This window comes from Kitasatospora gansuensis, from assembly GCF_014203705.1.
In the GTDB taxonomy this organism is placed as follows: Bacteria; Actinomycetota; Actinomycetes; order Streptomycetales; family Streptomycetaceae; genus Kitasatospora; species Kitasatospora gansuensis.
On the sequence record NZ_JACHJR010000001.1, the window covers coordinates 2,281,468 to 2,339,138 of the forward strand.

Consider the following 57,671-nt stretch of genomic DNA (forward strand, 5'->3'; position numbering starts at 1 on the left):
TTTCCGGAGTTTCATTCAGCCGACTCGCTTTTCTTCGCCCCTCTCGGTGCGACTCCGGAACTGTACGGGCATCGCCGCCCCACAAGCAAATCGCCTCCGTCCGGCGTAACCGGACGGAGGCGATCCGCAGGCGATCAGCGGACTTCGGTGATCTCCGGACCCCGTGCGAACGGGTCCAGCGAGGCCTCCGCGAAGCGGGAGCCGCCGGCGTCGACGACGCTGGCGCCGCCGTCGGCGACCATCTGCGCGTCCTCGGGGAGCTTGAGCACGATCGGGTCGCGCGGGGCCATCGGGGTCTCGCCGCGGACCACGACGGTCTGCTGGAAGACCTGCTCCAGGATTCCGGCCATCTCCGGCTGGACCGCGGCCTGGCCGGAGATCACACCGCGGAGGAACCAGCGCGGTCCGTCGCAACCGACGAAGCGCACCAGCTGCACACCCTGGGTGCCGTCCGGCAGCTGCACAGGGACCTGGGCCCGGAGGTGCCAGCCCAGCGGGCCTTCCTCCTCCTCGACCAGGCCGCCCTGCTGGGTGATGCCCGAGGCGATCTCGTCGCGGACCTCGCCCCAGATGCCCTCGGACTTGGGGGCCGCGAAGGCCTGGAGCTGGATGGCGCTGTTGCCGAGGACCAGGGTGGCGGCCACGATCGCGTCGCCGGCCACCTCGACCCGCAGTTCCATACCCTCGACACCGGGGATCAGGAGACCACCGAGGTCCACCCGGCCCTCCTCGGGGTTCTCCAGCTCGGAGATGTCCCACGGGCCGTCCGGGCGCGGGGCCGGCGGCAGGCCGACCCGGTCCGCCGGATCGGCGTCGGCGGCGTTCTCAATCTCGGAGTCGGCGGAGCCTTCGACGTCATCGGCCGTCTCGTCGGCGCTGATGGCGTCGTCGGCGAGCTGCTCGACAGCGTCCTCGCTCTTCTGGCGGCGACGGAACACGGTCACTGTCCTTCCCGGTCCAAGACCGATGCGAATACCTGCTCGACTACTGCTCGGCTACTGCGCTGGCGCGGGCATGGTAACCCTGTCGTGACCTCCGGTCGACCCGAACCCGCCTTCGGCACGTGCCGAACCGGGAAGTTCGGCCACCTCGTGGAAACTCGCCTTCTCGACCTGCTGGATCACCAGCTGGGCGATTCGGTCCCCACGGCGGAAGCTGACTCCCTCGCGCGGGTCGAGGTTTACCAGAATCACCTTGATCTCACCACGGTACCCGGCATCGACCGTCCCCGGGGCGTTCACCAGTGCAACTCCGCACCGGGCGGCCAGGCCCGATCGCGGGTGAACGAAGGCGGCGTAGCCGTCCGGCAGGGCGATCCCGACGCCGGTCGGCAGCACGGCGCGCTCGCCGGGGGCGAGCTCGGCGTCGACGGTGGTGCGCAGGTCGGCTCCGGCGTCGCCGGGGTGCTCGTACGCCGGCAGCGGCAGGTCCGGATCGAAACGGGTGATCAGGACGTCGACCGGCGGGCGGGCGGTGGTACTCACGGGTTCACCTCGAAGGCTCGGGCACGCTTGAACAGATCCGGGTCGTCCAAGGCTTTCTTGATGTCCTCGGGACGCCCGTGCGTGGTGAAGTGTTCCAGTTTCACCTGGATGAAGAGTGCCTGCGCCCGGATCGCGACCGGCCCGTCGGGTCCGCCGATCCGGCCCTCGGCCGCGCTGTAGATCTTGCGGCCCTTCACGCCGGTGACCCAGGCGTGGATGTGCAGCGTGGAGTCGACCGGGACCGGGCGGACGAAGTCGCACTCCAGCCGGCCGGTCACGGCGGCCATGTGCAGCAGCCAGTTGAGCGTGCCGAGGGTCTCGTCCATGGCCGTCATCAGCACGCCGCCGTGGGCCAGGCCGGGGCCGCCCTGGTGACCGGGGCGGACGGTGAACTCGGAGGTGACGTTCAGGTCCTCGCCCGCCACGGCGGTCAGCTGGAGGCCCTGCGGGTGCTGCGGACCGCACCCGAAGCAGTGGTCGTAGTGCGAACCGAGCAGAGTGCCGGGGGCGGGCGCCTCGGGTGCCCGGGGCGGCAGGGTCGCGTCGGCCGGGGGCGTGGTCGCAGGGAGCTGGGAGGCGGCTGATCCGTTCACAGGCGCGACCTTACCCGCGAGTAGGAAAGTCCGCACCGGTCGACGGCCAGGGAGCCGCGGGCGGGCGGCCCCGTCACGGCACACACAATGGGGGCATGTACGACGAACGCCTCACCGTCCCCCGCAGCTGGTGGCTGCTTCCCGTTGCGCTCGGCTTCTCGCTGGCGCTGATCATGCTGCGGTTCAGCGCGATCGGCGCCCTGGTCGGCCTGGTGGTCGGCATCGTCGCGGGGGCCGCCGCGCTGAGCAACTACGGCTCGGCCCGGATCCGCGTGGTGCAGGGCTCCCTGGTGGCCGGCCAGGCCCGGATCCCGGCCGATGTGCTCGGTACCGCCCACGTGCTGAACCCGGCCGAGACGGTGGCCTGGCGGTCCGTGAAGGCGGACCCGCGCGCCTTCATGCTGCTGCGCAGCTACGTGCCGACCGCGCTCCGGGTCGAGATCACCGACCCGGCCGACCCGACCCCGTACGTCTACCTGTCGACCCGCTCGCCGCAGCGGCTGGCCGACGCGCTGGCCGAGGCCCGCCGAGGCGGCCGGACCAGCTGACCCGGCCCGGGAACGGCCCGGGAACGACGGAGGGACGGCGCCGCGCATGTGCACGCGGGACCGTCCCTGTGTTCCGTACTACGACGCGGCCGGTGGGACCGGTCGCGCGGTCGAGCTGGAGCGGCCGCCGGGGTGACCGCAGTTGCTGCCTCCGGCCTTGCTGCCCAAGGCCGGGCGGGGCGGTGTGCCGGTCCGGCGAGGATCGCCGGCCCGGGCCTTCCCGCCCGGTGCTCAGGCGCCGCAGTCCTGGCAGATGGGCTGCCCGTTCTTCTCGCCGAACAGCTGGCTCCGGTGGTGCACCAGGAAGCAGCTCATGCAGGTGAACTCGTCGGCCTGGCGCGGAAGCACCCGGACCGAGAGTTCCTCGTTGGAGAGGTCAGCGCCGGGAAGTTCCAGGCCTTCGGCGGCGTCGAACTCGTCGACGTCGACGGAGCTGGTGCTCTTCTCGTTCCGACGAGCCTTGAGCTCCTCGATGCTGTCCTCGTTGACATCGTCATCGGTCTTGCGCGGGGTGTCGTAGTCCGTTGCCATTGTTCGCTCTCCCCCTCTGGGTGTGTGCGGTATCTCCAGCGCACGTAACGCATGGGGGGCCGGTCTTGTGCCCGACCCGAGGCGGAGATTTTGCCTTACTTCAAGCCCTGTTACTCAATCGACATCCTCGAACGGCCTCTTCAGGGGCCTCCCGGGCGGTCCGAACGGCCTCACGGAGAGCTCCACCCATGAGGCCGACCGACCGTTCGGACCACTACTCTCGGTACCCGGAAGCGACTCGATCGTCCGCCAACTCACCTGCCCCGGCCGTGAATTGATGACGTGTCGACAAATCTCCCCGGCGAAGGAGCGGTCACCCTCGGCGACCGGGTCACCCGAACCGGTGATCACCCTGAGAGATCATCCGAACGTGTCGGGCGACTTCCTGTGAGCTTCCTCACAGTCTGAACTTTTCGGGCAAATCTCGGAAATCCACCCACCCGAAGGCTACTTCTTGGCGGCGTTCGCGGCCCGCCTGGCGAGCAGTGCGGCCTGCCGCTCGTCGAACTTGGTGGCCTGCGCGTCGAGGGCGCCGAGGAAGACGCCGAGCTCCTGCTGGGCCTGCAGGCCGGCCGCGCCGAGGCCGCCGATCTCCATCACCTTGAGGTGGCGCAGCACGGGCTGCAGCACGTCGTCGTGGTGGATCCGGAGGTTGTAGACGCCGCCGATGGCGAGCTGGGCCGCCGAGCGCTCGAAGCCGGGCATGCCGTGGCCGGGCATCCGGAAGTCGATCACCACGTCGGCGATGGCCCGCATGGCCTGGTCGGGAGCGATCTCCAGCGCGGCCTTGAGCAGGTTCCGGTAGAAGACCATGTGCAGGTTCTCGTCGTTGGCGATCTTCGCGAGCAGCTGGTCGCAGATCGGGTCGCCCGAGAAGTGGCCGGTGTTGCGGTGCGAGATCCGGGTGGCCAGCTCCTGGAAGGCCACGTAGGCCACCGAGTGCAGCATGCTGTGCGAGTTGTCGGACTCGAAGCCCTCGCCCATGTGCGTCATCCGGGCCCGCTCCAGCTCCACCGGGTCGACGGCCCGGGTGGCCAGCAGGTAGTCGCGGATGGCTATCCCGTGCCGGCCCTCCTCCGCCGTCCAGCGGTGCACCCAGGTGCCCCAGGCGCCCTCGCGGCCGAACATGGTGGCGATCTCGTGGTGGTAGCTGGGGAGGTTGTCCTCGGTCAGCAGGTTGACCACCAGCGCGATCCGGCCGAGCGGGGTCACCTTGGACTGGTCCAGCGCCCAGGCCTCGCCACCGAGCACGCCGTCGAAGTCGCGACCCAGGCTCCAGGGCACGTACTCGTGCGGCATCCACTCCTTGGCGACCTTGAGGTGCCGGTTCAGCTCGACCTCCACGACCTCCTCGAGCGCCATGATCAGTCGCGCGTCGGTCCAGCCCGCGGTGCTGAGCGAGGCGGCGGAGGGGGCGGCGGCGGTGCGCTGCTCGGGTGCGATGGTCACGGCGGTGCTCCTGAAAAGGCGGGGCAGGGACGACGGGGGTCGCGTCTGGCCGGGTGGCTACGACCAACCTTACGGCTCCGTAGGTTACGACACCGTAAGTTGTCCCGACCGGAAATGACAAGCCGCCCCCGCCAGGGCATATGTCATGGCGACTGGCCTGGCGGGGGCGGCGTTCGGGGCCGACGGGATGCTCCGCGCACGGAGCGAAATCCGGCCCAAAGGGACACTGGGGTGGCTGCGGTACCCCCTCAGCGGCAGTAGGGGTGGGTCAGGCTCCCGGGATCCGGACCCGGATGGTGAGACCGCCTCCGGTGCGCGGAGTGGCCTCGATGGCCCCACCGTGCGCGCGGACCACCGAGCGGACGATCGAGAGGCCGAGACCGACCCCCTTGTCGCTGCGGGTCCGGTCGGCGCCCTTGACCCGCCGGAACGGCTCGAAGATGTGCTCCAGCTCGTAGCCGGGCACCACCGGGCCGGTGTTGCTCACCACCAGCTCCCCGGCGCCGCCCGGCGCCGGGGAGGTGGTGATCTCCACCCAGCCGCCGGGCATGTTGTACCGGGTCGCGTTCTGCAGCAGGTTGAGCGCGATCCGCTCGAGCAGTACGCCGTTCCCGCTCACCTGGACGGGCTCCAGCACCGACCGCAGCTCGACCTCGCGGCCGGCTGCCTCCGGGCGAATCTGCTCCAGCGCCCGGACCGCCACCTCGGAGAGCTCGACCGGACGGCGGTCGGTGAGTTCGTTGTCGCTGCGGGCCAGCAGCAGCAGGCCCTCCACCAGCTGCTCGCTGCGCTCGTTGGTGGCCAGCAGGGTCTTGCCGAGCTGCTGCAGGTCGGCCGAGGCCTCCGGGTCGGAGAGCTGGACCTCCAGCAGCGTCCGGTTGATCGCCAGCGGGGTGCGCAGCTCGTGCGAGGCGTTGGCGACGAACCGGCGCTGCGAGTCGAAGGCCCGGTCCAGCCGTTCCAGCATCTCGTCGAAGGTGTCGGCCAGTTCCTTGAGCTCGTCGTCCGGTCCGTCCATGTCGATCCGCCGGTGCAGATCGGAACCGGCCACCTCGCGCGCGGTCCTGGTGATCCGGTTGAGCGGGCGCAGCACCCGGCCGGCCAGCGCGTACCCGAGGATGAAGGCGATCACCGCGAGGCAGACCAGCACGGTCAGCGACTTGCGCAGCAGGGTGGTCAGCGCGGCCTCGGCCTGGACGCTCTGGAAGTGCCGCAGCCACTGCTCGAAGTTGGCGGCCGTGATCACGGTGCCGTCCTCGGTCCGGATCTGCACCCCGTCGCCCAGCCGGAGCGGCGGCAGCGAGGCGTCGTAGAAGGCCTGCCGGACGAAGAAGTACATCAGCATCAGCAGCACCACCCCGGCCATCAGGAACATCCCGCCGTACAGCAGGGTGAGCCTGATCCGGATGGTCGGGCGCAGCGGCAGCCAGCTGAACAGGCCCTCGCCGTGCACCACCTGGGGCGTCGGCTGGGCCGCCGCGACGGTCGGGGGCTGGTGCGGGCGCGGCGGCACCGGGGCGCCGGCGGGCGTGCCGGGGGCCCCGCCGGTGGGGGGCGGGGTGGTCATGGCTGTCCTCTCGGTGAGGGGTGAGGGTGCTGGGGCCGGGTCAGATCCGGTAGCCGGAGCCCGGCACGGTGACGATCACGGCGGGGTCGCCGAGCTTGCGGCGCAGGGTCATCACGGTGACCCGGACCACGTTGGTGAACGGGTCGGTGTGCTCGTCCCAGGCCTTCTCGAGCAGCTGCTCGGCCGAGACCACCGCGCCGCCGGCCCGCATCAGGACCTCCAGCACGGCGAACTCCTTGGGCGCCAGCTGGACCGGCTTCTCGTCCCGGAGCACCTCGCGGCGGCCCGGGTCCAGCGAGATCCCGGCCCGCTCCAGCACCGGCGGCAGCGGCACGGTCGCGCGGCGGCCGAGCGCCCGGACCCGGGCGACCAGCTCGCTGAACGCGAAGGGCTTGGGCAGGTAGTCGTCGGCGCCGATCTCCAGGCCCTCGACCCGGTCGCTGATGTCGCCGGAGGCGGTCAGCATGATCACCCGGGTGGCCAGGCTCTGCTCCACGATGCTGCGGCAGACGTCGTCGCCGTGCACCAGCGGGAGGTCGCGGTCCAGCACCACCACGTCGTAGTCGTTGACCGAGATCCGCTGCAGCGCGGCCTCGCCGTCGTAGACCACGTCGACGGCCATCGCCTCGCGGCGCAGGCCGGTGGCAACGGCTTCGGCGAGCAGCTGCTCGTCCTCCACAACGAGAACCCGCACGGTGGTTGTCCCTTCTCCAGCGGTGGCCGAGGTCGGGCACCCCAGTCCTACGGTGGTTACATCCTGCCTGGTGGACCGGTAAAGCACCGGTAAGCGGTGCGTCCGAAGGGGCTCGGTTCCGTGAACGGACTGTGACGCGGGCAACTTTCTCGGTGAGTCAGGTTTCCCGCCGCCGGTGGCGGGGAGGACAGGTTCACACCGGCGATCGGGCCGAAGCGCCGATCGCAGTCACCACCCGCCGTGCGTTCATCCGCACCGGCCCGGGTCTCGGAGTCCATCGGACGGTTCAGGCCGTCACCGCACCAGCCGGGGAGAGCACCACCGGCTGGGGCATTTCCGTTGGCACCGAAGCCCGACCGGGGAACGCCGGACCGTGCCCGTCCGACAAAGCAAGGGGGCCAGAATGGACGCCTTCACCGCCGGCATCATTCAGCGCATAAGGAACGCCGAAGCAGATCTGCACCGCGCTCTCGAGTCCGGTGACGAGTTCCTCGCCGAGGTCGAACAGTCCGAACTGGACGACCTCCGCAGGCTCGCCGCCGAACACGGCATCGACCCCGTGCGCGAGATGCACCGCGCCGCCGCCTGAACCAACTTGCAGTACGCACCACCAAGCCCTGGCACCCCCCGTGTGCCAGGGCTTCTGCGTTTTCGCGCGGCGCTCAGCCGGTTACGGTCCAGGGCTCGGCTGAGCTCTAGGCCCCGAGAGCCGTGAGACGCTCCAAGAGGCGTTCGAAGGTGCCCGGTGGGGCGGTGCAGGTCATGCCGTCGGGGCCGCCGGTGTGGGCGCCGGCTTCGGCGGCGATGAGGGCGCCGGCGGCTCGGTCCCAGGGCTGGAGGCCGCGTTCGTAGAAGGCGTCCAGACGGCCGGCGGCGACGTCGCAGAGGTCGACTGCGGCGGCGCCCGCGCGGCGGATGTCGCGGACCTCGGGCATCAGGGCGAGCAGCACCTCTGCCTGGCGGACCCGCGCGGACTGGACGTAGTTGAAGCCGGTGCCGACCAGCGCCTGGCCCCAGGGCGGGGCCGGGCGGCAGTGGATCGGGGCTCCGTCCAGGTAGGCGCCGCGGCCGAGCACCGCGTGGAACAGTTCGCCGCGGGCGGGGACGGCGACCACCCCGACCACCGCTTGGCCGTCCAGTTCGGCGGCCACGCTGACGCCCCAGGAGGGCAGCCCGTACAGGTAGTTGACGGTGCCGTCGAGCGGGTCGACCACCCAGCGGATGCCGCTGGTGCCGGGGTGGTCGGCGCCCTCCTCGCCGAGGTAGCCGTCCTCGGGGCGGCGGGTGGTGATCAGCTCCAGGATCAGCTTCTCGGAGGCGAGGTCCATCTCGGTGACCACGTCGACCGGGCTGCTCTTGGTGGCGGCCACGCCGAGGTCGGCGGGGCGGCCGTCGCGGAGCAGGGTGCCGGCCCGGCCGGCGGCCTCCAGGGCGACGTCGAGGAGTTCGTCCAGCAGGTCGTCGAGCGGGGCGGGATCGGGCACGGGGCTTCCTTCCGGCGGACGGTGACGGAATGTCAGAGCTGGGCGGCGGCGGGCCGGGGGGCCCGCGGGTTGGGGCAGCAGGCCACCGCGCACACGTCGTGGCTCGGGCCGAGTGCCCCCAGCGCGCAGCGTTCGACGGCCGCCCCCCGCTCGGTCGCCGCCCGCTCCAGCACCAGCTCCCGGACCGCCGCGGTGAACCGGGGGTCCGCGCCGACGGTGGCCGCCCGGCTGACCGGCAGGCCGAGTTCGGCGGCCTTGGCGGTGGCCTCGGTGTCGAGGTCGTACTTGACCTCCATGTGGTCGGAGACGAAGCCGATCGGCACCATCACGGCGGCCGGTGCCCCGGCCGCCTTCAGCGACTCCAGGTGGTCGCAGATGTCCGGTTCCAGCCAGGGGATGTGCGGGGCGCCGCTGCGGCTCTGGAAGACCAGCTCCCAGGGGCGGTCGGCCACCCCGGTGGCCTCGGCCACCGCGGAGGCGACCAGCCGGGCCACCTCCAGGTGCTGGGCGACGTACGCGCCGCCGGGGGTGCCCCGGGCCGGGTCGTCGGGGGCGCCCGAGGTCTCGGCCATCGCGTCCGGGATGGAGTGGGTGGTGAAGGCGAGCTGCGCGCCGTCGCGCACCCCGGCGGGCAGCTCGGCGAGCGCGGCCAGGGTGGCGTCGGTCATCGGGCCGACGAAGCCGGGGTGGTTGTAGAAGTGCCGGAGCTTGGCGACCTCCAGGGCCGGCAGCCCCTCCTCGGCCAGCGTGGCCAGCGCGTCGGCCAGGTTCTCCCGGTACTGGCGGCAGCCGGAGTAACCGGCGTACGCGCTGGTGGCCAGGACCAGCACGCGGCGGTGCCCGTCGGCGGCGATCTCGCGCAGGGTGTCGGTCAGGTACGGCGCCCAGTTCCGGTTGCCCCAGTAGACCGGCAGGTCGAGACCGTGACCGGCGAAGTCCTTGCGCAGTGCGGCGAGCAGTTCGCGGTTCTGCTCGTTGATCGGGCTGACCCCGCCGAACAGGAAGTAGTGCTTGCCGACCTCGGCCAGCCGTTCCTTCGGGATGCCCCGGCCCCGGGTGACGTTCTCCAGGAACGGCACCACGTCCTCGGGGGCCTCAGGACCGCCGAAGGAGAGCAGCAGGAGGGCGTCGAAGGGCGCCGGGTCCGCAGGAGCGGCAGGGTGGATGAGGGTGTGCGAGTCGGACATGGCTCCGATCCTGCCACCAACGGCACCGGACTCCGGGTCAAGTCCGGGGTACGGAAACCCCGTTGCCCGAGTACGTAAGCTGTGTATGCGACCGACGTTCCTTACCTGTACCCCCGCGGAGCCCCCTTGCTGTCCAGCTACCGCCAGATCTTCGCCCCACCCGGCACTCTGGCCTTCTCCCTCTCCGGATTCATAGCCCGGATGCCGATCTCGATGACCGGCATCGGCATCCTGACCATGCTGTCCGAGCTGCGCGGCTCGTACGGTCTGGCCGCCGGGGTGTCCGGCACCATGGCGGGTGCGGCGGCGGTGCTCGGCCCGGTGGTCTCCTGGCTGGTGGACCGGCACGGGCAGCGTCGGGTGACGCTGCCCGCGACCGCGGTCACCGTGCTGGCGGCAATCGGGCTGCTGCTCTGCGCCCGTTCCGGCGCGCCGACCTGGACGCTGTTCGTCTGCGCGTTCGGGATGGGCGTGATGCCGAGCACCGGCTCGATGGTCCGGGCCCGCTGGGCCCATCTGTACAACGGCTCGCCGCCCAAGCTGCACACCGCGTACTCCTTCGAGGCGGTGGTGGACGAGGTCTGCTTCATCATCGGCCCGATCCTCTCCATCACGCTGGCCACCAGCGTCTTCCCCGAGGCCGGGGTGATGATGGCCGGGGTCTTCCTGACCGTGGGCGTGCTGCTGTTCACCTCCCAGCGGCGGACCGAGCCGCCGGTGCACCCGGCCGAGCACCACGCCGGAGGTCCGGCGATCCTTTCGGGCGGACTGCAGGTGCTGGTGGTGACCTTCGTGGCGACCGGCGCGGTGTTCAGCTCGGTCGAGGTGGTCACGCTGGCGTTCGCCAAGGAGCAGGGGCACGAGGGCATCACCGGGCTGATCCTCGCGGTGTACGCGCTGGGCTCCTGCCTGGCCGGGGTGATCTTCGGGACGCTCAAGCTGAAGGGTTCGATGGCCACCCGGTTCCCGGCCGGGGCGGCGGTGATGGCGGTCAGCATGGTGCCGCTGCTGCTGGTGGGCGAGCTGGTGCACGGTGTGGGCGCGCTGTTCGCGATCAGCGGGGCGCTGTTCGTGGCCGGGTTCGCCATCTCGCCGACGCTGATCACCGCGATGGCGCTGGTCGAGCGGCTGATCCCGGCGGCGAAGCTCACCGAGGGGATGACCTGGACCACCACCGGGCTGGCGCTCGGGGTGGCGCTCGGGTCGGCGGTGGCGGGGCTGGTGGTCGACGCGGAGGGGGCTGCGGCCGGGTACTGGGTGCCGCTCGCTGCCGCGACGTTCGGGATGGTGGTGGCGGTTGCCGGGCTGCCGCGGCTGCGGAGTGGTCTGGCGACGGCCGAAGCGTGAGTTGCACTGTCCAGGGGCTCGGGGAACGGCGACGGTATGTGGCGTGCGGGGCAAAAGGCGAAAGTGCCTGACCAGCTACGCACGGATCACCTCTTTTCGAGGTCGGCGCCGCCGTTCCCCGGGCCCCTGTCTTCCGAAGCGTGTGCCTAGTGGCTACGCTCCCCCCTACTCACCGGTACGTACGGGTGCCGTTGGCCCCGGAGGAGGAGGCACCCGCATGCCCCAGGGGACATCGGTCGACTGGCGGAACTGGGCCGGCAACCAGAGCGCCCGGCCCAGCCGGGTGGTTGCGCCGGCTTCGGCCGAGCAGCTCGGCGAGGTGTTCAGGCAGGCGGCTGAGCAGGGGCGGACGGTGAAGGCGGTCGGTTCGGGGCACTCGTTCACCTCGATCGCGTCGGCCGGTGACGGGGTGCTGGTCCGGCCGGACGGGCTGACCGCCGTCCGGGAGCTGGACCGGGCGGGCGGCACGGTGACGGTGGAGTCCGGGCTGCCGCTGTGGAAGCTGAACCGGCTGCTGGAGGCGGCCGGGCTGTCGCTGACCAACATGGGCGACATCGAGGTGCAGACCGTCGCCGGGGCGACCAGCACCGGTACGCACGGCACCGGCCGGGACTCCGGTTCGCTGGCCGCGCAGATCCGGGCGGTGGAGATCGTGCTCGCGGACGGCAGCGTCCGGCAGTGCTCCCCCACCGAGAACGCCGAGCTGTTCCAGGGCGCCCGGCTCGGGCTCGGTGCGCTGGGCGTGGTGACCGCGCTGACCTTCGGGGTGGAGCCCGCCTTCCTGCTGACGGCGCACGAGCGGCCGATGGGCTTCGAGGAGGTGCTGTCCGCGTTCGACGACCTGGCGGCGGTGAACGAGCACTTCGAGTTCTACTGGTTCCCGCACACCGACCGCTGTTCGGTGAAGCGGAACAACCGGAGCCAGGGCCCGGCCGCGCCGCTGCCGAGGTTCAAGTCCTGGCTGGACGACGACTTCCTCTCCAACACGGTCTGGGAGGGTGCCTGCCGGGTCGGCCGCCGGTTCCCGGCCGCCGTTCCGACGATCGCTCAGCTGGCCAGCCGGGCCTGGTCGGAGCGGACGTACACCGACACCGCGTACAAGGTGTTCACCAGCCCGCGCAAGGTGCGGTTCATCGAGATGGAGTACGCCGTGCCGCGCGCGGCGGCCACCACCGTGCTGCGGGAGCTCAAGGCGCTGGTGGAGCGCTCGGACTGGCGGATCAGCTTCCCGGTGGAGGTCCGGGTGGCGCCCGCCGACGACCTGTGGCTCTCCACCGCGAACGGGCGGGACAGCGTCTACATCGCCGTGCACCTCTACCGGGGCACCGCCGAGCAGGGCTACTTCACCGAGGTGGAGAAGCTGATGGCCGCTCACCAGGGGCGCCCGCACTGGGGGAAGCTGCACACCAGGGACGCGGCGTACCTGGCCTCGGTCTACCCGCACTTCGAGGACTTCACCGCGCTGCGCGACAAGGTGGACCCGGACCGGCTGTTCGCCAACGACTACCTGCGCCGGGTGCTGGGCGACTGACCGTCCGTCAGGGCGACGGCGTCCCGCTGGGCGTGGCCGCGTCGCCCGAGGTGCTGCCGGTGGCGTCGCCCGAGGGCGGGGCGGCCGGAGTCGAGCTCGGGGTGCCGGACGGGGTCGGACTCGGTGTCGGGGACGGGCTGCCGCTCGGGGTCGAGGACGGGGTGCCCGAAGGCGTCCCGGACGGGGTCTGGCTCGGCGTGCCGGAGGGGGTCGAACTCGGTATCGAGGACGGGGTTGAGGCCGGCGGGGTCGCGGGGGGCTTCTGCTCGACCGAGCCGCCGAACGAGGTGCCCGAGCCGCTCTCCCCCTTCACCGTGGCGGACACCGGCTGACCGGTCGCCCACTCGAAGGCCAGGATCGGGCCCATCGCGAGCGCGAAGACCAGGCCGGAGACCGCCAGGCAGGTCTTCCAGGTCCAGCGGCGCTTGGCCCGGACGGTCCGCGGTTCGTTCCACTCCGAGGACAGTTCCCCGGACTCGACGGCCGGCAGGGTCGGCTGCTTGCCGGTGCCGGCCCGGTCGACCGCCTGCCGGAGCTGTTCGCCGCCGCGCCGGAACAGGTGCTGGAAGACCGCCCCGCCGGTGGTGGCGCCGATGCTGACCACCGCCGCGCCGATGATCGTGCCGTAGACCCCGAGCTCCGAGGCGAGCAGCGCGCCGACGATCGTCGCGAGAGCGCTCGCCGCGACCTGAGCCACGCTCAGATCGATCCGCTTCGGTGTGCTCGCGGACGGTTCGGACCGTTCGGCGACGTCCTGCGGTGCGCGCTGCTGGGGCATCAACATCCTCGGTGGGTACGGCTCGGATCGGGAAAAGTCTCTCTATCTTGCACAAAGAAGGACACAGCGGGCGAAAATCTGGTTCTCGGCGGTCGATATATGTGAAGATGATCACCGCGCACTGATCGACGGTCGGCCATTGGAGTGCCCACCCTTGAGATTCCCGTGAATCGCGGGAGACTTGAGCGGCGAGCCGCCCCTCTGGATGCCACGAATGGAGTACTGTTCGTGAAGCCTGAGCCTTCGGTCATCAGTGCCGACTGTCCATCAGACGGCGGCCGGGGCATCCCGGGCGCAGCGTCGACCGACGACGTGGCAAACAGGCAACCGTGCCACAACGGCAGGGTCGGACGAAAGCCCGACACGCCGAGTAACTCTGCAAGGTTGTGGCCAGTCGTGAGTGGGCAGGCCACACTCAGTACGGGAGCAGCGACGCAGGTGACGTCGGCAGGCACCACCCGGGAGGTAACCGTGCCCGAACTGCGCGTCGTGGCCGTCAGCAACGACGGCACACGGCTGGTGCTCAAGGCTGCCGACAGCACGGAGTACACCCTTCCCATCGACGAGCGCCTTCGCGCCGCGATCCGGGGTGACCGTCCGCGCCTCGGCCAGATCGAGATCGAGGTCGAGAGCCACCTCCGCCCCCGTGACATCCAGGCTCGGATACGAGCCGGTGCCTCCGCTGAGGAGGTCGCGCAGGCGGCGGGTATCTCGGTGGACCGGGTCCGTCGTTTCGAGGGTCCGGTGCTGGCCGAGCGTGCCTTCATGGCCGAGCGGGCGCGGAAGACCGCGATCCGCCGGCACGGCGAGTCCACCGGCCCCCAGCTCGGCGAGGCGGTCGCGGAGCGACTGGCCCTGCGGGGTGCCGAGAAGGACGCCGAGAACTGGGACTCCTGGCGCCGGGACGACGGCACCTGGGAGGTCTTCCTCTCCTACCGCGCCGACGGCGAGAGCCGCAGCGCGAGTTGGACGTACGACCCGCCCCGCCGCCTGGTCCAGCCGAACGACGACGAGGCCCGCGCGCTGATCGGCGAGAACGTCGAGCGCGAGGAGGAGCAGGTCTTCCCGTTCATCCCGCGGATCGCCCGGCTCCCCCAGGACCGGCCGGCCCGCCCGATGATCGAGCGGCCCGCCCTGCCCGACCGGATCATGGCGCGCGAGGCCAGGGAGGCCCGCGAGGTCAGGGAGGTCCGGGAGGCCACGGCCGAGAACCGGGACTCGCTCACCAGCCTGCTCGACGTGGTGCCCGCCTACCGCGGCGACCTCTCCGTCCCCGTGGCGGAGCCGGTGATCGCCGAGGAGCCGGTGGAGGCCGAGGAACCGGTCGCCCCGGCGGCCAGCGTCGGCGCCGGGTCGGCGTACGCGGACATCCTGATGCCGCGGGCGGTCGCCCCGCACCGCGAGCGGCTGGTCGGCACCACCGACCGGCAGGCCGAGGCGGACGGCGTCCGGCCGGGACGGCGTGCCACGGTGCCCAGTTGGGACGAGATCGTCTTCGGCAGCCGCCGCAAGAAGCAGGAGTAGGACCCCTCCCTCGGGTTGGAGCAGGTCCAGGACGGCGGGTCGGGCAGTGCGCCTGACCCGCCGTCACTCGTTTCAGGCGCCGGTCGCCACCGGGTTGGCCGGATCGGCGGACCACTCGCTCCACGAGCCCGGGTAGAGCGTCAGCCCCGGGTGCCCCGCGACGGTCAGCGCCAGCAGCTGGTGCGCCGCCGTCACCCCGGAGCCGCAGTAGACCGCGACCTCGGTCGCCTCGTCCACACCCAGCGCGCGGAACCGCTCGGCCAGCACGGCCGACGGCAGGAAGCGCCCGTCGGCCGCCAGGTTCTCCGTGGTCGGGGCGCTCACCGCGCCGGGGATGTGCCCGGCCCTCGGGTCCACCGGCTCGACCTCGCCCCGGTAGCGCTCGCCGGCCCGGGCGTCCAACAGCAGCCCGGTCCTGGCCAGTTCGGCCGCCCCGGCGGCGTCCACGGTCGGCAGTGCGCCCGGCTGCGGCTTGAAGTCCCCCGGCTCGGTGGCGGGTTGCCCGACCGACTCGAGGTGCCCGGCCGCCCGCCAGGCGGCCAGGCCGCCGTCCAGCACCCGGACGTCGGCGTGTCCGGCCCAGCGCAGCAGCCACCAGGCCCGGGCCGCCGAGGTGGCCGGGCCCGCGTCGTACACCACCACGGGGCGGTCGGCCCGGACGCCCGCCCGGCGCAGTGCGGCGCCGAACACCTCGACGTCCGGCAGCGGGTGCCGCCCGGCGGCACCGGGCGGCGCGGCCAACTCCCGGTCCAGGTCCAGGTAGTGAGCGCCCGGCAGGTGGCCGGCCGCGTACTCCTCGGCGCCGGGCGGGCCGCCCAGCTGCCAGCGGATGTCCAGCAGGACCGGCGGCCGACCGGTGGCGAGTTCGGCGGCCAGCTCGGCGACCGTGATCAGGGGGGAGGTGGTCATACCCCTATTGTTCCCGCGCAACTCGGCTCTTTGTCTGGTCTTTGCCCGGCTCGCCGGGGTATGTCAGGTAGGCACGTCGTCGGCAGTGGAACCATTCCTCTGCGACGCGCTCCCAAGGAGGTCCGCCATGACCGCGGTGAAGGCCCGAGTGGCCCAGGGCACGCCCTGCTGGGTAAGCCTGATGACGGATGACCTGGAGGGTGCGAAAACGTTCTACCGCGCCCTGCTGGGCTGGGAGTTCGGGCCGGGCCCGAGCCAGCTCGGGGTCTACGTCCGGGCCACCCTGAACGGGGCGAAGGTGGCCGGTCTGGGTGATCAGCCGCTGGGCACCGGCCACCCGGTCGAGTGGACCACGTACTTCGCGGTGGACCAGGCGGACGACGTGGCGCAGCGGATCCGCGAATGCGGCGGCACCGTGGCGGTCGGACCGTTGCAGGCCGCGGACGCCGGGCGGCTGGCGATCGCCTCGGACATCGCGGGTGCGGTGTTCGGCCTCTGGCAGGGCGAGCAGCACCACGGCTGGGACGTCAGGAACGTACCGGGCGCACCGGCCTGGGCCGAGCTGCTCACCCCGGACCAGGAGGCCGGCTTCTTCTACGACATGGTGTTCGGCTCCGGGGTCGAGCGCACCGTCCGGCCGGGCGCCTTGCGGGACGGTCCGCCGCGCTGGCGGGTCCACTTCGCGGTCGCCGACCCGGATCTGACGGCGGCTCAGGCCGAACGGCTGGGCGGGCGGGTGCTGGTGGCGCCGCATGACACCGACCGGGGCCGGGTGGCCCGGCTGGCGGATCCGCAGGGCGGCCGCTTCTCGGTGGTCGGGGTCACGCCCTAGGCAGACGGGTACGTATCTACGGTCAGGGGCTCGGGGAACTGCGAGGAGATCTGGCGTTCGGGTCACTGCGAAAGTGCCTGACCACCCCTGCACGGATCACCTTGTACGAGGTCGGCGTCGCAGTTCCCCGAGCCCCTGAGGGTGCACCGTGTGCCTCAGGTGCGGTGGTTGTTGTCGCCGAAGGGGAGGACGTCTGGCGAGAGCACCGAGGCGCGGGCGGTGGCGGCGGTCAGGCGGCGGCGGTGGTGGCGGCGGCAGAGGACCTCGTAGCCGACCTCGCCCTCGTTCTTGGCGATGTCGCCTACCACCACCTGGGCGCCCTCGACCACCATCACGCCGCCCACCGTGCGGGCGTTGTGGGTGGCGCGGGCGCCGCACCAGCAGAGGGCCTCGACCTGGAGCACCTCGACCCGGTCGGCCAGTTCGACCAGCCGCTGGGAGCCGGGGAAGAGCTTGGTGCGGAAGTCGGTGGTGATGCCGAAGGTGAAGGCGTCGATGGAGAGTTCGTCGACCACCCGGGCCAGTTGGTCGACCTGCTCGGAGGTGTAGAAGTTGGCCTCGTCGCAGATCAGGTAGTCCACCCGGCCGCCGGCCGAGAGCAGCTGCACCACGTGCGCGTGGAAGTCGAAGCCGTCGGTCACCTCGACCGCCTCGGCGCGCAGGCCGAGGCGGCTGGAGATGGTGGAGGCCCCGGCCCGGTCGTGCCGGGAGAAGATGATGCCCCGGCGGCCGCGGGCGGCGTGGTTGTGGTCGAGTTGGAGCGCGAGCGTCGACTTGCCGCAGTCCATCGTGCCCGAGAAGAACACCAGTTCAGCCATGGGTGGAGCAGGGGCCTTTCGGTCGTGGAGCGGTTCAGGCACGGACTTCGAGCAGCGGCACGATCTGCTCGACCGGGGTCATCGAGCCATGCAGGCCGATCATCGAGGACTCGCCGGGCTCGCTGCGGGAGGCGATCACCGCGATGTCGTCGCGGGCGGCGGCGACCACGTCGCCGATCCGCTGGTACACCCGCTCGTCCACCGTCGGGCCGAACCAGCCCGCGGCTATCGCCTGGTCCCGGGTGGCGACCCACATCCGGTCCCCGAGCACCTCGCTCCAGACCGTGAAGACGTCCGAGGCCGCCCCGGGCACCGCGTACACGTGCCGGGCCCGGCCCTCGCCGCCGAGCAGGGCGACGCCCGCGCTCAGCTCCCAGTCCTCGTCGAAGTCGATCCGGTCCTCGGGGGTGATGTCGATCATGCCGTGGTCGGCGGTGACGTACAGCACCGAACGCGGCGGAAGCTGCTCGGCGAGGCGCTTGGCCAGCCGGTCCACCTTGTCCAGCATCATCCGCCACTCGTCCGAGTCGACCCCGAACCGGTGGCCCGCGCCGTCGAGTTCGCTGATGTACGTGTAGACCAGCGCCCGGTCGTGCTCGGCCAGCCACTGGGCGGCCAGGTCCATCCGCTCCTCGCCGGTGGTGCGGCCGAGGAAGGTGCCGCCGGAGAGCGCCACCTGGGTCAGCGGGGTCTGCGCGAACAGCGGGGAGGAGACCTGCGCGGTGGCCACCCCGGCCGCGTGCACCTGCTGGAAGACGGTCGGGTACGGCTGCCAGACGGTCGGCTTCACCGGCGGCTGCCAGCGCAGCTGGTTCATCAGCTGGTTGGCGCCCGGCACCGCGACGGTGTACCCGGCCAGGCCGTGCAGGCCCGGCGGCAGACCGGTGCCGACCGAGGCCAGCGAGGTCGCGGTGGTGGACGGGAAACCGGCCGTGATGGAGCGGCCGCCGCCGTTGATCAGCGAGTTCAGGAACGGGGCGTACTCGGGGTGACGCTTGATCAGCTCCCAGCCGAGCCCGTCCACCAGGAAGACGCAGACCCGGTCGGCCGGGGCCAGCGGCAGCCCGCTCTCGAACCCGGGCACGCCGAGCCCGGCCGCCACGGCGGGCAGCAGGTCGGCCAGCGAGCCGGTGCCGTAGTGCGGGGCGGGCGCGTCGGAGGGGTCGAGGATCTCGAAGGCCTCGTACCCGAGGTGCGTGGTCATGAGAGCGCGTCAGCCCCGGTTGGCGATGGTGGCCTCGGACAACGCCCGGGCGAAGACCAGCGACTGGGCCACCGTCTCCGGACCGTCACCCGCCTCGCTGACCCGCAGCGACAGGTCGTCGGCGGTGGCCGAACCGGTGTAGCCGTGGTCGGCCTCGCAGTTCGGGTCCGAGCAGCCGGCCGGCTCCAGGTCGATCCGCTGCACGGCACCCCACCCGATCGTGAGCACCACCTCGCGCGGCAGCGTGCCGGGGGTGTACGTCTCCGGGTTGGCCACCATCCGGCTGAGCACCACGGAACCGATCCGGTCCAGCCGGACGCACTCGGTCGAGGTGGTCGCGTACGGCACCGGGGTCGCGGCGTCGCCGTTCTGCTCGTCGGTGTGGCTGACCACGAACCGGGAGGAGGTCAGCACCAGCACGGTGACGTGCCGACGGACCTCGTTGGCGTCGAAGGTGGTCTCCTGGTGGACCAGGTAGGAGACGATCGGCTCGGAGCCCACCGCGGACTCCACGGCCTCGGAGACCAGCGCCGGGTAGTAGCCACTGCGCTCGATCGCCGAGCGCAGGTCCTGCGTGGTCGTGGTACCGGTCTTCGCCATAGCTCCATCCTGGCATGTCCCGCGGACGAAGCGGGCGGCACTGCGCCGAGCTTCTGGCCGAGGGCGTCCGTGGTCGGACGCAACCAAGGAAGGTTACAGGGTGCTCATGGCGCGCGGCCCCAGATCGCTTCGTACCGGGAGCGGCGCGATCCGTACCCGGGCGGCCAGTACCGCAAGGCCGTTCGGGCCCACCACCACCGGCTCCAGGTCCACCGAAGCGACCTCCGGCAGGTCGTCCACCAGCCGGGACACCCGGAGCAGCAGCTCCTCCAGCGCGGCGGTGTCGACCGGCTCCGCGCCGCGCCAGCCGAACAGCAGCGGGGCCGCCCGCACCTCCCGGATCAGCGCCGCCACGTCCTGGTCGGTGGCCGGGATCAGCCGGTGCGCGACGTCGCCGAGCAGCTCGGCCGGGGCGCCGGCCAGGCCGAAGGACAGGATCGCGCCGACCGCCGGGTCCACGGTGGCCCCGATCACGGTGTCCACCCCGCGCGGGGCGAGCCGCTGCACCACCAGGGCCGCCTTGGCGGCGCCGCCCAGCAGCGCGTCCAACTCCCGGAAGGCGCGGCGCAGTCCGGGCTCGCCGGTCAGGTCGAGCCGGACGCTGCCCAGGTCGGGGCGGTGCCGCAGGTGCTCGGCGGTGGCCTTGAGGGCGACGGGGTAGCCGAGGGTGGCGGCGGCCCGCAGCGCGCTCTCCTCGTCGGGGGCGGGCAGCGCGGGGTGCACGTCGATGCCGTAGTGGCCGAGCAGCGCGGCGGCCTCCGCCTCGGGCAGCGTGATCCTGGCCCCGCCGGGCTGGGTCCTGGCCGCGACGGCGGTCCGGGTCTGCAAGGCGGCCTCGACCAGGGCGCGGGCCTCGGTCTCGGCGATCCGGCTCAGCTCGGGCACCCGGGCGGTCTGCTCCGCCTCGGCGGTCCGGCGCCGCCAGTCGGCGTACCTGACCGCCTGGGCCAGCGCGTGCACAGCCCGTTCGGGGGCCGGGTAGGCGGGGATGCCACCGGCCCGCAGCCGCTCCGGCAGCTCGGTCAGCGCCAGGTGGGCGAGCAGCAGCGGCTTGCCCAACTCCCTTGCCCGGCCTGATGCTTCGAGCAGGGCGTCGGCGAACTCGGGCTCGTCCGCACCCAGGTCGGGGGTCGGGCCCTGGGCCGCGATCGGCGGGATGGCCACCGCGATCACCGCGTCGATCAGCGGGTCGGTGAGCGCGGTGTCCAGCGCGATCCGGAAGTTCTCGCCGGTGGCGCCGGTGGTCAGGTCGACCGGGGAGCGCGGGTGCAGCCCCGCGCTGAGCAGCGCGTCGTGGGTGAGCAGCCCGAGCGAGTCGGAGTTGCCGACCACGGCCACCCGGTCGCCGGCCGGCAGCGGCTGGCGGGCCAGCAGCTCGCCGACGTCGTACAGCTCGGTGATGGTCTCCACCCGCAGCACGCCGGCCTGCTGGAACAGCGCGTCCACGGTGGCGTCGCGGAGCCGGCTGGCGGCGGGCTGGACGGCGTGACCGGGCGGCAGGCTGCCGGTGTGCCTGGCCCCCTTGATCACCACGACCGGCTTGTTGGCGGCCAGCCGGCGGGCGATCCGGGTGAACTTGCGCGGGTTGCCGAAGGACTCCAGGTAGAGCAGCACCACCTCGGTGGCCGGGTCCTCCTCCCAGTACTGCAGCCAGTCGTTGCCGGAGACGTCGGCCCGGTTGCCGACCGAGGCGAACGAGGAGACGCCCAGGCCCCGGCGGTGCGCGGCCTCCAGCAGCGCGACGCCGATCGCGCCGGACTGGCAGAACAGGCCGAACGGGCCGCGGGCGGGCAGCACCGGGGCGAGCGAGGCGTTCAGCGGGTGCTCGGGGTCGGTGTTCAGCAGGCCGAAGGCGTTCGGGCCGATCACCCGCATCCCGGCCGCCCTGGCCTGCCGGACCAGCGCGCGCTGGCGGTCCCGCCCCTCCGGGCCGGTCTCGGCGTACCCGGCGGTGACCACCACCAGGCCCTGCACGCCGTGCGCGCCGCAGTCCGCGACCGCGCCCGGTACGGCGGTGGCGGGTACCGCGATCACCGCCAGGTCGACCGGCCCGGGGATCTCCAGCACCGAGCGGTGGGTCGGCACGCCGTCGACGACGGTGCCGGGCGGGGCGTTGCGGTTCACCGCGTACACCTCGCCGTCGAAGCCGCCCGGGTTGCTCCTGAGGTTGCGCAGCAGCGCCCGGCCGACCGACTGCGGGCCGCGGGACACCCCGATCACGGCGACCGAACGGGGGGTCAGCAGCCGCTGCACCGAGCGGGCCTCGGCGCGGTGCTCGCGGGCCCGCATGACGGCCAGCGAGGAGTCGGTCGGCTCCAGGTCGAACTCCAGGTGCACCACGCCCTCGGCGAAGGAGCGCTGCTGGGTGTAGCCCGCGTCGGTGAAGACCTTCACCATCTTGCGGTTCTCCGGCAGCACCTCGGCGGTGAACCGGCGGATGCCGCGCTCCTGGGCGACGGCGGCGATGTGCTCCAGCAGCGCGGAGGCCACCCCCCGGCCCTGGTGCGCGTCCTGCACCAGGAAGGCCACCTCGGCGTCGGTGCCGGTGACGGACGGGCGGCCGTCCGGGTCGATCCGGTCGTACCGGACGGTGGCGATGAACCTGTCCCGGACCACCACCGCCAGGCCGACCCGGTTGACGTAGTCGTGGTGGGTGAACCGGCGGACGTCCTTGTCGGAGAGCCGGGGGTAGGGCGCGAAGAACCGGAAGTACTTCGACTGGTCGGAGACCCGTTCGTAGAACTCGACCAGCCGGTCGGCGTCGGCCTCGGTGATCGGCCGGATCCGGGCCGTGCCGCCGTCGCGCAGCAGGACGTCGGCCTCCCAGTGCTGGGGGTAGCTGTGCTCGTCGCGGTGCGGCGCGGGGTCTTCCACAGCGCCAGGTTAGACGTTCGAACGCCTGCGGGACCCGGTCGTGCGGGTGGGTCTTGCGAACCGGCCGGGCCGCGGGTCGGCGGCGAGCCGCGTGGCGGTGGGCCGGTCGGCGGGGCAGGGTGGGACCTTGGCCACCAAAGCGTCCCCGGGCGGCGCGACCTCACGGTTTGCGTGCCACAATGGTCTAGACAACATAGCTCCACCAGCACCACCTGAAAGGCACGTCTCATGGCTGAGCGCCGCGTCACCATCGGTTGGCCCGAGGGCCTGCACGCCCGTCCCGCCTCGGTCTTCGTCCGCGCGGCGACCGCCGTCGGCGTGCCCGTCACGATCGCCAAGGAGGGCGGCAACCCGGTCAACGCCGCCTCCATGCTGGCCCTGCTCGGCCTGGGCGCCCAGGGCGGCGACGCGGTGATCCTGGCCTCCGAGGCCGAGGGCGCCGACGAGGCCCTGGACCGCCTGGCGAAGCTGGTCCAGGAGGGCCTGGACGAGCTCCCCGCCGCCTGACGCTTTTTTGGAAGGGCCGCACCGGAATATCTCGGGTGCGGCCCTTCCGCATGCTCTGCCAGAATTCCGCGTCGTGATCGAACTGCCCACCGTCGAGGACCTGACCCACGCCGCCGAGGACGACGCCCTGCTGCTCTGGGCCGCCCAGGGCCTGCGCGGCGGCGCCCGCGCCTTCCGGCACGGCGGCGCCGTCGCGGTCGCCTCACCCGGCCTCTCCGGCCGGGACCGGATCGCCGTCCGGGGTCCGCTGAGCGACGCCGTCCCGCTGGTCCGGGGCGTCCTCGACCGGTGCGGACCGAGCTACCGGCCGCTCGGCGACCGGGCCCTGCTCGCCGAACTCGCCGAGCCGGTCGGCCACCGCTACCTCGGCAGCTTCGGCTGGATGTCCGTCACGGGCAGCCTCTCCCCCGCCACCGGCGCCGCCGCGGCCCGCTGGCTCACCCCCGCCGAGCTGCCCGAGGCCGCCGCCCTGCTGGACCGGCACTTCGCGAGCTCGTACGCCCACCCCGGCCGCCCCGGCGCCACCGCCTGGGCCGGGGTCCGGGACGAGGCCGACCGCCTCACCGCGATCGCCGCCGACGCCTGGAGCTCCCCCGAGGTCGGCCTGCTGGCCGGCGTCGCCACCGACCCCTCGCACGGGCGCGGGCGCGGCCACGCCGAGGCCGCCTGCCGGCTGGTGCTCGACACCCAGCTGCGGCGCAGCGGGCGGGCCGCGCTGCTGGTCGACTCCTGGAACACCGCCGCGATCCGGCTCTACCGGCGGCTCGGGCTGGAGTGGCGCGAGATCGCCGCCTGCGCGGCCTGACCCCCGGTCAGAAGACGGACCAGCCGGTCGCGGTGGTCAGCGCGTCCAGCGCCGCGACGCCCAGCACCGAGTTCCCCGCCTGGTCCAGCCCCGGACCCCACACGCACACCGCGCCCCGGCCCGGCAGCACCGCCAGGATCCCGCCGCCCACCCCGCTCTTGCCCGGCAGCCCGACCCGGAACGCGAACTCCCCCGCCGCGTCGTACGTCCCGCAGGTGAGCAGCACCGCGTTCACCCGCTTCGCCTCACTGCGGGTCAGCAGCCGGGAGCCGTCCGCCCGTACGCCGTGCGAGGCCAGGAACCGGCCCACCAGCGCCAGATCGCGGCAGCTGGCGGCGATCGCGCAGTGCGCGTAGTAGTGCGCCAGCACGCTGTCCACCGGGTTGCGCAGATTCCCGTAGCTGGCGATGAAGTGGGCCAGCGCCGCGTTCCGGTGCCCGTGCCGCGCCTCCGAGGAGGCCACCGCGTCGTCCACCTCGATGCCGTCGTTCCCCGCCTCCGCCCGCAGGAAGTCCCGCACCGCCCCCACCGCGTCCCCCGTCAGCTCCAGCAGACGGTCCGTCACCACCAGCGCCCCCGCGTTGATGAACGGATTGCGCGGGATCCCGTGCTCGGTCTCCAACTGCACCAACGAGTTGAACGGATTCCCCGACGGCTCCCGCCCCACCCGCTTCCACAGCTCGTCCCCACCCTCCGCGAGCGCCAGCGCCAGGGTGAACAGCTTCGACACACTCTGCACCGAGAACGGCGTCTCCCAGTCCCCCGCCCCGTACACCTCCCCGTCCACGGTCGCGATCGCCATCCCGAACGCGGTCGGGTCGACGGCGGCGAGCGCCGGGATGTAGTCGGCGGGCCGGCCGCGGCCGGGGGCGCGCAGGGCGGTGTCCATCACGTCGTGCAGAAGCTGCTGGTAGTCCACGCCGCCATTCTGCCTACGTGGGGTGGACTGACAGAGAATCAGACATTTCGACTTTAGCCATTCCATCCGATCGGATGGTCCGACCTGGTTGCAGCGGTGGGCGGGGCTGGTGCAGCGCACGCTGTGCCGCATGAACGGCTTCGATCTCGAACGGCCCGAGCACGCCTACATGTTCGGCTTCATCCAGGCGGACGGACACCTCAGCCAGGGGCCCGGCCGCAAGGGGCGGCTCACGGTGGAGCTGTCCGCCCGCGATGCGCCGCTGCTGGAGGAGTTCCAGCGGCTCTGCCCGTACAACAGCACCATCAGCTACCGCACCCGCAGCACCAACTTCGCGACCGAGCACACCTCGGTGCTCTGGACGGTCTGCGCCCTGGAGTTCCGGGAGCGGCTCCAGGCCCTCGGTCTGCCGAGCGGCCGCAAGTCGCTGAACATAGCCCCGCCGACCGTTGCCTACTCCGAACGGGACTACATCCGAGGCATCATCGACGCCGACGGATCCGTCGGCCGCACCGCACAGGATCTGCCGTTCGTCGGCGTCACCACGGCCAGCGAAGCGCTCGTCCGGTACTACTGCGACTACACCGAGCGTCTGACCGGCAGGGCCCGCACCGCGAGGCGCAACACGCGCGACAACATCTACAACATCCTGCTGACGCGGGAGGAGGCCATGACCCTGACTCAAGTGCTCTACTACCCAGGCTGCCTGGCACTCCCTCGCAAGCAGGCTGCTGCGGATGACGTCGGAAACTGGGTCAGACCCGTCGGCATGAAGAGGATGCACCGCAAGGAGTGGACCGCCGAGGAGACCGAGCTCCTGCTCGCAACGCCCGACCCCGAGGAGGCGGCCCGCCTGCTGAACCGCTCGGTGAAGAGCTGTCAGACCCGGCGTTGGCGACTGATCGGACCGAAGAAGGCCAGGGTGCGCTTCCCGCACACCCCGGCCTGACTTCTCAACCCTTCACGCAGACGACCTGCTTGAGCTGGGCGACCACCTCGACCAGGTCACGCTGCTGCTCCATGACCTTCTCGATCGACTTGTACGCGCCCGGGATCTCGTCCACCACGCCACTGTCCTTACGGCACTCGACGCCCTTGGTCTGCTCCGCGAGGTCCTGCGCGGTGAACTTCTTCTTCGCCGCCGTCCGGCTCATCTTCCGGCCGGCGCCGTGCGAGGCCGAGTTGAAGGCCGCCGTGTTGCCGAGGCCACGGACGATGTACGAACCGGTGCCCATCGAGCCCGGGATGATGCCGTACTCACCCGAGCCGGCCCGGATCGCGCCCTTGCGGGTGACCAGCAGGTCGACACCGTCGTACCGCTCCTCCGCCACGTAGTTGTGGTGGCAGCTGATCTCGTCCTCGAAGGTGACCTTCGCCTTCGGGAACTCGCGCCGCAGCACGTCCTTGAAGAGCGCCATCATCACGGCACGGTTCTTCTTGGCGTACTCCTGCGCCCAGAACAGGTCCGAACGGTAGGCGGCCATCTGCGGGGTGTCCGCGATGAACACCGCGAGATCGCGGTCGACCAGGCCCTGGTTGTGCGGAAGGCCACGGGCCACACCCATGTGATGCTCCGCCAGCTCCTTGCCGATGTTGCGTGATCCGGAGTGCAGCATCAGCCAGACCGAGCCATTAGTATCTATACAAACTTCCGAGAAGTGATTTCCGCTGCCGAGCGTGCCCATCTGCTGAGCAGCCCGCTCCCGCCGCCACTTCACCTCGCCGGCGATGCCGTCGAAGCGGCTCCAGAAGTCGTCCCACCCCGCCGTCGCGAAGCCGTGCAGCTTGCCCGGGTCGACCGGGTCGGAGTGCAGGCCACGGCCGACCGGGATGACCTGCTCGATCTTCGAGCGCAGCCGGGACAGGTCGTCGGGGAGGTCCTTGGCGGTGAGGGAGGTCTTCACCGCGCTCATGCCGCAGCCGATGTCGACGCCGACCGCGGCCGGGCAGACCGCGCCCTTCATGGCGATGACGGAGCCGACGGTGGCGCCCTTGCCCAGGTGGACGTCGGGCATCACGGCGAGGCCGTGCAGCCACGGGAGCGAGCTGATGTTGCGCAGCTGCTGCATGGCCTGGCCCTCGACCGTCGAGGGGTTGGTCCACATCCGGATCGGGACCCGGATGCCGGGGACTTCGGTGTACGACATGGTGAACGACCTCCAGGGGTCGGCTGGTTCCAAGCTTAGTGAGGGTGCCGCGCGAAGCTTCCGGCGTGGCTCGGGGAAGACGAGAGCGCTCAGCGAGCGGTACAGGGGGAATACGGTCGCCTGAGGGAGCTGGTTCGCTCGACCCGCATGGTGACCGCCTCCTCTCCTGTGTGTGGCCGCCCGACCGGGCGACGGGTGCTATCTAGCCACAGGCGGCGACACCCCGGCAACGGATTAAACGACGACGGCCCGACGGAGCTGATGCTCCGTCGGGCCGTCGCGGCAGGCTGGGGTCAGCTGATGACGGTGACCTCGCCGATGCCCAACTCCCGTACCTGGTCCGCGATCACGGCCGCGTCGCCGACCAGCACGGTGACCAGCCGGTCCGGCGGGAAGGCGGCGACCACGGCTTCGGTGGCGGCGGCGGTGTCGAGGGCGGCGAGCTGCCGGTAGATCTCGGCCTGGTAGTCGTCGGGCAGGTACTGCTCGACCTGGTCGGCCAGGGTGGCGGCGACCGAGCCGGCCGTCTCGTACTTGAGCGGGGCGACCCCGACCAGGAACTGGACGGCCTCGTCGCGCTCGGCGTCGGTCAGGCCCTCGGCGGCCAGGGTGCGCAGGATGGTCCAGGTGTCGGCCAGCGCGGGGGCGGTGGAGGCGGTGTCCACCGAGCCGCTGATGGCGATCAGCGCGCGGCCGGTGCCCTCGGCGTTGGAGCGCAGCGGCTGGGCGAAGGCCCGGACGCCGTAGGTGTAGCCCTTCTCCTCGCGCAGCACGCGGTCGAGCCGGGAGGTGAGGGTGCCGCCGAGGCAGTAGGTGCCGAGGATCTGGGCGGCCCACAGCGGGTCGTGGCGGTCGGGGCCGATCCGGCCGATCAGCAGCTGGGTCTGGACCGAGCCGGGGCGGTCGACGATGACGACCCGTCCGGCGTCGTCGGCGGTGACCGGGGCGTGCGTGCCGGCGGCGGTGGGGGCGGCGGTCCAGCCGCCGAGGGTGGCTTCGAGCAGCGCGCCGAGGTCGAGGCCGGTCAGGTCGCCGACCACCACGGCGGTGGCGGTGGCGGGCCGGACGTGGTCGGCGTAGAAGGACTGGACGGCGGCCCGGGTGATGTTCTTGACGGTGTCGGCGGTGCCGCTGCGCGGGCGGGAGAGCCGGTCGGCCTCCTCGAACAGCGTGGCGTAGAGCGCCTTGGCGGCGCGGCGGGCCGGGTTGGCCTGCTCGTGCACGATCTCGTCGAGGCGGTTGGCGACCAGCCGCTCGATCTCGTCCTCGGGGAGGGCGGGGGCGCGCAGGGCGTCGGCGAGCAGGGTGAGGCCGCGCTCCAGGCGGGAGGCCGGGACCTCCAGGGAGACCCGGATGCCGGGGTGGTCGGCGTGCGCGTCCAGGGTGGCGCCGGCCCGCTCGAGCTCGCCGGCGTACTGCTCGGCGGTGAGGGTGTCGGTGCCTTCGCTGAGGGCGCGGGCGAGGATGTTGGCGATGCCGTCCAGGCCGTCCGGTTCGGCGGCCAGCGGGGCGTCCAACTGGATCTCGACGGCGACGAGTTGCTGGCCGGGGCGGTTGCAGTGCAGCACCGTGAGACCGTTGGCCAGGGTGGTGCGCTCGGGGGCCGGGAAGGCCCAGGGGCTGGGGGTGCCCGCGGCGGGCTGCGGGTGGAAGGTCATGGTGGGGGTGGGGTCGGTCATGCCGCCGCCTCCTCGTCCTCGGTCTCGGCAGCGTCGTCGGTGGTGGTGGGCTCGTACACCAGGACGGCCCGGTTGTCGGGGCGCAGCCGGGCGGTGGCGAGTGCCTTGACCTCGTCGGCGGTGACGTCGAGGACCTTGCCGAGCGCGTCGTTGAGCAGCTTGGGGTCGCCGAACAGGACGGCGTAGCGGCAGAGTTCGTCGGCTCGGCCGGCCACGGTGGTGAGCCGGTCGAGCCACTCGCGCTCGATCTGGGCCTGGGCGCGCTCGAGTTCCTCGGCGGTGGGGCCTTCGGCGGCGAACCGGGCGAGCTCCTCGTCGACGGCGGTCTCGATCTGCTCGATGGTGGCGTCGCCGGAGGTCTTGACGTCGAGCCAGCCGAGCGAGGGGGCGCCGGCCAGCCGGAGCAGGCCGAAGCCGGCCGTGACGGCGGTGCGGTCGCGGCGGACCAGGCGGTTGTAGAGCCGGCTGGACTCGCCGGAGCCGAGGATGGTGAGCGCCAGGTCGGCGGCGTCGGCCTCGCGGGTGCCGTCGTGCGGCAGGCGGTAGGCGGCCATCAACGCCCGGGAGGGGACGTCCTCCTGGACGAGTTCGCGGATCTCCTGGCCGATCACCTCGGGCAGGGTGCCGTCGCGCGGCGGCTGCTTGCCGTCGTGGGCGGGGATGGTGCCGAAGTACTTCTCGACCCAGGCGATGGTCTGCTCGGGGTCGAGGTCGCCGACGATGGAGAGCACGGCGTTGTTGGGCGCGTAGTACGTCCGGAAGAACGTCCGGGCGTCCTCCAGGGTGGCCGCGTCCAGGTCGGCCATCGAGCCGATCGGGGTGTGGTGGTACGGGTGGCCGTCCGGGAAGGAGAGCGCGGTGAGCTTCTCGAAGGCGGTGCCGTACGGGACGTTGTCGTAGCGCTGGCGGCGCTCGTTCTTGACGACGTCGCGCTGGTTCTCCATCGAGGTGTCGTCGAGGGCGGCCAGCAGCGAGCCCATCCGGTCGGCCTCCAGCCAGAGCGCGAGCTCCAGTTGGTGGGCCGGCATGGTCTCGAAGTAGTTGGTGCGCTCGAAGCTGGTGGTGCCGTTGAGGGAGCCGCCGGCGCCCTGGACCAGTTCGAAGTGGCCGTTGTTGGACACGTTCGCCGAGCCCTGGAACATCAGGTGCTCGAACAGGTGGGCCAGGCCGGTGCGCCCCTTCACCTCGTGGCGGGAGCCGACGTCGTACCAGAGGCAGACGGCGGTCACCGGGGTGAGGTGGTCCTCGGAGAGCACCACGCGCAGGCCGTTGGCCAGGCGGTGCTCGGTGATGGCGAGGCCTCGGGTGGAGGCGGGGGCCGGGTTGGCCATGCTGGGTCCTTCCCGTCTTCGAGTCGTCGGTCCGGGCGGCTGGAATGCCGTTCCCTCATTGTGGTGCAACGCGTGAGGCGCTTGGATGTGCCCGCGCCAGCAGGGCGTTCGCCACGGGCGGAAGTGGGCTCGACAGGTCCTCGGGGGGAGGGGGTTGACCGAGGCTGTCGGTGCGAGGGTCCACAATGGGGGGCGCCGTACCCCAGCAGCCCCCCGGACAGTTACCGAAGTACCGTCAGAGACGCAAGGGAGCCCCGCCGCGATGGCCCGCCGCAGTTCGCCCACCCCGCCGCCCGGAGACTTCGAGGAGCGCATCCTCGACGTGGACGTGGTGGACGAGATGCAGGGCTCCTTCCTGGAGTACGCCTACTCGGTCATCTACTCCCGTGCTCTGCCCGATGCCCGGGACGGCCTCAAGCCGGTGCACCGGCGCATCCTGTACCAAGCCAACGAGATGGGCCTGCGCCCCGAGCGCGCGCACGTGAAGTGCGCCCGCGTGGTCGGTGAGGTGATGGGCCGTCTGCACCCGCACGGTGACGCCTCGATCTACGACTCCGTGGTCCGGATGGCACAGTCGTTCTCGATGCGGCTGCCGCTGATCGACGGTCACGGGAACTTCGGTTCGCTCGGCAACGACGACCCGCCGGCCGCGATGCGGTACACCGAGGCGCGGCTGACCTCGGCCTCGATGGCGCTGGTGGAGTCGATCCACGAGGACACCGTCGATTTCGGGCCGAACTACGACGGCAGCGAGCAGGAGCCCACCGTGCTCCCCGCCGCCTTCCCGAACCTGCTGGTGAACGGCGCCTCGGGCATCGCGGTCGGGATGGCGACCAACATGCCGCCGCACAACCTGGCCGAGGTGGTGGCCGCCGCCCGGCATCTGATCAAGCATCCGACGGCGGATCTCGACACCCTGATGCGGTTCGTGCCGGGTCCCGACCTGCCGACCGGCGGCCGGATCGTCGGCCTGTCCGGCATCCGGGACGCGTACGAGTCGGGCCGAGGCACCTTCAAGATCCGGGCGACGGTCTCGATCGAGGCGGTGACGGCGCGCCGCAAGGGCATCGTGGTCACCGAGCTGCCGTTCACGGTCGGTCCGGAGAAGGTGATCGCCAAGATCAAGGACCTGGTCGGGTCGAAGAAGCTCCAGGGCATCGCCGACGTCAAGGACCTGACGGACCGTGCGCACGGTCTGCGCCTGGTGATCGAGGTGAAGAACGGCTTCGTGCCGGAGGCCCTGCTCGAGCAGCTCTACAAGCTGACGCCGATGGAGGAGACCTTCGGCATCAACAACGTGGCGCTGGTCGACGGCCAGCCGCTGACGCTGGGTCTGAAGGAGCTGCTCGAGGTCTACGTCGACCACCGCTTCACGGTGGTCCGGCGGCGCAGCGACTTCCGGCGGCGCAAGCGCCAGGAGCGGCTGCACCTGGTCGAGGGTCTGCTGGTCGCGCTGGTCGACATCGACGAGGTGATCGCGATCATCCGGTCGAGCGAGAACGCGACGCAGGCCAAGGAGCGCCTGATGGAGCGTTTCTCCCTGTCGGAGACCCAGACCACGTACATCCTGGACACCCCGCTGCGCCGGCTCACCCGGTTCGACCGGGTGGAGCTGGAGGCGGAGCAGGCCAAGCTGCTCTCGGAGATCGCGGACCTGACCGAGATCCTGGAGTCGGACAACAAGCTGCGCAGCGTGGTGTCGAACGAACTCGGGGCGGTGTCCAAGCAGTTCGGCACCGAGCGGCGGACGGTGCTGCTGGAGGCCGGCGCGGTGCCGGCCGCCACCCTGTCGGTGCCGCTGGAGGTCGCGGACGACCCGTGCCGGGTGCTGCTCTCCTCGACCGGCCTGCTGGCCCGGCTGGCGGACGGCGAGCCGGTGGAGCCGTCGGATTCGCGGGCCAAGCACGACGTGGTGGTGTCGGCGGTGTCGGCCACCGCCCGGGGTGACGTGGGTGTGGTCACCTCGGCCGGGCGGGCGCTGCGGCTGCCGGTGATCGACCTGCCCGCGCTGCCGCCGTCGCCGACGCTGTCGTTGGCGGGCGGGGCGCAGGTCAGCGAGTTCCTCCGGCTGGAGGACGGTGAGCGGGTGATCGGGCTGACCACGCTGGACGAGTCCTCGCCGGGGCTGGCGCTGGGCACGGTGCAGGGTGTGGTGAAGCGGGTGGTGCCGGAGTGGCCCGCCAACAAGGACGAGTTCGAGGTGATCGCCCTCAAGGAGGGCGACGCCGTGATCGGTGCGGTCGAACTGCGGACGGGTGAGGAGGACTTGGTCTTCATCACCTCGGACGCGCAGTTGCTGCGCTACCCGGCGGGTCAGGTCCGTCCGCAGGGCCGCCCGGCGGGCGGTATGGCGGGCGTGAAGCTGGCGGACGGCGCGCGGGTGCTCTCGTTCACGGCGGTGGACCCGGCGGTGGACGCGGTGGTGGTCTCGGTCGCGGCGGCCTCGGCGACGCTGACGGGTGGTGAGCACACCAGCTGGAAGGTCACGCCGTTCGAGCAGTACCCGCGGAAGGGGCGGGCCACGGGCGGGGTGCGCTGCCAGCGCTTCCTGCGGGGTGAGGACGCGCTGGCCTTCGCCTGGGCGGGCCCGGCTCCGGCCCGGGCGGCCACGGCGGCGGGCGCTCCGGTCTCCTTGCCGGAGCGTGACCCTCGCCGGGACGGCTCCGGCACTCCGGTGACGGGCACGATCGCGGTGGTGGCGGGGCCGGCCTCGTAGGCAACGGAGAAACCATCTACGGTCAGGGGCTCGGGGAACGGCGACGAGATCTGGCGTGCGGGTCAAAATGCAAAGTGCCTGACCACGCACGGACGGATCACCTTTTACGAGGTCGGCGTCGCAGTTCCCCGAGCCCCTGACCGTAGATGCTGAAGCGCCTGCGAATGGCGCCCGAGGGTAGCCTTGCCTGCGTGAGCACCTGTGCAACGTTGTCGCGCGAACTGACCGAGCCGCTGGCTGCCACTGCCGCGACGGCGGCGACCTGGCTGCTGGTGGAGCAGGCCGGGCCGTGGGGCGCGAAGGCGCTGACCGAGAGCCACCTGGATGCCGGGGTGGGGCGGGCGCTGGACGCCGCGTCGGCGGGTACGGGGGTGCGGGTCGCGCTGATCCGGCGGCCGGGGCGGCATGCGGACTGTCTGCCGACCGCCCGGCACGAGGTGATCGTGGCGCACACGGCGCCGGGCGCTTCCTGGGTGCGGCGCACCCAGGTGACCGATCCGGCCGAGCTGCTGGCGCTGGACTTCGCCGCGCTGGGGGCGGGCGTGCACGGCGGTCTGGGTACCGAGCACCGGGGCGACCCGCTGGCGCTGGTGTGCACCAACGGCCGGCGGGACCGCTGCTGTGCGCTGCTGGGTCGGCCGTTGGCGGCCGAGCTGGCGGCGGCCGGGCATGCCGAGGTGTGGGAGGCCACCCACCTGGGCGGGCACCGGTTCTCGCCCACCATGCTGGTGCTGCCGTTCGGGTACGCGTACGGGCGGCTGACGCCGACGGGGGCCAAGGAGGTGCTGGCGGCGACCGCCGCCGGGCACACCGTGACGGAGTGGTCGCGTGGCCGCTCGTACTGGGACCGGCCGGGCCAGGCCGCCGAGCAGGCCGTCCGGGTGCTGACCGGGGAGTTGGACGCCGACGCGCTGACCCTCACTCAGCAGGAGACCGCCGGGGCCGCCTGGTCGGTGACGGTCCGGCACTCCGACGGCCGCCGGTGGCTGGCCGAGGTGGTGCAGGGGGTCAGCGAGCCGCCCCGGGCGGAGAGCTGTGGCAAGAGCCCGGCCACCCCGGCCCGAATGGACGTCAGCTCACTGCGCGAACTGACGGCTGATCGGATCTGAGCCGGTCGGCCAGGGCGCAGGCCAGCGTCATCACCACGAGCGCGGCGGCCATCGCCCGCAGCAGGGCGCTCTCGTAGTAGACGTCGGTGATCAGTCGCACCGCCAGGTAGGCCGCCGCCAGTCCGGCCGCTCCACCCAGGACGAGCGGGAGCAGCGCGTCCCGGACCGGCCGGTGCCACAGCGCGACCGCGCCGACCAGCAGGGCGCCGCCCGCCGCGAGCAGCGGGGTGTCGAAGGTGACGCCGTAGCGGATCGCCAGCGCGGGCACCAGGAAGAGCACCAGCGAGCGGCGCAGGACGGCGTCCAGCGCGGCCACGCTCCGGCTCCCGGCGAGGCCCGGCCGCCACCGAGCGGTGACCGCCAGCACCAGCAGGGCGAGCAGCAGATCGAGCCAACGGCCGCCCAGATGGCCGAGGTTGTAGAGCAGCGCGGTGTCGTAGACCACCATGACCAGCTGCCCGAGCGCCCAGAGCGAGGCGGCGAAGAGCAGCAGTCCGGCCGCCCCGGGCTCCCGGTCGGCGCCGGGTTCGCGCCGGGCGAGGGTGGTCAGCAGCGGTGCGGTGAGCAGGGCCGAGACGGTGCGGATCGCCAGGTCCTGGGTGGTCCACGGGTTGTACAGGCCCCACTCGACCACACCGAAGACCACGGTGTACGAGAGCGCGGCCGACCACACCAGTGGCCGGGAGCCGAGCACCGTCCGGTAGAGCGCGGGGCTGAGCCGGCGCAGCACCGTCCCGTACGCGAGCAGCACGAACGGCAACTCCAGGAAGGCCTGCACCCGGAGCACGGTGGGCCCGAACAGCGTCGGGGCGGGCAGGTGGTCGGCGACCAGGCGGACCAGTGGGTTGCCGTCGGGCTGGGCGAACCAGCCGGGCGGCAGGTAGCGGGTGACGAACCAGGTGTCGCCGCCGTGCACGCGCAGCAGGTAGGCGGCGCAGAGCAGTTGGTTGAGGTAGACCAGGCCGGTCACCCCGATCAGCAGCGCCTCCGGAGCGACCGTCCGGCCCACGATGGGTGGGGCCGGGCGGCGCAGCAGCCGGGGGCCGAGCGTCAGCCCGGCGAGCACGGAGGCGGCCACGGAGGTGCCGATCAGGGCGGCGGTGACGGTCATGCGGAGGGACGATAGCCCCCGGCGCCGAGCGGATCGGCACCGGGGGCTGAGCGGGTGTCAGGCAGGACTGAGTGGGTCTCAGGCGGGACTGAGCGGGGGTCAGCCCGCCTTGGCGACGAACTCGGTGGTGTAGGTCCTCGAGAGGTCGATCGAGGCTTCCTTGCCCTTGACGTCGGGGTGGAAGGCGCCGAGCACGGCCAGGACGGTCTTCGGGCCCTCGGGAGGCATCACGCCGTCGGTGGTGAACATCGGCAGGGTGGCCTTGATCGCCTCGGCGTACTGTTCGGCGCCGCCCTGCGCGTAGTCGGCCGGCATCTGGGCGGCGATCTCGGCGGGGGTGTGGGTGGACATCCACTTGAGGGTCTTCACGAAGGCGTTCGCCAGCTTCTGGGCGGTGTCCTTGTTCTTCTCGACCCAGTCGGTGTTCATGTAGAGCGAGGAGGAGGGGTAGAGCCCGCCGAGCGCGGCCTTGGAGCCCTCGGGGGTGCGCATGTCGTAGAGCACCGTGCCGATGTTCTTGGCCAGGATGGTGGCCACCGTCGGGTCGGTGGTCATGCCGGCGTCGATGCTGCCCTGTTGCATGGCGGCGATGAAGGTCTGTCCGGCGCCGACCGCGATCGGGCTGAACTCGCTGACCGCGACGCCGTTCTTGACGGCGAGGTACTTGGTGAGGAAGTCGGTGGAGGAGCCGATGCTGGTGACGCCGAGCTTCTTGCCTTTGAAGTCCGCGCCGGTCTTGATCGCGTCGGCCTGCTTGGCGGAGACCACCTCGACCTCGCCGGGGGCCTGCGAGAACTGGACCACCGACTCGACGTTCTTGCCCTTGGCCTGAAGGTCGATGGTGTGGTCGTAGAAGCCGACGGCGCCCTGGACGTCCCCGGCGAGCAGCGCGGTGGTGGCGTTGACGCCGGCCGGTTCGCTCATCAGCTCGACGTTGACGCCGGCCTGGGCGAAGTGGCCGAGCCGCTGGGTGAGCATCGCGGGCAGGTAGATGACCTTGTCCAGGCCGCCGACCATGATCTTGACCTTGGGGCCGTCCACGGTCTGCCCGGCCTCGGCGTGGGTGGAGGAGGCGGCGTCGTTGGCACAGGCGGTGAGGGGGAGGAGCAGCGCGGCGGCGGCCGCGGCGGCGAGCATTCTGCGCATGGGTGGGCGCCTTTCTTGACGGAGGGTCAGCGGTTCAGCGGCCGTCGCCGGAGTCGGCCGGCTTCCAGCGGAAGAGCCGTTTCTCGGCGAAGGTGAGCAGGCCCTCGGTGAGCAGGGCGACCACCGCGAGGATGGTCATCGCGGCGTACACACCGGCGGCGTTGAAGGTGCCCTGGGCAGCCGCGACCAGCAGGCCGAGGCCCTTGGTGGCGCCGATGTACTCGCCGACGATGGCGCCGATCAGGGCGAAGCCGAAGCTGACGTGCAGGCTGGTGAAGATCCAGGTGGTGGCGGCGGGGATGACCACCTGGAGGGTGAGCCGACGATTGTCGGCGCCGAGGATGCGGGCGTTGGCGATCAGGTTCCGGTCCACCTCGCGCGCTCCCTGGAAGGCGTTGAAGAAGACCGGGAAGAAGACCAGCACCACCGCCGAGGCGACCTTGGAGGCCGGGCCGAGGCCGAACCAGATCAGGAAGATCGGCGCCAGCACGATCCGCGGGATGGCGTTCAGGACCTTGATGTACGGGCCGAACACGTCGGCCAGGAACCGGATCCGGCCGAGCGCGATGCCCAGCAGGACGCCGCAGGTGACACCGATCACCCAGCCGGTGAGGGCCTCGTAGAGGGTGTAGCCGATCTGCTCGCCGAGCGAGCCCTGCGCGGTGCCGTGGGTGATCCACTGCCAGATCTGCGCCCAGATCTTCGACGGCTGGGAGAAGTTGAACGGGTCGATGATCCCGCTCCGGGCGGACAGTTCCCAGAGGCCGAGGAAGGCGACCAGGACGCCCGCCCGGGCGCCGTACACGGTGAACTTCCGGTTCCGGGCGGCCCGTTCGCGGGCGGCGGTGCGGGTGACGACGGGCGGTACGGCGACGGCGGTCTCAAGCGGCATTGCCCGCTCCTCTCTCACGGGTGATCCGAACCTCTTCGCCCAGCGAGGCCCAGATCTCGCGGTAGAGCTCGACGAAGCGCGGCTCCAGCCGGACCGCCTCCACGGTGCGCGGCCTGGGCAGGTCCACGGTGAAGATCTCCTTGACGGTGGCGGGGCCCGCCGTCATGACGACCACCCGGTCGGCCAGCGCGATCGCCTCGTCCAGGTCGTGGGTGACGAAGACGACGGACGAGCCGGTGCCGGCCCAGAGTTCGAGCAGCTGATCCGACATCAGGGCCCGGGTCTGTACGTCCAGGGCCGAGAAGGGCTCGTCCATCAGCAGGATCTTGGGGTCGTTGACGAAGGTCTGGGCGAGGGCGACGCGCTTGCGCATGCCGCCGGAGAGCTGGTGCGGGTAGCGGTCCTCGAAGGCGGCCAGGCCGACCCGGGCCAGCCAGTCGCGGGCCCGCTCGCGGGCCTCGGCCACCGGGACGCCGCGGAACCGGGGGCCCGCCATCACGTTGGAGAGCACCGTCCGCCAGGGGAAGACGGCGTCCTGCTGGAAGACGAACCCGACCTGCGGGTTGATCCCCTCGACGTTCTCGCCGTGCACCCGGACGTCGCCCTCGGTGGGCTCCTCCAGGCCGCTGACCAGGGTCAGCGTGGTGGACTTGCCGCAGCCGGTCGGGCCGACCACCGCGACGAACTCGCCCGGGGCCACCGTCAGATCGAGGTCCCGGACGGCGGTGTGCAGGGTGCCCGAGGGGGTCCTGAATCGCTTGGTCGCACCGGTCAACTCGATCGCCGGGGCTGTGGTTGTCAGCCCGCTCATATCCACCTCCGAAGGTCCCGGCGCCATCGCCGGGTCTGTGTCTGCCCCGGAGGTTAGGAGTGGCGCGGGTCACGGCGGCACCCTTGCGGGCGTACTGCGACTTCCTGGCGTTGAGGACTGTTCTGCTCCTTTTGCTTCCGCTACAACAGCGGAGCGGGGGCTGACAGAAACACCGGGGAAACATATGGTGTCGATCCCACCCGAACCGCCAGGAAGGAGACCCGCGTGAGACGCCCGCACTGGCCCCGCCGGGTCTTCGCCCAGCTGCTGCTGAGCCAGACCGTGGTCACGGTCGGGGTCACCGCCGTGACGGCCGGCCTGTTCCTGGCCCCGGTGAGCCGGGAGCTGGACCACGACGCCAAGCAGCGGGCGCTGTCGATCGCCCAGTCCACGGCGGCCGACGAGGCGATCGCGCTGGCCGCGGCCGGCCAGGACGCGGTGGCCGCCCAGCGCGACGCCGAGCAGATCCGGCTGGCCACCGGCGCCAGCTTCGTGGTGATCACCGATCTGGACGGCATCCGGCTCTCGCACACCGACCCGTCGAAGATCGGCTTCCGGGTCAGCACCGACCCGGAACCCGCGCTGCGTGGGGAGAGCGTGACCGCGATCCAGCAGGGCACGCTGGGCCGGACGGCCCGGGGCAAGGTGCCGCTCCGGCTGGCGGACGGCCGGATCGTCGGCGAGGTGTCGGTCGGGATCAGCGACGTGTCGATCCGGCGGCGGCTGCTCAGCATGGTGGCGGGCATCCTGCTCTGCGCGGGCGCGGGCCTGGCGGCCGGGCTGCTGGCGACCCTGGTGCTGGCCCGGCGGCTGAAGCGGCGCACGCACAACATCGCGATCGCCGACATCTCCGCGCTGCTGGTCGAGCGGGAGGCGATGCTGCACGGCATCCGGGAGGGCATGGTCGCGCTCGACCGGCGGGGCCGGGTCCGGCTGGCCAACGACGAGGCGGTCCGGCTGCTCGCGCTGCCCGAGGACTGCACCGGGCGAATGATCGACGAGCTGCTGCCGCCGGGCCGGCTGGCCGAGGTGCTCACCGGCCGGATCGAGGGCATTGACCTGCCCGCCGTCCGGGACGACCGGGTACTGGTGGTGAACCGGATGGCCACCGAGCACGACGGCGCCGTGATCACCCTCCGGGACCGAACCGAACTGGAATCCCTGGTGCGGGAGTTGGACACCACCCGGAGCCTGACCGAGGCACTCCGCGCCCAGGACCACGAGCACGCCAACCGGATGCACACCCTGCTCGGCCTGCTGGAGCTCGGCCTGCACCGGCAGGCCGCCGAGTTCATCTCCGAGCAGTCGGGATCGCACGCGGCGGTCGCCGCCCGGATCGCCGAACAGGTCCAGGACCCGCACGTGGCCGCCCTGTTGGCGGGCAAGGCGGCGGTCGCGGCGGAACGCGGCGTCCGGCTGGAGATCACCGCCGACAGCCACCTGCCGGACGCGGCGGTCGACCCGCGCGCGCTGGTCACCGTGCTCGGCAACCTGGTCGACAACGCGCTGGACGTGCTCTCCGGCGGGGTGCGCTCCGACGGGGTGGTCTCAGTCGGTCTGCGCGTCTGCGGCGACGCCCTGCTGATCGAGGTCGCGGACAGCGGCCCTGGCGTCCCGGCCGAGCTGCGGGAGCGGATCTTCGAGGAGGGCTGGACCGACAAGACCGCCCCCGCGCACCGCCCGCGCGGCCTGGGCCTGGCGATGGTCCGACGGCTGGTGGAGCGTTCTGGTGGTCAGGTGACGGTCGATCAGGGACCGCTCGGCGGCGCGCGTTTCAGCGTCGAACTGCCCGAAGCCCTGCACGCGGCGGTGATCGCGTGATCGACGTACTCGTGGTGGACGACGACTTCCGGGTCGCCGACGTGCACGCCGCCTACGTGGCCAAGGTCCCCGGCTTCCGGGTGACCGGCCGGGCGCACAGCGCCGGGGAGGCGCTGGCCGCGCTGGAACGCACCCCGGTCGACCTGGTGCTGCTCGACCACCACCTGCCGGACGAGACCGGCCTGGCCCTGGTCCGCCGGATGCGCGAGGCCGGGATCAGCTGCGACGTGATGATGGTGACGGCTGCCCGGGACGTCTCCACCGTGCACGCCGCGATGCAGCACGGCGCCCTGCAGTACCTGGTGAAACCGTTCAGCTTCGCCGGCCTGCGCGAGAAGCTGGTCAGCTACGCGGACCTGCGGCACGCACTGGCCGGCCCGGCCGCCCGGGAGACCTGCCAGGACGAGGTGGACCGGATGTACGCCACCCTGCGCAGCACCGCCTCCCCGCTGACCACCCTGCCCAAGGGCCACTCGGCGCCCACCACCGACCTGGTGCTGGGCGTGCTCCGCCAGGCCGGCCGCCCACTCTCCGCCCAGGAGGTCGCCGACCGGACCGGGCTGAGCCGCTCCACCGCACAGCGCTACCTCAAGCAGCTGGAGCGCGACAGCCGCCTGCGGCTGAGCCTGCGCTACGGCGACACCGGCCGGCCGGAGCACAGGTACGTGCTGCCTACGCCGCTCCCGCCCCGGTGAGTGAACGGACTTCCAGCTCCGCGTACTTGTCGGGGTCGGCCGCCTCCCGCGAGGTGACGGTGCCGAGCCAGCCGGCCAGGAAGCCGAGCGGGATGGAGACCAGGCCCGGGTTCTCCAGTGGGAACCAGTGGAAGTCCACTCCAGGGAAGACCGCCGTCGGCGAGCCGGAGACCACCGGGGAGAACAGCACCAGCAGGACGGCCGGGACCAGCCCGCCGTACACCGACCAGACCGCGCCCCGGGTGGTGAACCGGCGCCAGAACAGCGAGTAGAGCAGGGTCGGCAGATTGGCCGAGGCGGCCACCGCGAAGGCCAGGCCGACCAGGAAGGCGACGTTCAGCCGCTGGGCGTACAGGCTGAGCACGATCGCCAGCGCGCCGATCACCACGGCCGCGATCCGGGCCACCCGCACCTCCTGACGTTCCGTCACCTGCCGTTCGCCGTCCCGGCGCCAGGCCCGGGCGAACAGGTCGTGGGCGAAGGCGGCCGAGGAGGCCAGCGTCAGCCCGGCGACCACCGCCAGGATGGTGGCGAAGGCGATCGCCGAGATCAGCGCGAACAGCAGCACCCCGCCGGTGCTGCCCGCTCCCCCGCCGAGCACCTGGGCCAGCAGCGGAACCGCCGTGTTCCCGGCCGGGTTGGCGGCCCGGACGGCGGCGCTGCCGACCAGCGCGGCGGCGCCCAGACCGAGCACGATGGCCATCAGGTAGAAGCCGCCGATCAGCCCGATCGCCCAGATCGTGGAGCGGCGGGCGGCCCGGGCGGTGGGCACGGTGTAGAACCGGGACAGGATGTGCGGCAGCCCGGCGGTGCCGAGCACCAGGGCCAGCCCGAGCGAGAAGAAGTCCAGCCGACTGGCCGTCCCCGTCCCGTACTTGAGGCCGGGCTGGAGGAACGCCTCGCCCGCGCCGCTGCCCCGGGCGGCGGCCCGCATCAGCTCGGCCAGGTCGCCGTGGAAGCGGACCAGCACCAGCCCGGTGAGCAGCAGTGAACCGGCCACCAGCAGCACGGCCTTGACGATCTGGATCCAGGTGGTGGCCTTCATCCCGCCCACCGTGACGTAGACGATCATCAGCGCGCCGACCCCGACGATCGCCCAGGTCTTCGCCGAACCGCCGCCGGTACCGAGCAGCAGGGCCACCAGGCTGCCCGCGCCGACCATCTGCGCGACCAGGTAGAGCAGGGTGACCACCACACTGGCGCTGCCCACCGCCGCCCGGACCGGCCGCTGGCGCATCCGCAGCGCCAGCACGTCGGCCAGGGTGTACCGGCCCGCGTTCCTGACCAGTTCGGCGACCAGCATCAGCACCGCCAGCCAGGCGACCAGGAAGCCGATGCTGTACAGCACGCCGTCGTAGCCGTAGAGCGAGATCAGGCCGGTGACGCCGAGGAAGGAGGCGGCCGAGAGGTAGTCGCCGGAGAGCGCCAGGCCGTTCTGCAGCGGGCTGAACTCCCGGCCGCCGGTGTAGAACTCCTCGGCGGCCTGACCCCGGCGGCCGGCCCAGAGCGTGATGCCCAGGGTGACCAGCACGATGACGGCGAACAGGGCCACGGCCAGGCCGTGTTGGGAGCTGTTCACCGCAGCTGGTCCTGGGTGTCCCAGCGCAGCTCCAGGGCGGCGGCGTCCCGGCCGGCCCGGGCGTTCCTGGCGTAGAGCCAGGTGAGCACGAAGGTGGAGGAGAACTGCAGCAGGCCGAACACCCAGGCCACGTTCAGCGGACCGGCCACCTGGTGCCGCATCAGGCCGGGGGCGGCGGTCTGGGCCACCAGGTAGAGCAGGTACCAGCCGAGGAAGCCGGCGGTGGCCGGGAAGACGAACCCCCGGTAGCCGCGCCGGATCTGCTGGAACGCCTCGCTCTCCTGGACCGTCCGGTACACCTCGGCCCGGCCCGCGCCCTGCTGCGGTGCGCTCTGCTGCGGTGCGATCTCCTGTTGGGCCACGGCTGCTCCACGGTCGGGCATCGGCACCGGAGGGCGAGCCTCCGGTCACCTGGACCGCTCCAGCATGGAACCGTCGCGGAGCCGTTCGGGGCGGCTTTGCAGATACGTTCACTCAAACAGGTGAGCCCCCGTCGGCTGACGGGGGCTCACCTGCCGACCGCTGGGTCAGGCGTCGATCCGCGAACGGTCCATGGTGGCCGCCGAGTCGACGATGAACTCCTTGCGCGGCGCCACGTCGTTGCCCATCAGCAGGTCGAAGACCTTCTCGGCCTGCTCCAGGTCACCCAGGTTGATCCGGCGCAGGGTGCGGTGGCGCGGGTCCATGGTGGTCTCGGCCAGCTGGTCGGCGTCCATCTCACCGAGACCCTTGTACCGCTGCACCGGCTCCTTCCAGCGCTGGCCCTTGCGCTGGAACTCCAGCAGGGTGGAGCGCAGTTCGGCGTCGGAGTAGGTGTAGTGGTACTTCTCCTGGCCGCGCTTGGGGCTGGTCAGCTCCGTCCGGTGCAGCGGCGGGACGGCCGCGAACACCCGGCCCTGCTCGACCATCGGGCGCATGTACCGCTGGAACAGCGTCAGCAGCAGGCAGCGGATGTGCGAACCGTCGACGTCGGCGTCGGCCATGAAGATGACCCGGCCGTAGCGGGCCTGGTCGATGTCGAAGGTCCGGCCCGAACCGGCCCCTATCACCTGGATGATCGAGGCGCACTCGGCGTTCTTGAGCATGTCGGCGACGGACGCCTTCTGCACGTTCAGGATCTTGCCGCGGATCGGCAGCAGCGCCTGGAACTCGGAGTTGCGGGCCAGCTTCGCGGTGCCGAGCGCCGAGTCGCCCTCCACGATGAAGAGTTCGCTGCGCTCGACGTCGTCGCTGCGGCAGTCGGCCAGCTTGGCCGGCAGCGAGGAGGTCTCCAGCGCGGTCTTCCGGCGCTGCGCCTCCTTGTGCTGACGGGCCGCCACCCTGGTCCGGGCGGCCGCCACCACCTTCTCCAGCACGGCCCGGGCCTGGAGCTTCTCGTCCTTCTTGGCCGAGGTCAGGAAGGCCTTCAACTCCTTGGCCACCACGGCCGCGACGATCCGGTTGGCGGCCGAGGTGCCGAGCACCTCCTTGGTCTGACCCTCGAACTGCGGCTCGGCCAGCCGGACGGTGACCACCGCGGTCAGGCCCTCGGTCGCGTCGTCCTTGGTGATGTCGTCCTCGGCGACCCGGAGCAGCTTGCCCGCGCGCAGCGCCTCGTTGACCGTCTTGGCGAGCGAACGCTCGAAGCCGGTGACGTGGGTGCCGCCCTTGGGGGTGGCGATGATGTTCACGAAGGAACGCATCGTGGTGTCGTAACCGGCGCCCCAGCGCAGGGCGATGTCCACCCCGAGCTCGCGGGTGACCTCGGTCGGGGTCATGTGACCGAGCTCGTCCAGCACCGGAACGGTCTCCTTGAAGCTGCCCTCGCCGTGCAGCCTGAGCACGTCGCAGACCGGCTTGTCGGGCGCCAGGAACTCGCAGAACTCGCTGATCCCGCCGTCGAAACGGAAGGTGTCCTGCTGGACCTTCTCACTCTCCGTCAGGCGCTCGTCACGCACGATGATGGTGAGCCCCGGCACCAGGAAGGCGGTCTGCCTGGCCCGGGCGTGCAGGGTGTCCAGCGAGAGCTTGGCCTCCTTGAGGAAGATCTGCCGGTCGGCCCAGTAGCGGACCCGGGTACCGGTCTTCCCCTTGGCGACCTTGCCCTTCCTGGTCACCCCGGTGCCCGCCTCGAACGGGGCGTCCGGGCTGAGTTCGGTGAAGATGCCGGGGGTGCCGCGCCGGAAGCTGATCGCGTGGACGTGGCCGCTCCGGTCCACCTCGACGTCCAGCCGCGCGGAGAGCGCGTTGACCACCGAGGCGCCGACACCGTGCAGACCGCCGGAGGCGGCGTACGAGCCACCGCCGAACTTGCCGCCGGCGTGCAGCTTGGTCATCACGACCTCGACCCCGGACAGCCCGGTCTTCGGCTCCACGTCGACCGGGATGCCGCGGCCGTTGTCCTTGACCTCGACCGAGCCGTCCTCGTACAGCACGACCTCGATCCGGTCGCAGTGGCCGCCGAGCGCCTCGTCCACCGCGTTGTCGATGATCTCCCAGAGGCAGTGCATCAGGCCGCGGCTGTCGGTGGAACCGATGTACATGCCGGGGCGCTTGCGGACCGCCTCGAGACCCTCCAGGACGAGCAGGTGCCGAGCGGTGTAGTTGGAGCCGTCGTCTCCGGACAGCAGGGCGGAGGACGCGTTCGGATCGGCGCTCACTCGGTGTGCACTCCTCAATGACGTTCTGACTCGTCTGACTTCCGGCCCGGTGCTTCCCCGGCCGGACCCCACAGTGTTCCCAATGCCTGAGACACATCGGAGACGGCCCGCGCAGCTTGTACGCGCTGCGCGAACAAGGCCGTCGCCGGATCCGGAGCCACCGGAACGCCATCTCCTCCTGCCACCACGGGTCCTGAAGGACCGTCGCCCGGGGAGCAGGCGGTGGAACAGGCGATATGCAGGCTACCGGTGTCAGGGACGGGGCTTATGCTCCAACCCAGCAGAGGATTATGCTACGCGGACCTCGACACCCGACCGATCGGGAGTTCGAGCCAAATGGCGAGTCCTGGGATTCGGCAGGCATGAACCGCCGGCGCCTTGGGCACGTCCTCAGCAACAACACAGCAGAATCCTCAGAGAAGAAAAGCCACGAGCGGGAACGTTTTCGGCCTGGTTGGATGTTGACCCTGGTACGACAGCTCGTCGAGCTAGAGAAGAGGCGACGTGACTACTGTTCTGACCCCTGCGAGCCCGCTCACCGCGGCTGACCGCTGCGACCGCTGCGGCGCCCAGGCCTACCTGCGCGTCGTACTCGCGAGCGGCGGAGAGCTGCTCTTCTGCGCCCACCACGGGCGGAAGTTCGAGCCCGAGCTCAAGAAGATCGCGGTCGAGATACACGACGAGAGCGGCCGCCTCACGGAGCCGAGCACCAACGCCTCGGAGGACGAGCGCTGAGTTCGCCGCTCGCACAGGCGAGCGCGCAGACCTGACCGCCGGAGCCGGGCGGCCGCCCCCACCAGGGCGAGCCGTCCGGCTCCGGCGCGTCTTCGACCGTCCGTCACCTGACGGTGTGTCGGAGCGTGTCCGTCAGAGCACGGAGCGTACCGCGTCGGAGACGGCCGCCACCCTGGTGTAGACCCCGGGGTACCTGGCGTCCGCGCAGCCGGTGCCCCAGGAGACCAGCCCGGCCAGCCTGCCGTGCACCACCAACGGGCCGCCGCTGTCGCCCTGGCAGGCGTCCTTGCCGCCCTGTTCCTCGCCTGCGCAGACCATCACGCGCGGGTCGTAGGCCCCGACGTCACCCTGCGAGTACGCCCGGCCACAGGTCTCGTCCGAGACCACCGGCACCTGCACCCCGCGCAGCCGCTGCGAGTAACTCCCGTTGCCCCTGGTGTCACCCCAGCCGTAGACCGTCGCCGGGGTGCCCGGTGCGTACGGCTCGCTCTCGCCCTGCCCGAGCAGCTCGATCACCGGGCGGTCGCCCTGCGAGTCGGCGAGGGTGAGCACCGCCACGTCGTTCAGGTTCCGGGAGAAGTCGTACTGCGGGTGCACCCAGATCTCGCGCACCTCGACCTCGCGGCCGGCCCGGCCGCCCAGGTCGTCCCGCCCGATGATCGCCCGCAGGCCCGGCCGCTTCACCTGGTGACCGGAGGACTCGTCGAAGAAGCAGTGCGCGGCGGTCACCACCTTGGTCGGCGAGATCAGCGCGGCACCGCAGAACTGACCGGAGCGGGCGTTGCCGAACTGCTGACGGCTCGCCAGCGCCACCATCCAGGGCAGCTGCTGGGTGCTGGCCTCCTGGCCGCCGACGATCCTGCGCTGTGCCTGGGCCGGTGTGGCCGCACCCAGCGCGAGCAGCGAGGTCGGCAGGGTGGCGAGCAGCGCCAGGGCGACCCCCCGGCGGTGGCGCCGGGCGGGCGGCGGGGTCGGGCGGGCGTCCAGGATGGGCGGCACCGGATTCTCCAAGCTGGGTCGGCGGCAGCAACCGGCACAGCGTAGTGGAACGATCACGCACCGTGCGGGTGCCCGCGCCGTGAACACCCGGACGGGGGACCCCGCGTGGGCCGGGCTGACGAACGGCCGGGTCCGCACCGGGACCAGAGCGGGGACCGGCCCGGGCCGGAACAGCCCGAAGGGCCCGGAGCTGGTGTGCTCCGGGCCCTTCGGGGATGCTCTGACCGGTTCGGATCAGTCCAGGTAGTCGCGCAGGACCTGCGAGCGCGACGGGTGACGCAGCTTGGACATGGTCTTGGACTCGATCTGGCGGATCCGCTCGCGGGTCACGCCGTAGACCTTGCCGATCTCGTCCAGGGTCTTCGGCTGACCGTCCGTCAGGCCGAAGCGCATCGAGACCACGCCCGCCTCGCGCTCGCTGAGCGTGTCGAGGACGGAGTGCAGCTGCTCCTGGAGCAGGGTGAAGGAGACCGCGTCGGCCGGGACGACCGCCTCGGAGTCCTCGATCAGGTCACCGAACTCGCTGTCGCCGTCCTCGCCGAGGGGCGTGTGCAGCGAGATCGGCTCGCGGCCGTACTTCTGGACCTCGATGACCTTCTCGGGGGTCATGTCGAGTTCCTTGGCCAGCTCCTCCGGGGTGGGCTCGCGGCCCAGGTCCTGGAGCATCTGGCGCTGCACGCGGGCCAGCTTGTTGATGACCTCGACCATGTGCACCGGGATACGGATGGTGCGGGCCTGGTCGGCCATCGCGCGGGTGATGGCCTGCCGGATCCACCAGGTCGCGTAGGTCGAGAACTTGTAGCCCTTGGTGTAGTCGAACTTCTCGACCGCGCGGATCAGACCGAGGTTGCCCTCCTGGATCAGGTCCAGGAAGAGCATGCCGCGGCCGGTGTAGCGCTTGGCCAGCGAGACCACCAGGCGGAGGTTGGCCTCCAGCAGGTGGTTCTTGGCCCGGCGGCCGTCCTCGGCGATGATCTCCAGCTCGCGCTTGAGCTTCGGGGCGAGCTTGTCGGCCGCGGACAGCTTGTCCTCGGCGAACAGGCCGGCCTCGATCCGCTTGGCGAGCTCGACCTCCTGCTCGGCGTTGAGCAGCGGGACCTTGCCGATCTGCTTCAGGTAGTCCTTGACCGGGTCGGCGGTGGCACCGGCGACCGCGACCTGCTGAGCGGGAGCGTCGTCCTCGTCGTCGTCGGAGAGCACGAAGCCCTTCGACTCCTCCTCGGGCTCCGCCTCTGCGTCAGCCTTGTCGCCGGGCAGCGCGTCGTCCTCGAGCTCGTCCTCGGGGCCGGGCTCGTCGCCGCCGGACTTGGCGGTGGTCTTCTTGGCGGCGGTCTTCTTCGCCGGGGCGGCGGCCTTCTTGGCCACCGCCTTCTTGGCGGGCGCGGCCGCCTTCTTGGCGGTGACGACCTTGACCTCGCCGGTCACGGCGTCCGTCTCCAGGCTCTCCACCACGCGGACCTCGGCCACGACCGGGGCCGCGACGGGGTTCGCGGACGGCGCGATCCGCACCGGGGGCTTGGTCGGGGCGGACGGACGGGTGGTGACCGCCTTGGCCGCCGTGCGCTTGGCAGTGCTCTTGGCCGCGACGCTCTTGCGCTTGGCGGCGGTGGGCTCCGCCGCGCTGACCATGAGGTCCACACCCTCCTCAATCAGAACCTGATTGAGGCTGCGCATGACGTTCTTCCACTTGGTGACCGGGATCTGGTCCGCCTCGAAAGCCTGACGCACGTCGTCACCGGCGATCTGCCCCTGGGCCTTGCCCCGCTCGATGAGCGCCAGCAGAGCCGCGGACTCGGCGATCTCGGGGGGGAGCGAACGGGATGTGCTGGCCGACACGAACAACCTCTCGGACGATGAGTTAACTCGAAACCAGTACCGGCCGCCGAGCCGACAGGAGCGGCCACGCGCGATCCGCGCGGGCCCGGTTCCGACCGGCTCGGGCTTGAGGACTGGGATGTGCAGGACGGCAGCGGCGCCGCAGACCAACACAGCATTCTGACACGGTGGTGGTATTCCGGAGTTGCTTCCGCTCCGTACACATCGCCGCTGCTCCTCAAGTGTTACGCATGGCCTTGGTGGCGCCGGTCACACCGGTGGGCCCCGGACGGTCCCGATCGGGGCCGAAAGACGGCCATGGCCCTTCAGCCGCAGGTGAAGACGGCTGAAGGGCCATTGGGTACCGACGCGTATCCGTACTCGGATCGTTGCCTTTCGGGCCGGTGATCGATGTTTCGTTCGACCACCCGGGCGGTGTTCGCCCCGGGTTCTCCGGTCCGGGTTGTTCGGTCCGGGTTGTTCGGTCAGTGCTCTTCGGTCAGTGCTCGCGCGGGGCCGGGACGGAGTGCTCGACCTCGGGGTGCACGGTGAGCAGGGCGCGGACGGCGGCGTCGGCGGCGGTGCCGTCGCCGGTGCCGAGCGCGTCGACCAGGCGGGTGTGCAGGTTGACCGCCGACTCGGACGGCCGCTCGCAGGAGGTGGCCGGACCGCCGGAGACCTGGAGCGAGCAGCCGACGATGCTGGAGAGGTGCTCCAGCATCCGGTTCCCGGCCATCTGCAGGATCAGCGCGTGCAGTTCGAGGTCGGCCCGGCCGTAGCCGACCACATCGCCCTGGGTGGCGGCGATGCCCATCAGCTCGGCCAGCTCGGTCAGCCGCTGCTGGACGTCCTCCCGGCCGTGGCCGGCCGCCAGCCGGGCGGCCAGCGGCTCGATCGCCCAGCGCAGCTCGAACAGCTCGCGGCGCTGCTCGTCGCGCTGCGGGCCGAAGGCGCGCCACTCGATGATGTCGGGGTCGAGCAGGTTCCAGTCGCTGACCGGACGGACCCTGGTCCCGACGTTCGGCCGGGCGCTGACCAGGCCCTTGGCCTCCAGGACCCGGAGGGACTCGCGGACGACGGTGCGGGAGACCTCGAACCGCTGGCCGATCTCCTCCGGCACCAGCGGGCGGTCGGCGCCCAGGTCGCCGGAGACGATCATCTGACCGAGCTGCTGGACCAGCTGGCCGTGCAGGCCGCGGCCCCGGCTGCTGGTGGTCTTCCGGCCGACCCGCAGCTCGGACTCGGCGCCCTCCCAGCGGGGAGCGGGCGGCGTGGGCCGTTCGGCGTAGGAGAAGCGGTCCAGCTCGGTGGGGCCGACTGCGTCGGACGGGCGAGCCGTGTTCATGGTGGGGTGCGCAAGGGTACTCACAGCTCCTTTGTCGGCGATCGGCGGGCCCGGCTTGAGAATTCTCGTGAAAAGCACACGAAAGGGTGATCGCCCGTGACCGGATAATTGACTTCTTATCAGCCAGAAGCCACCATTTCGCCCCTGGGTCGCCGGGCTTGGTGACAGGACGTCACCGATGCTGCGGGGCAGGCGGATCCGCGCGTGCGACGCCGGTCGGTCAGAGCGCGCGGCGCCGGGCCTGGACCAGCAGGCCGGCCAGCAGCAACAGCACCGCCGGCACCGAGACGGCCGTCAGCAACGTGCCGTCCAGGGTCGCGGAGACCGCCGACTGCTGGGCATCGGCACCCCGCACCAGGTCCAACCCGTACTGGAACGGCAGCAGTTCACGGAGCTGGGCCGGCCAGACCCGACCGCTCTGCCGGAGCAGCAGCGACAGCACCGGTTCGAGCAGGGCCGGGACGGCGCACAGGATCAGCAGACCGGCCGCGGCGCTGCGCACCAGCGAGGTGACCAGCAGCCCGGACCAGCCCGCGAGCGCGGTCAGGCCGACGAAGAGGAGCAACGGGCGGAGCGCGTCGGCGAATCCGGCCGAGGCCGGGTCGAACAGCGCGGCGACCCGCGCCCCCGGCGCGTGCAGCAGCCGCAGCACCGCCGCGTCCAGCAGCACGGAGGCGGCCGCCAGCAGCACCGCCAGCACGCCGGTCACGGCCAGCTTGGCGACCAGCAGCCCGAGCCGGCGGCGGTAGGAGACCCGGCCGGCCGGCAGGCCCGGGTACCGGACCTCGTGGCCGTACGACAGTGCGCCGAGCGCCCCCGCACCGAGCGCGGCGATCGGGAGCGGCAGCAGCGGGACGACGGCCGTCACGCAGCGGACCGCGGCGGCCGTGCCGAGCTGGCCGACCGGCAGCTGCCGGGCCAGCACCGCCGCCACGGCGGCGTCGGCCAGCAGGACGGCGGCCAGGATCAGCCAGGTGGAGCGGAGGCCGCGCAACCGCCGCACCTCGTATGCCAGTACGCGCACGGTCACTCGCTCCGGTGGTCGGGCCCGGCGACGGGCCGGGGGGTGGGACTGAGGGTGGGACTGGGGGTGGTGATCTCATCGCGGAACAGCTGAGGGCCACTCAGGGAGGCGGTGCGCACCGGCCGTTCAGGGGCGGTGGCGGCGAGCCGGCCGACCAGGGTCTGCTCCTCGGGACGCTCGGCAGGCAGCCCCGACTGGTCGGACTGCTCGGGCAGTCCGGGCTGGCCCGATTGCCGTTGTGGGGCGCCCCGGGTCTCCGCGGGGGTCAGCAGGACGTGGCCGGAGCGGCCGGAGGCGGCCGGCAGCGACGGGTGCGGGACGGGCTGTTCGACCACCCGGTCGGCCAGCTCGTGCAGCAGGATGCCGTGGCGGTAGGCGAGTTCACCGATCTCGGTGCGGCCGAGACCGCTCACCGCGATGCCCGCGCCGCCGTCCCGCCGGACCTGGTGGCCCTGCTCGGTCAGCAGATCGGCCAGCCGGGCCATCTGCGGGCCCCGGACCGAGACCTCGGGGTGCAGCCTGGTGCGGCGGAACTCGGCGACCGGCTGATCGGCCACCAGGCGGCCCTGGTCGAGCGTGACCACCCGGTCGGCCAGTACCGCGGCCTCCTGCGGCGTGCGGGTGGTGACCAGGACGGTGCCACCGGAGACCGTGAAGGAGCGTAGGAAGGAGTGGAACCACTCGACGTTGCGCGGTGACAGGCCGTCGGTCGGGCCGTCCAGCAGCAGGGTGCCGGGTGAACCGAGCAGCGCGACCGCCAGGGCCAGCCGGCGGTGCATCCCGGGTGAGAACGAGCGCAGCCGGTGCCCGGCGACGGCCGCCAGCCTGGTCTGCTCCAGCAGTTCGTCGGCGCGGGCGGCCGGGACGCCGACCGCGCCGGCCAGCATCCGCAGGTGCGCGCGGGCCTTCAGGCCCGGGTGGCCGCCGGCCGTGACACCAGCCGTGATGGCCCCGCCCCCGCCGGGGCCGGCCTCCGGGAGCAGCACGCCCACCTGCCGTTCGGGGCGGCGGAGCCTGCGGTACGTCCGGCCGTCGAACAGGGTGATGCCCTGGCCTTGTTCCAGTTCGACCATCAGCCGCAGGGCGGTGGTCTTGCCCGCGCCCTCCGCGCCCAGCAGGGCGGTGACCACGCCGGGGCGGGCGTCGAAGGTCAGGTCGAGCAGTGCCGGTGCGCGGCCCCGGCGGTAGACCTTGGTCAGTCCGGTGATCTGGATCATCGCTGCCTGCTCCCATGTCTCGGCCGACCGGGGCCACGGAGCACCGCTGGCCCCGAGCCTGCACAGTAGGGCGAGCAGGCCGAGAAATCGGGCATTACGGACGCGGCTGCGACGGCGTGCCCGTCCAGCTCACCCGAACAGGGGACAGCGGCGGGGCCGGGAGTGGGCAGGGCAGGGCCGGGCCGGGGTTGGCCAGGGTGGGCCGGCAGTCGGGGGCGGGCTGGGGTCAGGACTCGGGGCGGAGCATCGGCGGGTTGAGCACGGTGGCGCCGCCCGCCTTGAAGAGCTGGGCGGGGCGACCGCCCTGACGGGTCGTCGTACCGCCGGTGGGCAGCAGGAAGCCCGGGGTGCCGGTGACCTTGCGGTGGAAGTTCCGTGGGTCGAGGACGACGCCCCAGACCGCCTCGTAGACCTGGCGCAGCTCGCCGACGGTGAACTCGGGCGGGCAGAACGCGGTGGCGAGCGAGGAGTACTCGATCTTCGAGCGGGCCCGCTCCACGCCGTCGGCGAGGATCCTCCCGTGGTCGAAGGCGAGCGGGACACCCTCGACCGGGGTGGGGCCGAGCAGGTCGCCGACCGGGGCCCAGCGGGCGCTGCTGGCGTCGCCGCCGGGCTGCGGGGTGGGCAGGTCGGGGGCCAGCACCAGGTGGGCCACGCTGACCACCCGCATCCGCGGGTCGCGCTGGGGGTGGCCGTAGGTGGCCAGCTGCTCCAGGTGTGCGCCGACCGCGCTCGGGCCCGGGCCGGGCGCCGAGTGGGCGCGCAGACCGGTCTCCTCGGCCAGCTCTCTGGAGGCCGCCTCGGCGAGGCCCTCGTCGGGGCGGACGAAGCCACCGGGCAGCGCCCAGTAGCCCTGGAACGGGGACTCGCCCCGTCGGACCAGCAGTGCACAGAGCGCGTGCTCCCGCACCGTCAGCACCACCAGGTCGACCGTGACAGCGAACGGGGGGAAGGCCGACGGGTCATAACGCGACATGGCGACGATCATAGTCGTCTCTCTGACGATAAGCACAGCCGCCGGCGGACCTCGTCAGATGTCCCGCCCGACGGGCCACTCCTGGGCCGCTTCCTGCCGCCGAACGCGGTGGCCCGGCCCGCCCGGCGGGCTCAGCGCGCGCCGAGCTGGAGCTCCGGTGACGCCTCCTCCACGACGGCCACCCCGATCCGGCTGACCCGGACCGAGAACGGCTCGCCCGCCACCCGGAGGCCGCCGAGCTCCAGCTCCCCCAGCGGTGCGGTGCTGGCCGGGCGGACGGTGACCCGGCCCGCCGGGACATCGGGCCGGACGCCCGCCAGGGCCGTCACCAGGTGGACCACGGCGGCCGAGGAGAGCGCCGCCGGACGGCAGGCCGCGGGATGCGGCACCGGCGGACACCCCGTCACCCGCTGCTCCCCCGCGTACATCTCGGGCAGCCGGCCCTCGAAGTGGGTGGCAGCGTCCAACAGGCCGTCCAGCAGGACCCGGGCCTCCCGTTCGAACCCGGCCTCGGCCAGGCCAGTGATGGCGAGCACCGTCTCGTGCACCCGGCTGGCGCCGCTGCGGTGGCCGAGCGGGTTGAACCGGGGCGACTTGGCGCTGAGCGTCCGCAGGCCCCAGCCGCAGTCGAACTCCGGGGCCACCAGACGCTGCGCCAGGATCCTGGTCTGCTCCCGGTCGAGCAGGCCCTCGTGCTGGGCCCCGGCGCCGGCCAGGCCGAGATCCAGCAGGTGCACGAAGGACGAGGCCACGGCGGGCAGCGGACGGCCCGGGGCCACAAGTGCGGCGGCGGGGCGGCCACCTGACAGGTCGTCGATCCAGAACTGGTCGCGGAACCGATCCCGCAGACCGGCGGCCCAGTCCCGCCACTCCTGGGCGCCGGGGCGGCCGAACGCCTCCAGCAGCTCCGCCCCGTGCAGCGCGGCCCGGTGGGCCTGGGCTTGCACCTCGCAGCGGGCCGGCACCGGGCGGGCGGCCCGCTCCTCGGCGGACCGGCCGAGGTCGGTGACGAAGCCGACCTGCCCCTCGGGGCCGTCGGGCGTCGGGCGGTCGTCGGCGCCAGTGACGGTCGGCCGGTCGTCGGTGACGTTGGCGCGCAGGGCGGCGAGTGCCCGCTCGGCGGCGGGCAGCAGGTCGGCGACCTCCTGGCGCGGCAGGCCCCAACGCCAGGCCTCCGCCAGCAGGGTGACGAACAGCAGGGTCGCCTCGGTGGCCGTGCAGGACGGCGGCAACTCGGGACCGGCGTGCCGCAGCACCCCGGGGATCACCCCGGACTGCGGGCCTGCGGTCGGCTGCCGGCGCGCCAGCGCACGGAGCGTGCCGGCCGCCAGGCGGGTGCCGAGCGGCAGGACGAGCCGGGCCGCCCAGAGGGCGTCGGCGGCGGTCAGACCGAGCCGCCAGGGCGCGCCGGAGACCGGGTAGAGGTCGGTCGGCCGGTCCGCGTCGGCGACCAGCAGGCCGCCGAGCGCATCCAGCGAACGCGGCACCAGCAGCCGTACCCGGGAGTCGTCGCACCTGACCTCGGGCTCGGACCAGGGCAGCGGCACCCCCGCGCCACGGCCGGTCGGCGGACGGACGCCGACCGGGGTGGCGCTCTCCAGCGCGGTGCTCAGCTCGACCGACCAGCGGGCCCCGGGCTGCACCTCCAAGTCCCAGCGCAGGACACCGGCACCGGCCAGCACGGCGTGCGGCGAGGGCCGGGAGGTGACGGTGGCGCTGTGCTGCGGACCCGCCCAGCGCAGCCCGGCCGACTGGACCTGCCCCGGGAGATCCGCCGACCGCTGGCCGACGGCGATCTCGGCCAGCGGGCCGAGGTCCGTACCGAGCGCGATCTCCAGCGGTATGCGGGCCGGACGGCTGCCGGTGTTCCGTACCGTCACGGTCTCCACGCCGTTGGCGTGGCGGAGCCGTTCGACCGTCAGGGTCGGGTCCGGATCGGGATCGCCGGGCAGCCGGACGGCACCGACGAAGCGGGCCTCGGCCGCCGAGGTGAGGGTGCCCTGAAGGGGCATCGGCTCCATCCCGCCGAGCCGGACCTCCATCCTGGCCAAGGTGCGGACGCCCGCGCGGTAGAAGCCGTGCAGGCCGTGGCCACGCAACTGGCCGTCCGGCCCGGAGACGGCCATCGCCGGGGCGCTGACGCACAGCACGGTGGCGTGCGTGGCGACCGGCTGCGGGCGGGCCTGGACGGGCGGGCGGGGCGGCTGGCCGGAGGCGCCGGGCACGGGGGCGGGGTGCGGGGTGGCACCGGGCCCCTGGTCGGGGCGCGGGGCCCCGACCCTCGACGCGGCGTCAGCGGCCGGGCCCACGCCCGGAGGTGCGTACGGCGGGCGCGGGGGCGCGGACTGCGCCGCGAGGTGGGCGGCAGCGTGAGCAGCGGGCTGGGGGACGGAGTGGGGCGGCGCCAGCGGGGCCGCCGGGGCCGGCGAAGTGGCGCCGGACCAGGCGGGGACGGGGTGCGGGGCGGGGCCGGCGGGACCTGACGGTGCGGCAGACCCGGTGGGGGGCGGTGTGCCCCGGGGCGGCCTTGGGTCGGTCACCAGGCTCTCCTTCTTCGGCCGGTCGACGGCTGGGGTGCCGGTCGGCCGGGCTCGTGGTCGATCATGGGCGGGTACGGCTGGGTCGGAGCGGCGGTCGGACCGCTCGTGGAGCGTGGCACCGAGCCAACGCCCGTGGTGCGGTGCCGGATGTACGGACCGGCCGTGCTGTGAGCCGCGCTGCTCCGGCATCCGGACACCCGCCACCCGGGCCTTCGCCGCCCGGGCACCGTTCGGTCGAGCGTCGTTCGATCGGAAGGCGCATATGCCCCGCAGGTTGAACGCACCGCACCTCCCCCAGGTCACGCCGATCCGGCTGTCATCGGCAGGTCGGTCACCTGTCGCACCAGTTGTCGCACCGCATCGAACAGCCGCTGTCAGCGGCGGTCGGCGACGGCTCCCCCGAGTCGTTCGCGGCCGGAGTGCCGCGACCGGATCCCGGCCCGGCGGCTGCTTCGCCCGCGTCAGGATACGGTGCGGTGGCGGCGGCGGACGCACCGGGAACACCGTGGGCGGCCACCGCTCAGCGCCTGTGACCAGCGTGTACCGAGGAGTTGTATGTCCACCGCCAGCCGGCTGCCCGGGATTGTCACCACCGACCACGTCTTCCACCTGCCGCTCGACCACCGGAGTCCGGAGGGCGAGCAGATCGAGGTGTACGCCCGGGAGGTGGTCGCCTCCGGCCGGGAGGGCGACGACCTGCCCTGGCTGCTCTTCCTGCAGGGCGGGCCCGGGGGCAAGTCGAACCGCCCGGTCGGCCGGGACGGCTGGCTGGTCCGGGCCCTGGACGACTACCGGGTGCTGCTGCTCGACCAGCGCGGCACCGGCCGGTCCACCCCTGCCACCCGGCAGACCCTGGCCCGTCGGGGCGGCCCCGAGCAGCAGGCCGACTACCTGGCGCACTTCCGGGCCGACTCGATCGTCCGGGACGCGGAGCTGATCCGCCGTCGGCTGCTCGGGGACACCGGCCGCTGGAGCCTGCTCGGCCAGAGCTTCGGCGGCTTCTGCACCCTGAGCTACCTCTCGATCGCCCCGGAGGGCGTGCGGGAGGCCTTCGTGACCGGTGGCCTGCCGGGCCTGCGCAGCTCGGCCGAGGACGTCTACCGGGCCGCCTACCCCCGGGTGGCCCGGAAGAACGCGGGGCACTACGCCCGCTACCCGGACGATGTGACGGCGGTTCAGCGGATCGCCGCGCACCTGCTGGAGCAGCCCGCCGAACTGCCGGGCGGCGGCCTGCTCACCGTGCAGGCGTTCCAGGGGCTCGGCATGCTGCTCGGCACCGGGAGCGGCTCGCACGTCCTGCACTACCTGCTGGAGGAGGCCTGGGTCGAGGGCGTCGCCGGGCCGGAGCTCTCCGACACCTTCCTGGCCGGGGTGCAGGCCCAACTCTCCTTCGCCCAGGGGCCGCTGTACGCGGTTCTGCACGAGTCCATCTACGGCCAGCGGTCGGTGGACCCGGCCGGGACCGAGTGGGCGGCGGAGCGCGTGCGCAAGGAGTTCCCCGAGTTCGACGCCGAAGCGGCGGTACGGGAGGGGCGCGCCGTGCTCCTCACCGGGGAGATGATCTACCCCGCCCTGTTCGACAGCGACCCCGCGCTGCGGTCGCTGCGGGAGACCGCCCGGCTGCTCGCGGAGCGGACCGACTGGCCGGACCTGTACTCCCCGGAGCGGCTGGCGACCAACCAAGTCCCGGTCGTGGCTGCGGTCTACCACGACGACATGTACGTGGACACCGCCGACTCGCTGGCCACCGCGGACGCCGTCCGGAACGTGCGGGTCTGGGTCACCAACGAGTGGGAGCACGACGGACTGCGGGTGAGCGGCGGCGTCGTCCTCGACCGGCTGATCCGGATGGCGCGCGGCGAGATCTGACGCTGCGGCAACCTGGCGGGCCGGCCACTGACGACCCGTCATCTGGCTCGCCGGGCCCGGTGGGCGCGGTGCGGACGGTGGGCCCGCCTGGCCGCGCGGACGGTGAGCGGGCCCGCCTCCTCCGGGAGGTCGAAGGCCGGGCCGCCACCGCCCGCACCCCGACCGGATCGGCGGGCCTTCCGGCGGCTCTGCCGGGACGAGGACGGCTGGCCGGAGCGGCCCGGGTCACCGGCCTGGCGGGGCACCCGCGGTCGGTCGGGCTGACCGGAGCGATCCGGCTGCCCGACCGGACCGACCGGCCCGGTCGACCCAGCCCGGGCGGCTGCACCGTCCGGCGGCGCCGGATGCTGCTGCCGCGGCGTCGGTACGGCCGGGGGCGCGGGCGGGGACGGCGTGGCCGGCGGCTCCGAGGTGTCCGGTGGCACCACCACGTCCGCCGGCCGGAGGCCCGCCAGCTGCTCGCGAGCCCGGCGCTCCTGGCGGACCCGGTCGTGCAGTTCGCTCGGGTGCAGGCCGCCGTTGAGCGACTCGTACAGCAGCTGGGCCAGCGTGTACCCCTGGTCCAGATCGAGCACCCGGGCCAGCACCACCCGGGCCGTCGCGGTGTCGCCCGCCAGCCAGGACGTCCAGGCCAGCAAGGTCAGCGGGGGTGCCGCGTAGTGCTCGAAGGGCGGGACGCACTGCCGGGCGAGGTAGCGCCAGAGCCGCTGGGCCGGGATGAGCTCGTCCGGCTCGGCGTACTCGGCCGCGCGGTCGCGGGCCAGCTTGTCCTGCAGACCGACCAGCAGGCGGGCGGCGCGGACCCGGTCGAGCTCGCGGGCCCCGGTGCCGAAATCGGCCAGCACCTCGGCGAGCAGCGTGGCCGTCCGCTCCAGCGTGGCGGTCCGCCCGCCGGGGCCGGAGAGCTCGTGGATCAGCTGCGGCCCGGCTCGCTCGATCGCCTCCCGGACCGGCGCGTCCTCCGGCGGACCGATCGGGACCAGCCCGGCGGCGATCGCCTTCCGGCTGCCTCGCGGCGCCACCCCGGCGAAGGCGGCGGCCGCGGCGATCGGGCTGGGCAGCCGGACCGAGCGGATCGGCACTCCGGCCGGGTCGCAGCAGCTCTCGCCGCCGCACAGGAAGGACCACCAGCGCCCGTCCGAGACCAGCAGGGACTCCTTCACCAGCACCCCGGCGGCCCGGAACGCCTGGGCCAGCTGCTCCGCCAGCGGCCTGAGCCCGGCCAGCACCCCGGGGCCGTCGGCCGGCCCGTCGCCCCCGTCCCCGTCCCCGCTCCCGCAGGCGCCGGCG

49 protein-coding genes (1 of these 49 running past the window's edge) are annotated in these 57,671 nt (G+C 72.4%); 15 read left to right on the top strand and 34 right to left on the bottom strand.

Annotated elements, in window-relative coordinates; all coding sequences use genetic code 11:
* Positions 1–134: 134 nt before the first annotated feature.
* Genes F4556_RS10010 through F4556_RS10020 form a run of 3 tightly spaced genes read right to left on the bottom strand, consistent with a single transcriptional unit; the run spans position 135 to position 2,077 of the window.
* Positions 135–938, bottom strand: coding sequence for a DUF3710 domain-containing protein (locus F4556_RS10010; RefSeq protein WP_184913515.1), 804 nt, complete (start codon positions 936–938; stop codon positions 135–137).
* Between the two features lie 57 nt (positions 939–995).
* The gene (gene dut / locus F4556_RS10015; RefSeq protein WP_184913517.1) at positions 996–1,484 is read right to left on the bottom strand and encodes a dUTP diphosphatase; all 489 of its coding nucleotides are present in this window, start codon (positions 1,482–1,484) and stop codon (positions 996–998) included.
* The gene (locus F4556_RS10020; protein WP_184913519.1) at positions 1,481–2,077 is read right to left on the bottom strand and encodes a PaaI family thioesterase; all 597 of its coding nucleotides are present in this window, start codon (positions 2,075–2,077) and stop codon (positions 1,481–1,483) included. The genes dut and F4556_RS10020 overlap by 4 nt, the downstream gene beginning before the upstream one ends.
* 95 nt (positions 2,078–2,172) lie before the next feature.
* Between F4556_RS10020 and F4556_RS10025 the strand changes: the two genes are divergently transcribed.
* Entirely contained in the window at positions 2,173–2,625 is a 453-nt protein-coding gene (locus F4556_RS10025) for a DUF3093 domain-containing protein (protein WP_184913521.1), read from the top strand.
* A 231-nt stretch (positions 2,626–2,856) separates the two neighbouring features.
* Here F4556_RS10025 and F4556_RS10030 read toward each other — a convergent pair whose 3' ends face one another.
* The 4 genes from F4556_RS10030 to F4556_RS10045 form a co-directional block, all read right to left on the bottom strand.
* A complete protein-coding gene (locus tag F4556_RS10030) occupies positions 2,857–3,156 on the bottom strand; it encodes a DUF4193 domain-containing protein (RefSeq protein ID WP_057229281.1) in 300 nt (99 codons plus the stop codon).
* Positions 3,157–3,603: 447 nt separating this feature from the next.
* Positions 3,604–4,605 (bottom strand): acyl-ACP desaturase, encoded by a 1,002-nt coding sequence (locus F4556_RS10035; protein WP_376775677.1) that lies wholly within the window; start codon positions 4,603–4,605, stop codon positions 3,604–3,606.
* 268 nt (positions 4,606–4,873) lie between these two features.
* Positions 4,874–6,172 carry a sensor histidine kinase gene (locus F4556_RS10040; RefSeq protein WP_184913523.1) on the bottom strand — a complete coding sequence of 433 codons (1,299 nt, stop codon included), beginning with the start codon at positions 6,170–6,172 and terminating at the stop codon, positions 4,874–4,876.
* Between the two features lie 40 nt (positions 6,173–6,212).
* A complete protein-coding gene (locus tag F4556_RS10045; RefSeq protein WP_057229285.1) occupies positions 6,213–6,866 on the bottom strand; it encodes a response regulator transcription factor in 654 nt (217 codons plus the stop codon).
* Between the two features lie 403 nt (positions 6,867–7,269).
* Between F4556_RS10045 and F4556_RS10050 the strand changes: the two genes are divergently transcribed.
* Entirely contained in the window at positions 7,270–7,455 is a 186-nt protein-coding gene (locus F4556_RS10050) for a hypothetical protein (protein WP_057229287.1), read from the top strand.
* A 106-nt stretch (positions 7,456–7,561) separates the two neighbouring features.
* Here F4556_RS10050 and F4556_RS10055 read toward each other — a convergent pair whose 3' ends face one another.
* Together F4556_RS10055 and F4556_RS10060 are read right to left on the bottom strand one after the other, a co-directional pair.
* Positions 7,562–8,350, bottom strand: a complete 789-nt coding sequence (locus tag F4556_RS10055) for an inositol monophosphatase family protein (protein ID WP_184913525.1) — start codon at positions 8,348–8,350, stop codon at positions 7,562–7,564.
* A 32-nt stretch (positions 8,351–8,382) separates the two neighbouring features.
* On the bottom strand, positions 8,383–9,537 hold the full coding sequence (locus F4556_RS10060; protein ID WP_184913527.1) for a ferrochelatase: 1,155 nt from the start codon (positions 9,535–9,537) through the stop codon (positions 8,383–8,385).
* Positions 9,538–9,663: 126 nt separating this feature from the next.
* Here F4556_RS10060 and F4556_RS10065 point away from each other — a divergent pair, with 126 nt between their 5' ends.
* Both F4556_RS10065 and F4556_RS10070 read left to right on the top strand, forming a co-directional pair.
* The gene (locus tag F4556_RS10065) at positions 9,664–10,884 is read left to right on the top strand and encodes an MFS transporter (RefSeq protein ID WP_184913529.1); all 1,221 of its coding nucleotides are present in this window, start codon (positions 9,664–9,666) and stop codon (positions 10,882–10,884) included.
* 217 nt (positions 10,885–11,101) lie between these two features.
* Positions 11,102–12,415 carry a D-arabinono-1,4-lactone oxidase gene (locus F4556_RS10070; RefSeq protein WP_184913531.1) on the top strand — a complete coding sequence of 438 codons (1,314 nt, stop codon included), beginning with the start codon at positions 11,102–11,104 and terminating at the stop codon, positions 12,413–12,415.
* A gap of 7 nt (positions 12,416–12,422) precedes the next feature.
* Here the strand turns inward: F4556_RS10070 and F4556_RS10075 are convergent, their stop codons facing one another.
* A complete protein-coding gene (locus F4556_RS10075) occupies positions 12,423–13,193 on the bottom strand; it encodes a hypothetical protein (RefSeq protein WP_184913533.1) in 771 nt (256 codons plus the stop codon).
* Positions 13,194–13,631: 438 nt separating this feature from the next.
* Here F4556_RS10075 and sepH point away from each other — a divergent pair, with 438 nt between their 5' ends.
* Positions 13,632–14,717, top strand: coding sequence for a septation protein SepH (sepH, locus tag F4556_RS10080; protein ID WP_184913535.1), 1,086 nt, complete (start codon positions 13,632–13,634; stop codon positions 14,715–14,717).
* A gap of 72 nt (positions 14,718–14,789) precedes the next feature.
* On the opposite strand, the gene F4556_RS10085 is transcribed toward sepH, so the two are convergent.
* Positions 14,790–15,626 (bottom strand): sulfurtransferase, encoded by an 837-nt coding sequence (locus tag F4556_RS10085; RefSeq protein WP_184913537.1) that lies wholly within the window; start codon positions 15,624–15,626, stop codon positions 14,790–14,792.
* 127 nt (positions 15,627–15,753) lie between these two features.
* Here F4556_RS10085 and F4556_RS10090 point away from each other — a divergent pair, with 127 nt between their 5' ends.
* Entirely contained in the window at positions 15,754–16,458 is a 705-nt protein-coding gene (locus F4556_RS10090; RefSeq protein ID WP_184913539.1) for a VOC family protein, read from the top strand.
* Positions 16,459–16,613: 155 nt separating this feature from the next.
* Here the strand turns inward: F4556_RS10090 and F4556_RS10095 are convergent, their stop codons facing one another.
* The 4 genes from F4556_RS10095 to F4556_RS10110 form a co-directional block, all read right to left on the bottom strand.
* Entirely contained in the window at positions 16,614–17,276 is a 663-nt protein-coding gene (locus F4556_RS10095; RefSeq protein WP_184913541.1) for a thymidine kinase, read from the bottom strand.
* Between the two features lie 34 nt (positions 17,277–17,310).
* A complete protein-coding gene (locus tag F4556_RS10100) occupies positions 17,311–18,480 on the bottom strand; it encodes an alkaline phosphatase family protein (protein WP_184913542.1) in 1,170 nt (389 codons plus the stop codon).
* Positions 18,481–18,489: 9 nt separating this feature from the next.
* Positions 18,490–19,080, bottom strand: a complete 591-nt coding sequence (locus F4556_RS10105; RefSeq protein WP_184913544.1) for a DUF5998 family protein — start codon at positions 19,078–19,080, stop codon at positions 18,490–18,492.
* Positions 19,081–19,173: 93 nt separating this feature from the next.
* A complete protein-coding gene (locus tag F4556_RS10110; RefSeq protein ID WP_184913546.1) occupies positions 19,174–21,954 on the bottom strand; it encodes a bifunctional acetate--CoA ligase family protein/GNAT family N-acetyltransferase in 2,781 nt (926 codons plus the stop codon).
* 228 nt (positions 21,955–22,182) lie between these two features.
* Here F4556_RS10110 and F4556_RS10115 point away from each other — a divergent pair, with 228 nt between their 5' ends.
* Positions 22,183–22,461: an HPr family phosphocarrier protein gene (locus tag F4556_RS10115; RefSeq protein WP_184913548.1), complete on the top strand. Its 279-nt coding sequence runs from the start codon at positions 22,183–22,185 to the stop codon at positions 22,459–22,461.
* 73 nt (positions 22,462–22,534) lie between these two features.
* On the top strand, positions 22,535–23,266 hold the full coding sequence (locus tag F4556_RS10120; RefSeq protein ID WP_184913550.1) for a GNAT family N-acetyltransferase: 732 nt from the start codon (positions 22,535–22,537) through the stop codon (positions 23,264–23,266).
* Positions 23,267–23,273: 7 nt separating this feature from the next.
* On the opposite strand, the gene F4556_RS10125 is transcribed toward F4556_RS10120, so the two are convergent.
* Positions 23,274–24,185, bottom strand: a complete 912-nt coding sequence (locus F4556_RS10125) for a glutaminase (RefSeq protein WP_313068234.1) — start codon at positions 24,183–24,185, stop codon at positions 23,274–23,276.
* A 130-nt stretch (positions 24,186–24,315) separates the two neighbouring features.
* On the opposite strand from F4556_RS10125, the gene F4556_RS10130 reads away from it, so the two are divergent.
* Positions 24,316–25,134 carry an SANT/Myb-like DNA-binding domain-containing protein gene (locus tag F4556_RS10130; protein ID WP_184913554.1) on the top strand — a complete coding sequence of 273 codons (819 nt, stop codon included), beginning with the start codon at positions 24,316–24,318 and terminating at the stop codon, positions 25,132–25,134.
* 4 nt (positions 25,135–25,138) lie between these two features.
* Here F4556_RS10130 and F4556_RS10135 read toward each other — a convergent pair whose 3' ends face one another.
* The 3 genes from F4556_RS10135 to F4556_RS10145 form a co-directional block, all read right to left on the bottom strand.
* Positions 25,139–26,332, bottom strand: coding sequence for an RtcB family protein (locus F4556_RS10135; protein WP_184913556.1), 1,194 nt, complete (start codon positions 26,330–26,332; stop codon positions 25,139–25,141).
* A 293-nt stretch (positions 26,333–26,625) separates the two neighbouring features.
* Complete coding sequence (locus F4556_RS10140) at positions 26,626–28,011, bottom strand: M16 family metallopeptidase (RefSeq protein WP_184913558.1); 1,386 nt, start codon at positions 28,009–28,011, stop codon at positions 26,626–26,628.
* Positions 28,008–29,342 carry a M16 family metallopeptidase gene (locus F4556_RS10145; protein ID WP_184913560.1) on the bottom strand — a complete coding sequence of 445 codons (1,335 nt, stop codon included), beginning with the start codon at positions 29,340–29,342 and terminating at the stop codon, positions 28,008–28,010. Before F4556_RS10145 ends, F4556_RS10140 begins: the two co-directional genes overlap by 4 nt.
* Before the next feature lie 262 nt (positions 29,343–29,604).
* Here F4556_RS10145 and F4556_RS10150 point away from each other — a divergent pair, with 262 nt between their 5' ends.
* Together F4556_RS10150 and F4556_RS10155 are read left to right on the top strand one after the other, a co-directional pair.
* Positions 29,605–32,058 (top strand): DNA gyrase/topoisomerase IV subunit A, encoded by a 2,454-nt coding sequence (locus tag F4556_RS10150; protein WP_184913562.1) that lies wholly within the window; start codon positions 29,605–29,607, stop codon positions 32,056–32,058.
* A 191-nt stretch (positions 32,059–32,249) separates the two neighbouring features.
* On the top strand, positions 32,250–33,167 hold the full coding sequence (locus F4556_RS10155; protein WP_184913564.1) for a ferredoxin family protein: 918 nt from the start codon (positions 32,250–32,252) through the stop codon (positions 33,165–33,167).
* Here the strand turns inward: F4556_RS10155 and F4556_RS10160 are convergent.
* The 4 genes from F4556_RS10160 to F4556_RS10175 all read right to left on the bottom strand — a co-directional run bounded on the left by F4556_RS10160 (position 33,130) and on the right by F4556_RS10175 (position 37,127).
* Positions 33,130–34,278: a hypothetical protein gene (locus tag F4556_RS10160; protein ID WP_184913566.1), complete on the bottom strand. Its 1,149-nt coding sequence runs from the start codon at positions 34,276–34,278 to the stop codon at positions 33,130–33,132. The genes F4556_RS10155 and F4556_RS10160 overlap by 38 nt on opposite strands.
* 99 nt (positions 34,279–34,377) lie before the next feature.
* Positions 34,378–35,424, bottom strand: coding sequence for an ABC transporter substrate-binding protein (locus F4556_RS10165; RefSeq protein WP_184913568.1), 1,047 nt, complete (start codon positions 35,422–35,424; stop codon positions 34,378–34,380).
* 34 nt (positions 35,425–35,458) lie between these two features.
* Complete coding sequence (locus tag F4556_RS10170) at positions 35,459–36,316, bottom strand: ABC transporter permease (protein WP_184913569.1); 858 nt, start codon at positions 36,314–36,316, stop codon at positions 35,459–35,461.
* Positions 36,306–37,127: an ABC transporter ATP-binding protein gene (locus F4556_RS10175; RefSeq protein WP_184913570.1), complete on the bottom strand. Its 822-nt coding sequence runs from the start codon at positions 37,125–37,127 to the stop codon at positions 36,306–36,308. Before F4556_RS10175 ends, F4556_RS10170 begins: the two co-directional genes overlap by 11 nt.
* 225 nt (positions 37,128–37,352) lie before the next feature.
* On the opposite strand from F4556_RS10175, the gene F4556_RS10180 reads away from it, so the two are divergent.
* Both F4556_RS10180 and F4556_RS10185 read left to right on the top strand, forming a co-directional pair.
* Entirely contained in the window at positions 37,353–38,948 is a 1,596-nt protein-coding gene (locus F4556_RS10180; protein ID WP_184913571.1) for a sensor histidine kinase, read from the top strand.
* Entirely contained in the window at positions 38,945–39,643 is a 699-nt protein-coding gene (locus F4556_RS10185) for a response regulator (RefSeq protein ID WP_184913572.1), read from the top strand. The genes F4556_RS10180 and F4556_RS10185 overlap by 4 nt, the downstream gene beginning before the upstream one ends.
* On the opposite strand, the gene F4556_RS10190 is transcribed toward F4556_RS10185, so the two are convergent.
* The 3 genes from F4556_RS10190 to F4556_RS10200 form a co-directional block, all read right to left on the bottom strand.
* Complete coding sequence (locus F4556_RS10190; protein WP_184913573.1) at positions 39,621–41,222, bottom strand: monocarboxylic acid transporter; 1,602 nt, start codon at positions 41,220–41,222, stop codon at positions 39,621–39,623. The genes F4556_RS10185 and F4556_RS10190 overlap by 23 nt on opposite strands.
* Positions 41,219–41,584: a DUF485 domain-containing protein gene (locus tag F4556_RS10195; protein WP_313068235.1), complete on the bottom strand. Its 366-nt coding sequence runs from the start codon at positions 41,582–41,584 to the stop codon at positions 41,219–41,221. Before F4556_RS10195 ends, F4556_RS10190 begins: the two co-directional genes overlap by 4 nt.
* Positions 41,585–41,749: 165 nt before the next feature.
* Positions 41,750–43,861 (bottom strand): DNA gyrase/topoisomerase IV subunit B, encoded by a 2,112-nt coding sequence (locus tag F4556_RS10200; protein WP_184913575.1) that lies wholly within the window; start codon positions 43,859–43,861, stop codon positions 41,750–41,752.
* Positions 43,862–44,365: 504 nt separating this feature from the next.
* Here F4556_RS10200 and F4556_RS10205 point away from each other — a divergent pair.
* Entirely contained in the window at positions 44,366–44,596 is a 231-nt protein-coding gene (locus tag F4556_RS10205) for a DUF7455 domain-containing protein (protein WP_184913577.1), read from the top strand.
* 132 nt (positions 44,597–44,728) lie between these two features.
* On the opposite strand, the gene F4556_RS10210 is transcribed toward F4556_RS10205, so the two are convergent.
* The 7 genes from F4556_RS10210 to F4556_RS10240 form a co-directional block, all read right to left on the bottom strand.
* Positions 44,729–45,595, bottom strand: a complete 867-nt coding sequence (locus tag F4556_RS10210) for a S1 family peptidase (protein WP_313068236.1) — start codon at positions 45,593–45,595, stop codon at positions 44,729–44,731.
* A gap of 234 nt (positions 45,596–45,829) precedes the next feature.
* Positions 45,830–47,431 (bottom strand): RNA polymerase sigma factor, encoded by a 1,602-nt coding sequence (locus F4556_RS10215; protein WP_313068237.1) that lies wholly within the window; start codon positions 47,429–47,431, stop codon positions 45,830–45,832.
* 478 nt (positions 47,432–47,909) lie between these two features.
* The gene (locus F4556_RS10220) at positions 47,910–48,833 is read right to left on the bottom strand and encodes a FadR/GntR family transcriptional regulator (protein WP_313068238.1); all 924 of its coding nucleotides are present in this window, start codon (positions 48,831–48,833) and stop codon (positions 47,910–47,912) included.
* 142 nt (positions 48,834–48,975) lie between these two features.
* Positions 48,976–49,779 carry a hypothetical protein gene (locus F4556_RS10225; RefSeq protein WP_184913580.1) on the bottom strand — a complete coding sequence of 268 codons (804 nt, stop codon included), beginning with the start codon at positions 49,777–49,779 and terminating at the stop codon, positions 48,976–48,978.
* A gap of 2 nt (positions 49,780–49,781) precedes the next feature.
* Positions 49,782–50,996, bottom strand: a complete 1,215-nt coding sequence (locus tag F4556_RS10230; protein ID WP_184913581.1) for an ABC transporter ATP-binding protein — start codon at positions 50,994–50,996, stop codon at positions 49,782–49,784.
* A 226-nt stretch (positions 50,997–51,222) separates the two neighbouring features.
* Positions 51,223–51,972, bottom strand: a complete 750-nt coding sequence (locus F4556_RS10235) for an NUDIX hydrolase (RefSeq protein WP_184913582.1) — start codon at positions 51,970–51,972, stop codon at positions 51,223–51,225.
* Between the two features lie 131 nt (positions 51,973–52,103).
* Positions 52,104–54,098 (bottom strand): amylo-alpha-1,6-glucosidase, encoded by a 1,995-nt coding sequence (locus F4556_RS10240; RefSeq protein ID WP_246511441.1) that lies wholly within the window; start codon positions 54,096–54,098, stop codon positions 52,104–52,106.
* A 969-nt stretch (positions 54,099–55,067) separates the two neighbouring features.
* Here F4556_RS10240 and F4556_RS10245 point away from each other — a divergent pair.
* A complete protein-coding gene (locus F4556_RS10245; protein ID WP_184913585.1) occupies positions 55,068–56,381 on the top strand; it encodes an alpha/beta fold hydrolase in 1,314 nt (437 codons plus the stop codon).
* A 38-nt stretch (positions 56,382–56,419) separates the two neighbouring features.
* Here F4556_RS10245 and F4556_RS10250 read toward each other — a convergent pair whose 3' ends face one another.
* Positions 56,420–57,671, bottom strand: the 3' portion of a protein-coding gene (locus F4556_RS10250) for a DUF4192 domain-containing protein (RefSeq protein WP_184913587.1). Its footprint extends 329 nt past the window's final position; 1,252 of the gene's 1,581 nt are visible here — the last part of the coding sequence; its start codon lies beyond the right edge, outside the window; its stop codon occupies positions 56,420–56,422.

Excerpts from the sequence above, each read along its gene's own strand:
- F4556_RS10075 (WP_184913533.1), bottom strand. The coding sequence starts at position 13,193 with ATGCCCCAGCAGCGCGCACCGCAGGACGTCGCCGAACGGTCCGAACCG.
- F4556_RS10130 (WP_184913554.1), top strand. The coding sequence starts at position 24,316 with ATGAACGGCTTCGATCTCGAACGGCCCGAGCACGCCTACATGTTCGGC.
- F4556_RS10240 (WP_246511441.1), bottom strand. The coding sequence starts at position 54,098 with ATGGCCGTCTCCGGGCCGGACGGCCAGTTGCGTGGCCACGGCCTGCAC.
- F4556_RS10245 (WP_184913585.1), top strand. The coding sequence starts at position 55,068 with ATGTCCACCGCCAGCCGGCTGCCCGGGATTGTCACCACCGACCACGTC.
- F4556_RS10115 (WP_184913548.1), top strand. The coding sequence starts at position 22,183 with ATGGCTGAGCGCCGCGTCACCATCGGTTGGCCCGAGGGCCTGCACGCC.
- F4556_RS10105 (WP_184913544.1), bottom strand. The coding sequence starts at position 19,080 with ATGGCGAAGACCGGTACCACGACCACGCAGGACCTGCGCTCGGCGATC.
- F4556_RS10095 (WP_184913541.1), bottom strand. The coding sequence starts at position 17,276 with ATGGCTGAACTGGTGTTCTTCTCGGGCACGATGGACTGCGGCAAGTCG.
- F4556_RS10090 (WP_184913539.1), top strand. The coding sequence starts at position 15,754 with ATGACCGCGGTGAAGGCCCGAGTGGCCCAGGGCACGCCCTGCTGGGTA.
- F4556_RS10040 (WP_184913523.1), bottom strand. The coding sequence starts at position 6,172 with ATGACCACCCCGCCCCCCACCGGCGGGGCCCCCGGCACGCCCGCCGGC.
- F4556_RS10085 (WP_184913537.1), bottom strand. The coding sequence starts at position 15,626 with ATGACCACCTCCCCCCTGATCACGGTCGCCGAGCTGGCCGCCGAACTC.
- F4556_RS10170 (WP_184913569.1), bottom strand. The coding sequence starts at position 36,316 with ATGCCGCTTGAGACCGCCGTCGCCGTACCGCCCGTCGTCACCCGCACC.
- F4556_RS10230 (WP_184913581.1), bottom strand. The coding sequence starts at position 50,996 with ATGATCCAGATCACCGGACTGACCAAGGTCTACCGCCGGGGCCGCGCA.
- F4556_RS10060 (WP_184913527.1), bottom strand. The coding sequence starts at position 9,537 with ATGTCCGACTCGCACACCCTCATCCACCCTGCCGCTCCTGCGGACCCG.
- F4556_RS10175 (WP_184913570.1), bottom strand. The coding sequence starts at position 37,127 with ATGAGCGGGCTGACAACCACAGCCCCGGCGATCGAGTTGACCGGTGCG.
- F4556_RS10025 (WP_184913521.1), top strand. The coding sequence starts at position 2,173 with ATGTACGACGAACGCCTCACCGTCCCCCGCAGCTGGTGGCTGCTTCCC.
- F4556_RS10135 (WP_184913556.1), bottom strand. The coding sequence starts at position 26,332 with ATGTCGTACACCGAAGTCCCCGGCATCCGGGTCCCGATCCGGATGTGG.
- F4556_RS10070 (WP_184913531.1), top strand. The coding sequence starts at position 11,102 with ATGCCCCAGGGGACATCGGTCGACTGGCGGAACTGGGCCGGCAACCAG.
- F4556_RS10150 (WP_184913562.1), top strand. The coding sequence starts at position 29,605 with ATGGCCCGCCGCAGTTCGCCCACCCCGCCGCCCGGAGACTTCGAGGAG.
- F4556_RS10100 (WP_184913542.1), bottom strand. The coding sequence starts at position 18,480 with ATGACCACGCACCTCGGGTACGAGGCCTTCGAGATCCTCGACCCCTCC.
- F4556_RS10235 (WP_184913582.1), bottom strand. The coding sequence starts at position 51,972 with ATGTCGCGTTATGACCCGTCGGCCTTCCCCCCGTTCGCTGTCACGGTC.
- F4556_RS10165 (WP_184913568.1), bottom strand. The coding sequence starts at position 35,424 with ATGCGCAGAATGCTCGCCGCCGCGGCCGCCGCCGCGCTGCTCCTCCCC.
- F4556_RS10030 (WP_057229281.1), bottom strand. The coding sequence starts at position 3,156 with ATGGCAACGGACTACGACACCCCGCGCAAGACCGATGACGATGTCAAC.
- F4556_RS10160 (WP_184913566.1), bottom strand. The coding sequence starts at position 34,278 with ATGACCGTCACCGCCGCCCTGATCGGCACCTCCGTGGCCGCCTCCGTG.
- F4556_RS10145 (WP_184913560.1), bottom strand. The coding sequence starts at position 29,342 with ATGGCCAACCCGGCCCCCGCCTCCACCCGAGGCCTCGCCATCACCGAG.
- F4556_RS10140 (WP_184913558.1), bottom strand. The coding sequence starts at position 28,011 with ATGACCGACCCCACCCCCACCATGACCTTCCACCCGCAGCCCGCCGCG.
- F4556_RS10050 (WP_057229287.1), top strand. The coding sequence starts at position 7,270 with ATGGACGCCTTCACCGCCGGCATCATTCAGCGCATAAGGAACGCCGAA.